This is a genomic window from Streptomyces thermoalcalitolerans (assembly GCF_039525155.1).
In the GTDB taxonomy this organism is placed as follows: domain Bacteria; phylum Actinomycetota; class Actinomycetes; order Streptomycetales; family Streptomycetaceae; genus Streptomyces; species Streptomyces thermovulgaris.
The window spans coordinates 1-43443 of sequence record NZ_BAAAHG010000052.1; the positions used below are offsets into that span (position 1 = coordinate 1).

General features: G+C 72.8%; 31 protein-coding genes and 1 pseudogene. 20 read left to right on the forward strand and 12 right to left on the reverse strand.

Going from position 1 to position 43443, the window contains the following annotated elements; genetic code table 11:
* From ABD224_RS23745 to ABD224_RS23765, 5 genes and pseudogenes are all read left to right on the forward strand, one after another.
* Positions 1 to 1625, forward strand: a 1625-nt coding sequence (locus tag ABD224_RS23745) for a serine/threonine-protein kinase (RefSeq protein WP_486388851.1), incomplete at its 5' end; no start/stop codon positions are given.
* Positions 1626 to 1807: 182 nt separating this feature from the next.
* Positions 1808 to 3396: pseudogene (locus ABD224_RS23750) on the forward strand (serine/threonine-protein kinase).
* A gap of 54 nt (positions 3397 to 3450) precedes the next feature.
* Positions 3451 to 5148: a serine/threonine-protein kinase gene (locus ABD224_RS23755; protein ID WP_344053228.1), complete on the forward strand. Its 1698-nt coding sequence runs from the start codon at positions 3451 to 3453 to the stop codon at positions 5146 to 5148.
* A 115-nt stretch (positions 5149 to 5263) separates the two neighbouring features.
* Positions 5264 to 6877, forward strand: coding sequence for a succinic semialdehyde dehydrogenase (locus ABD224_RS23760; RefSeq protein WP_344053230.1), 1614 nt, complete (start codon positions 5264 to 5266; stop codon positions 6875 to 6877).
* Positions 6878 to 6927: 50 nt separating this feature from the next.
* A complete protein-coding gene (locus ABD224_RS23765) occupies positions 6928 to 8784 on the forward strand; it encodes a GMC oxidoreductase (RefSeq protein ID WP_344053232.1) in 1857 nt (618 codons plus the stop codon).
* A 174-nt stretch (positions 8785 to 8958) separates the two neighbouring features.
* On the opposite strand, the gene ABD224_RS23770 is transcribed toward ABD224_RS23765, so the two are convergent.
* A complete protein-coding gene (locus ABD224_RS23770; protein WP_344053234.1) occupies positions 8959 to 10020 on the reverse strand; it encodes an LAETG motif-containing sortase-dependent surface protein in 1062 nt (353 codons plus the stop codon).
* 706 nt (positions 10021 to 10726) lie between these two features.
* Positions 10727 to 11014: a chorismate mutase gene (locus ABD224_RS23775; protein ID WP_344053236.1), complete on the reverse strand. Its 288-nt coding sequence runs from the start codon at positions 11012 to 11014 to the stop codon at positions 10727 to 10729.
* Between the two features lie 483 nt (positions 11015 to 11497).
* On the opposite strand from ABD224_RS23775, the gene guaA reads away from it, so the two are divergent.
* On the forward strand, positions 11498 to 13078 hold the full coding sequence (gene guaA / locus ABD224_RS23780) for a glutamine-hydrolyzing GMP synthase (RefSeq protein WP_344053238.1): 1581 nt from the start codon (positions 11498 to 11500) through the stop codon (positions 13076 to 13078).
* A 28-nt stretch (positions 13079 to 13106) separates the two neighbouring features.
* Here the strand turns inward: guaA and ABD224_RS23785 are convergent, their stop codons facing one another.
* The gene (locus tag ABD224_RS23785; protein WP_344053240.1) at positions 13107 to 13598 is read right to left on the reverse strand and encodes a pyridoxamine 5'-phosphate oxidase family protein; all 492 of its coding nucleotides are present in this window, start codon (positions 13596 to 13598) and stop codon (positions 13107 to 13109) included.
* 365 nt (positions 13599 to 13963) lie between these two features.
* Between ABD224_RS23785 and ABD224_RS23790 the strand changes: the two genes are divergently transcribed.
* Together ABD224_RS23790 and ABD224_RS23795 are read left to right on the forward strand one after the other, a co-directional pair.
* Entirely contained in the window at positions 13964 to 15241 is a 1278-nt protein-coding gene (locus ABD224_RS23790; RefSeq protein ID WP_344053242.1) for a hypothetical protein, read from the forward strand.
* A gap of 170 nt (positions 15242 to 15411) precedes the next feature.
* Positions 15412 to 15930 (forward strand): DoxX family protein, encoded by a 519-nt coding sequence (locus ABD224_RS23795; RefSeq protein WP_344053244.1) that lies wholly within the window; start codon positions 15412 to 15414, stop codon positions 15928 to 15930.
* 135 nt (positions 15931 to 16065) lie between these two features.
* On the opposite strand, the gene ABD224_RS23800 is transcribed toward ABD224_RS23795, so the two are convergent.
* Both ABD224_RS23800 and ABD224_RS23805 read right to left on the reverse strand, forming a co-directional pair.
* Entirely contained in the window at positions 16066 to 16308 is a 243-nt protein-coding gene (locus ABD224_RS23800) for a hypothetical protein (protein WP_344053246.1), read from the reverse strand.
* Positions 16295 to 17893, reverse strand: a complete 1599-nt coding sequence (locus ABD224_RS23805) for a PspC domain-containing protein (protein WP_344053248.1) — start codon at positions 17891 to 17893, stop codon at positions 16295 to 16297. The genes ABD224_RS23800 and ABD224_RS23805 overlap by 14 nt, the downstream gene beginning before the upstream one ends.
* 230 nt (positions 17894 to 18123) lie before the next feature.
* On the opposite strand from ABD224_RS23805, the gene ABD224_RS23810 reads away from it, so the two are divergent.
* Complete coding sequence (locus ABD224_RS23810) at positions 18124 to 19413, forward strand: ATP-binding protein (protein ID WP_344053250.1); 1290 nt, start codon at positions 18124 to 18126, stop codon at positions 19411 to 19413.
* A complete protein-coding gene (locus ABD224_RS23815) occupies positions 19413 to 20132 on the forward strand; it encodes a LuxR C-terminal-related transcriptional regulator (RefSeq protein ID WP_344053252.1) in 720 nt (239 codons plus the stop codon). The genes ABD224_RS23810 and ABD224_RS23815 overlap by 1 nt, the downstream gene beginning before the upstream one ends.
* A gap of 42 nt (positions 20133 to 20174) precedes the next feature.
* Here the strand turns inward: ABD224_RS23815 and ABD224_RS23820 are convergent, their stop codons facing one another.
* Positions 20175 to 21203: a C40 family peptidase gene (locus ABD224_RS23820; RefSeq protein WP_344053254.1), complete on the reverse strand. Its 1029-nt coding sequence runs from the start codon at positions 21201 to 21203 to the stop codon at positions 20175 to 20177.
* A gap of 376 nt (positions 21204 to 21579) precedes the next feature.
* Between ABD224_RS23820 and ABD224_RS23825 the strand changes: the two genes are divergently transcribed.
* Positions 21580 to 21933 (forward strand): hypothetical protein, encoded by a 354-nt coding sequence (locus tag ABD224_RS23825; RefSeq protein ID WP_344053256.1) that lies wholly within the window; start codon positions 21580 to 21582, stop codon positions 21931 to 21933.
* Between the two features lie 168 nt (positions 21934 to 22101).
* Here the strand turns inward: ABD224_RS23825 and ABD224_RS23830 are convergent, their stop codons facing one another.
* Positions 22102 to 23334, reverse strand: coding sequence for a C40 family peptidase (locus ABD224_RS23830; protein ID WP_344053258.1), 1233 nt, complete (start codon positions 23332 to 23334; stop codon positions 22102 to 22104).
* Between the two features lie 282 nt (positions 23335 to 23616).
* Between ABD224_RS23830 and pcrA the strand changes: the two genes are divergently transcribed.
* Positions 23617 to 26085: a DNA helicase PcrA gene (pcrA, locus tag ABD224_RS23835; protein WP_344053260.1), complete on the forward strand. Its 2469-nt coding sequence runs from the start codon at positions 23617 to 23619 to the stop codon at positions 26083 to 26085.
* A gap of 118 nt (positions 26086 to 26203) precedes the next feature.
* Here pcrA and ABD224_RS23840 read toward each other — a convergent pair whose 3' ends face one another.
* Both ABD224_RS23840 and ABD224_RS23845 read right to left on the reverse strand, forming a co-directional pair.
* On the reverse strand, positions 26204 to 27802 hold the full coding sequence (locus tag ABD224_RS23840) for a peptidoglycan DD-metalloendopeptidase family protein (RefSeq protein ID WP_344053262.1): 1599 nt from the start codon (positions 27800 to 27802) through the stop codon (positions 26204 to 26206).
* A gap of 74 nt (positions 27803 to 27876) precedes the next feature.
* Entirely contained in the window at positions 27877 to 28743 is an 867-nt protein-coding gene (locus tag ABD224_RS23845; protein WP_344053265.1) for an esterase/lipase family protein, read from the reverse strand.
* Positions 28744 to 29165: 422 nt separating this feature from the next.
* Here ABD224_RS23845 and icmB point away from each other — a divergent pair, with 422 nt between their 5' ends.
* A complete protein-coding gene (gene icmB, locus ABD224_RS23850) occupies positions 29166 to 29582 on the forward strand; it encodes a coenzyme B12-dependent isobutyryl CoA mutase small subunit (protein WP_067394675.1) in 417 nt (138 codons plus the stop codon).
* 149 nt (positions 29583 to 29731) lie between these two features.
* Here the strand turns inward: icmB and ABD224_RS23855 are convergent, their stop codons facing one another.
* A complete protein-coding gene (locus ABD224_RS23855; protein ID WP_344053267.1) occupies positions 29732 to 31357 on the reverse strand; it encodes a DUF5691 domain-containing protein in 1626 nt (541 codons plus the stop codon).
* A gap of 78 nt (positions 31358 to 31435) precedes the next feature.
* Here ABD224_RS23855 and ABD224_RS23860 point away from each other — a divergent pair, with 78 nt between their 5' ends.
* Entirely contained in the window at positions 31436 to 31612 is a 177-nt protein-coding gene (locus ABD224_RS23860; RefSeq protein ID WP_344053269.1) for a hypothetical protein, read from the forward strand.
* Between the two features lie 230 nt (positions 31613 to 31842).
* Here the strand turns inward: ABD224_RS23860 and ABD224_RS23865 are convergent, their stop codons facing one another.
* Positions 31843 to 33216 carry an SWIM zinc finger family protein gene (locus tag ABD224_RS23865; protein WP_344053271.1) on the reverse strand — a complete coding sequence of 458 codons (1374 nt, stop codon included), beginning with the start codon at positions 33214 to 33216 and terminating at the stop codon, positions 31843 to 31845.
* Between the two features lie 135 nt (positions 33217 to 33351).
* Between ABD224_RS23865 and ABD224_RS23870 the strand changes: the two genes are divergently transcribed.
* From ABD224_RS23870 to sucD, 5 genes are all read left to right on the forward strand, one after another.
* On the forward strand, positions 33352 to 34533 hold the full coding sequence (locus ABD224_RS23870; RefSeq protein WP_344053273.1) for an ATP-binding protein: 1182 nt from the start codon (positions 33352 to 33354) through the stop codon (positions 34531 to 34533).
* A gap of 139 nt (positions 34534 to 34672) precedes the next feature.
* Positions 34673 to 37141, forward strand: coding sequence for a DUF5682 family protein (locus tag ABD224_RS23875; protein ID WP_344053275.1), 2469 nt, complete (start codon positions 34673 to 34675; stop codon positions 37139 to 37141).
* Complete coding sequence (locus ABD224_RS23880) at positions 37138 to 38361, forward strand: VWA domain-containing protein (RefSeq protein ID WP_344053277.1); 1224 nt, start codon at positions 37138 to 37140, stop codon at positions 38359 to 38361. The genes ABD224_RS23875 and ABD224_RS23880 overlap by 4 nt, the downstream gene beginning before the upstream one ends.
* A 614-nt stretch (positions 38362 to 38975) precedes the next feature.
* The gene (sucC, locus tag ABD224_RS23885; protein WP_344053279.1) at positions 38976 to 40157 is read left to right on the forward strand and encodes an ADP-forming succinate--CoA ligase subunit beta; all 1182 of its coding nucleotides are present in this window, start codon (positions 38976 to 38978) and stop codon (positions 40155 to 40157) included.
* Between the two features lie 21 nt (positions 40158 to 40178).
* Positions 40179 to 41063, forward strand: a complete 885-nt coding sequence (gene sucD, locus ABD224_RS23890; RefSeq protein WP_344053281.1) for a succinate--CoA ligase subunit alpha — start codon at positions 40179 to 40181, stop codon at positions 41061 to 41063.
* Positions 41064 to 41200: 137 nt separating this feature from the next.
* Here sucD and ABD224_RS23895 read toward each other — a convergent pair whose 3' ends face one another.
* Positions 41201 to 42097 carry an RNA polymerase subunit sigma-70 gene (locus ABD224_RS23895; protein WP_344053283.1) on the reverse strand — a complete coding sequence of 299 codons (897 nt, stop codon included), beginning with the start codon at positions 42095 to 42097 and terminating at the stop codon, positions 41201 to 41203.
* Between the two features lie 105 nt (positions 42098 to 42202).
* Here ABD224_RS23895 and ABD224_RS23900 point away from each other — a divergent pair.
* A partial coding sequence (locus ABD224_RS23900) for a cell division protein PerM (protein WP_344053285.1) occupies positions 42203 to 43443 on the forward strand: 1241 nt, incomplete at its 3' end.

Genomic DNA, 43443 nt, shown 5'->3' on the forward strand with positions numbered 1-43443 from the left:
CCCGCCCGATGCTTCCCGAGATCCACCTCGTCCTGCACCGCGTCCGCGCCGCCGAACTCCACGCCCGCGCCGCGCTGCCCGGCGCCCGCCCGCCCGCCGAGGACGCACCCCGAACCGGCGGCGTTCCCCGGACGGACACGGACCACGAGGACCGCTTCACCCCTCCGGGCCGGATAGCCGACCCCTACGGCGTCCGGACCGGCACCGCGTCCCGCACCGGGACCGGTCTTCCCCTCCCGTCCGCCGACGCCGGCCGGCACACGGCGCTTCCCGGGAGCGAGCCCGCCGCGGTGGTGCCCTCCCAGAGCCGCTCCGGACCCGGCACCGTCCCCGCCCGCTGGGACGCCCCCGCCGGCACGCCCGCGCCGCGCGGGCCCGCCACCGCGCTCGAGGCCGAGCGGGCCCGGCAGGCGCGCATGGCCGTGGTGGGGCCGGTGACCGAACGGTGGGCGCCGGAGCAGGCCGGACCCGTCCACGAGAACTGGCAGCTGGCCGCGCCCATCGGCCCGGCGACCGACCTGTGGGCGCTGGGCGCGCTTCTCTTCAGGGCCGTACAGGGGCACGCTCCGTACCCCGAGGAGTCGACCGCCGAACTGGTGCAGATGGTGTGCGCCGAGCCGCCCGCCTACGCGGAGGAGTGCGGGCCGCTGCGCCCGATCGTGGAGTCGCTGCTGCGTCAGGACCCCACCGAGCGGCCGGACGTCGAGGAACTGCGCGGCTGGCTGCGCTCCCTGGTGCGCTCCGCCCCCGAGCCGGAGGCCGGCGCGCACGTCATCGTCGGCCCGCCCGCCGACACGGGCCGGCTGCCGGTCGTACGCCGCCGTGGTGAGCTGGTGCGCAGACGGCGCGCCGGGCTGCCCGTCGCGCACGGACGGCACAAACGGGCCAGGCAGCGGTCGCGTTCGCCGCGCGGCCTGGGCTGCACCCTGCTTCTGCTGATCATGCTTCTGCTGGCCGCCGCGATCGCGTACGCGGTGCTGTTCATGCCGAAGGCCGGACAGGACGGTGCGACGGGCGGCGAGCGCACCGGAACCGTCGGCGAGGCGGGCCCGGCCCCGACGGAGCCGGACGACGTGCCCCGCTCCGGCCCTCCCCCGTCCTCGTCCGGCACCGGCAACAGCCCGTCGGAAAGCGCCGGTTCCACCGGGGCGCAGACCACGGCCCCGGTCCTCGCCGACGGTTTCGTCCTGCGTAAGGACCCCGCCGGTTTCCGGGTCGCCGTCGCCGAGGGCTGGAGCCGTGCGCCCAGGAACGACCAGGGCCGGATCGTCTACTCCCGCGGCTCCTTCGAACTGATCGTCGTGCCCGGCCGGGACAGCGCCGCCGAGTTCGGCAGCGACCCGATGGTGTACCAGCGGGAGAAGGAGAGCGAGTTGCAGGGCTATCGCGCCTCCAGCTGGTCCACCTCCGCCGGACTGCGGACCGTCCGGGTGGGCGGACGCACCATGGCCGAGGGACAGTTCACCTGGACGGGCGCGAACGGACAGCAGCTCTTCGTACGCAATCTGGCCATCCTGCTCGACGGCAGGTACCACGTCGTGCAGGTCCGGGGGCCCGAGGCCCAGCGGGACCGGGTGACCGAGCTGTACGAGCAGGCCGCGGCGACGTACCAGTACACGGGGTGACCACGGAAGGGATCACCGGCCCCGGGACGTGACGGCCGTCCCACCTCAGGACCCCAGGGGTCCCGCCGGTCTCACTGGCTTCACTGGTTTCGCCGGTTTTCCGGAGGCGGCCGGAATCCGCCCCACCACTTGGCCGATCGACGCCCCGGAATGCCGGGGACCCTTGCGGCATGATGAGGCGCATGGGGACCGAGGGGGACCGCTTACGTGTCGTCGCGGGCCGCTACCGCCTCCAGGCGCGGATCGGACGCGGGGGCATGGGAGTCGTGTGGCGGGCGACCGACCTGCTGCTCGGACGCCAGGTCGCGGTCAAGGAACTCCCGTTCGACGAGACGCTGTCCGCCGAGGAGGCGGCGGTGCAGCGGGAGCGGACGGTGCGCGAGGCACGCGCCGTCGCACAACTGCGGCATCCGCACATCATCGTCGTGTACGACATCGTCGAGCAGGACGAACGCCCGTACATCGTCATGGAGCTGATCGACGGCGGCTCGCTCGCCGACCGGATCGCCGCGTGCGGTCCGGTGGACGCCGCCGAGGGCGCCCGGATCGGCATCGCCCTGCTGAGCGCGCTGCGCACGGCCCACGCCGCCGGTGTCCTGCACCGGGACATCAAGCCCGCGAACGTCCTGGTGGAGTCCGCCACCGGCCGGATCGTCCTCACCGACTTCGGCATCGCGCGGGTGGCCGGCGCCACCACGCTCACCGAGGCCGGATCCTTCGTCGGCTCACCGGAGTACACCGCGCCGGAGCGGATGGCCGGGGTCAGGACCGGCCCGGAGTCCGATCTGTGGTCGCTCGGCGCGCTGCTGTGCACCGCGCTCAGCGGCCAGTCGCCGTTCCACCGCGACTCGCTGGGCGGCATCCTGCACGCGGTCGTCTTCGACGAGATCCGGCCGCCTCCGCAGGCCGCGCCGATCCTGCCCGTGGTACGGGGGCTGCTGGAGCGCGACCCGGACCGGCGGCTGACGGCGGACGAGGCGGAGTGGATGCTGCGGACCTTTCTCGCGTCGGGCCGTACACCCGAGCTGCCGGCCCGCTGCAGACCCACGTGGCGCGACATCCCCGTCCCGCCCCGCACGGCCCGCACGGCGCTTCCCGACGCCTCCCAGGAGCCCGTCCGGTACTCCGCCCGCAGTGTGCTGGTCGCGGTGCTGCTGGTCGCCGCGACGGCCGGAGCGGGTGTGTCCGCGGCGGCGCTGCTGATGCGTGGCGGCGGCGACGGCGGCGGTACGCCGGTGACCTCGCCGCCGCGGACACCGGTGAGCACACCGGCGGGCACCGCGCCCCGGCCGCCCGTACCGTCGCCGTCGGACGCCTCGTCGGCCACCCCCGTCTCCACGGCCCCCGTCACCCGGCCCGCCCTGCCCGCCCCCGGCGGCTCCACCGCGCCCTCGGACTACCGGCTGGTCCAGGACCCGGCCGGCTTCGCCGTCGCCGTACCGGACGCCTCCACCCGCGAGTCGTAGGGGGCGTGCGTTCTCCGGGGCACCGGGATCGCCGCCCCTGGGGCCGGCGGCCTCTCGCGGTGATGCGCCGCGTGGACGCCACCGGACCGGACACCGGGTCGGACACCGGGTCGGACACCGGACCGGAGACCGGGTCAGACACTGGACCGAACACCGGATCGGACATCGGATCAGACACTGGACCGGGCACCGGCTTCGGCCGCCGCGGCGGACGGGGCACCGGCACGACGCACGACGGGCGTCCGGCCGCTTTGCGGGAGCTCGCCCGGGACGTCTTTCGTCCCGGCCAGGTCACGGCTCTGTGACCGGATGGCACCCCTCGTGGCAGCGGTGACGAGGGGCACGATATGGATGGAACCATGAGCAATCACGGGGCTGCCCGGCACGGGGCTGACGAACCGACGAGTTTCGCTTTGCAACCGCCGAACCCGCAGGCGGGGGTGCCCCATCCGTACAACCCGTACGCCACGCCCGCACAGAGCGGCGGCGGACAGCCGCAGTCCTCCGCTCCGGCACAGCCGCAGAACCCTGCCCCGGAACAGCAGCAGCCCTCCGCTTTGGCGCAGCAGCAGAGCCCCGGCGCGGGACGGCTGATCGGCGGGCGCTACCGGCTGATCGCCAAGCTCGGACACGGCGGCATGGGGACCGTGTGGCGGGCCAAGGACGAGATGGTGGACCGTGAGGTCGCCGTCAAGGAGCCGCGCATCCCCGACCACTTTCCCGAGCGGGAACGCGCCAACGCCTTCGAGCGGATGCGCCGTGAGGCCCGCGCCGCCGCCCGGCTCGACCACCCCTCGGTCGTCAACGTCCATGACGTCGTCGTCGTCGACGGGCAGCCGTGGATCGTGATGGAGCTGGTGCAGGGCCGCTCGCTCGGCAGCGTGCTGCAGGAGGGCACACTGGACGCCCGTGAGGCGGCCCGGGTGGGTCTCGCGGTGCTCGGTGCGCTGGAGGCCGCGCACGCGGCGGGCATCCTGCACCGGGATGTCAAGCCGGACAACATCCTGCTCGGCCGGTACGACCGGATCGTCCTCACCGACTTCGGCATCGCCCAGATCGAGGGGGAGACCAACCTGACCGACACCGGCGGCTTCGTCGGCTCCCCCGAGTACATCGCGCCGGAGCGGGTGCTGGGGCAGCGGCCCGGCCCGGCCTCCGACCTGTGGTCGCTCGGCGTGGTGCTGTACGCGGCCACGGAGGGCGTCTCCCCGTTCCGCCGCAGCAACACCCCGGCCACCCTCCAGTCGGTCCTCAACGCCACGCCCGCGCCGCCGACCGCCGCCCGGGGCCCGCTCGCCGAGGTCATCAACGGCCTGCTGCAGAAGGACCCGGCACGCCGGCTGAACGCCGCCCAGGTCCGCACCCGGCTGGAGCAGGTCCTCGCCCCGCCCGTGCCCACGCAGGTGGTGCAGTACGCCGGGGGCAGGGGACCGGCCTTGAGGCTCGGCCGCAAGGCATGGCTCGGGCTCGGCGCCGTGGTCGTCGCGGCGGCGGTGACGGCGTACGTCCTGATCGCGCGCCCGTTCGCAGGCCCGCTGCCCGAGGGCTGGAAGACCCACCAGGAGAAGGAACTCGCCGCGACGCTGGCCGTGCCGAAGCACTACGTGCGCTGGGTGCCGGACCCGGACAGCTACGAGAAGAAGCACTGGGTGCTCTACAGCGACCCGAGCGGCCGCATCACGGTCAGGCTGGACCTGCTGAAGAAGTCCGAGGACTCCACAGGCCGGATCAAGGACTCCGCGGCCGCCCAGATGTACCACGAGAACGACTCCTTCAAGGAGTCCGGCGACTACGGCCTCGACATGCCCGAGAACCCGAAGACCCAGCCCAAGGAGTCGACGTACCGGGACAAGAAGGCCGCCGAGAACACGATCTCCTACACCACCGACGACAGGACGTACCCGAGGCCGGTCGAGCTGCGGATCTTCTACTACAAGACCACCAAGGGCGACATGTACAAGCTCACTGTCGACTACCCCGGCAAGGGCGACTTCACCGAGCGCGGCCGTGAGGTGGCGAAGACCGTCATCGCCAACCTGGACATCCACCAGCCGTGACAACGCCCTGATCAGGGCATTTGTTGCCAGTGACCACTGGCGGCGCGTGAGGGCGCGGTGAATCCTTATTACCGACGGGTACACAAAGTCGCCGGTGCGGCATACCCTGCGCCTCATGACGGACGCGCAGGCCCCGGTGAAGACCGGCACGAACCCCCTGGCCCCCGCCCCCGCGGGGGCCCGCACCGCCGCCGACGTGGTGACGCCCGACCTGGTCGCCCGGCTCACCAAGGGCGTCATCGGGTCCGGCCGGACCGCCAACCACACCCCGTTCACCGGGGAGAAGCTCGCCGACCTTCCCGAGTCCACCCCCGAGGACGTCGCCCACGCCTTCGAACGGGCCCGCGCCGCACAGGCCGTATGGGCGCAGATCCCCGTACGGCAGCGCGCGGCCGTCCTGCTCCGCTTCCACGACCTGCTCCTGGAACGCCAGGCCGAGATCCTCGACCTGATCCAGCTCGAGACCGGCAAGGCCCGTCTGCACGCGCACGAGGAGGTGCAGGCCGTCGCCGTCGCCGCCCGGCACTACGGCCGCAGGGCGTCCGCGTATCTGAGACCCCGGCGGCACACCGGCGCCGTCCCGGTCCTGACGAAGGTCACCGAACTGCGCCACCCGCGCGGTGTCGTCGGCCAGATCGTCCCCTGGAACTACCCCCTGGAGCTGTCGGTCGGCGACGCGCTGCCCGCCTTCGTCGCGGGCAACGCGGTGGTCATGAAGCCCGACACGGAGACCTGTCTCACCGCCCTGTGGGCCCGTGACCTGCTGATCGAGGCCGGACTGCCCGCCGAGGCGTTCCAGGTCGTCATCGGCGACGGCCCGGTCGTCGGCCCCGCGGTCGTCCGGCACGCCGACTACGTCTCCTTCACCGGTTCCACCCGCACCGGCCGCGAGGTCGCCCAGGGCGCCGCCGCCCGTCTGATCGGCGTCTCCCTCGAACTCGGCGGCAAGAACGCCATGCTGGTCCTGGAGGACGCCGACATCGAGAAGGCTGCGGCGGGAGCGGTCCGCGCCTGCTTCTCCTCCGCCGGCCAGCTGTGCATCTCCATCGAGCGGCTGTACGTCCACGAGGCGGTCGCGGACGCCTTCCTCGAGCGCTTCGCCGCCCGCACCAGGGCGATGCGGCTGGGCACGGCACTGGCGTACGGCGCCGACATGGGGTCGCTGGCCGGCGCACGGCAGCTGGAGACCGTCACCCGGCATGTGGAGGAGGCCGTCGCCCGGGGCGCCACGGTGATCGCCGGCGGTGTCGCCCGCCCGGACATCGGCCCCTACTTCTACGAGCCGACCATCCTCGACGGCGTCGACGCCTCCATGTCCGTGTGCACCGAGGAGACCTTCGGCCCGGTCGTCTCGGTCCACCGTTTCCAGACCGACGACGAGGCCGTCGAGCGCGCCAACGCCACGCCGTACGGCCTGAACGCGTCGGTCTGGACGAAGGACGCCCGCCGCGGACGCGCGATCGCCGCCCGGCTGCGGGCCGGCACGGTGAACGTCAACGAGGGCTACGCCCCCGCCTACGGCAGCGTGCAGGCGCCGATGGGCGGCATGAAGGACTCCGGCCTGGGCCGCCGGCACGGCTCCGAGGGCATCCTCAAGTACACCGAGGCCCAGACCGTCGCCCACCAGCGGCTGCTGCCCATGGCCCCGTCGTTCGGCATGGACGACGAGCGGTACGCGGCGCTCATGAGCCGCAGCCTGCGGCTGATGAAGGCGTTCCGCCTCCGCTAGCCACCCCCCGGTTCCGCCAGCCACCACCCGGTTCCCGACGAGGAGGGCATGTGTCACAGGGGAGGTCCGCCCGGACCCGGGACGAGGACGGGTACGCGCACGACCGCGACGGCCATGACGGCCATGACGACCACGACGACCGCTACGACTACGACGTCATCGTCGTGGGGTCGGGATTCGGCGGCTCCGTCGCGGCCCTGCGCCTGACCGAGAAGGGCTACCGCGTCGGTGTCCTGGAGGCCGGCCGCCGCTTCACCCGCGAGAGCCTGCCGAAGAACTCCTGGGATCTGAAGAACTATCTGTGGGCCCCGAGGCTCGGCCTGTACGGCATCCAGCGCATCCATCTGCTCGGCAAGGTCATGGTGCTGGCCGGTGCGGGCGTCGGCGGCGGCTCCCTCAACTACGCCAACACCCTCTATGTGCCGCCGAAGGCCTTCTTCGACGACCCCCAGTGGCGGGACATCACCGACTGGCAGGACGAGCTGAAGCCGTACTACGACCAGGCCCGGCGCATGCTCGGGGCGCGGCTCAACCCGACGACGACCCCCTCCGACGTCCATCTGAAGGCGGCGGCGCAGCGGATGGGCGTCGGCGACACCTTCCACATGGCGCCGGTCGGCGTGTTCTTCGGCGACGGCAAGGACGCCGACGGCAGAACGAGGGCGAAGGCGGGAGAACGGGTCGCGGATCCCTACTTCGGCGGGGTGGGCCCCGACCGCAACGCCTGCATCGAGTGCGGCGAGTGCATGACGGGCTGCCGGCACGGTGCGAAGAACACACTGAACGAGAACTATCTCTATCTCGCCGAGAAGGCCGGCGCGGTGGTCCACCCCATGACGACGGTCGTGTCGGTCACGGAGGACGCGCGAGGCGGCTATGCGGTCGCCACCCTCCCCACCGACAACAGGAGGAAGGGCGCGGGCCGCCTCTTCACGGCACGCCGGGTGGTCCTGGCGGCCGGGACGTACGGCACCCAGACGCTGCTGCACCGCATGAAGGCCCGCGGTCTGCTGCCGTGTCTCTCGCCCCGGCTGGGCGAGCTGACCCGTACCAACTCCGAGGCCCTGGTGGGCGCCCAGACCGACAACCGGCGCTACCGGAAGGCGACCGGGGCGCCGAAGGCGGACTTCACCCGCGGGGTCGCCATCACGTCCTCCATCCACCCCGACGAGAACACCCACATCGAGCCGGTCCGCTACGGCAGGGGCTCCAACGCGATGGGCGGCCTGTCGATCCTTCAGGTTCCGTACGTCGAGGGCTCGTCCAGGGTCGCGGCCTGGCTGCGCAACGTGGCGCGTCATCCGCTGCTCTTCCTGCGCTCGCTGTCGAACCGCCGCTGGTCGGAGCGCACGATCATCGGTCTGGTGATGCAGTCCCTGGACAACTCCCTGACGACGTATCTGAAACCGGACGGCATCGGCAAGGGCCTGCTCACCGCCCGCCAGGGCCATGGCTCGCCCAATCCCCAGCAGATCAGGGCCGCGACGGAGGCCGCCACCGCGCTCGCCGCCGAGATCAACGGCTTCGCCGGTTCCAATGTGGGCGAGCTGATGGGCATGCCGCTCACCGCCCACTTCCTCGGCGGCTGTCCGATCGGCGCCTCCCGCGAGACGGGCGTCATCGACCCGTACCACCGCCTCTACGGCCACCCCGGCATCTCGGTCGTGGACGGCTCGGCGGTCTCGGCGAACCTGGGGGTGAATCCGTCCCTGACCATCACCGCCCAGGCCGAGCGGGCGATGGCGTACTGGCCCAACAAGGGCGAGGCCGACCCGCGTCCGCCGCAGGGAGCGGCATACCGGCGTCTGACGCCGGTGAAACCCCGTCACCCGGTGGTCCCGGAGGACGCCTTCGCCGCGCTGAGGCTGCCGTTCCTGGAGGTGCCGGCGGTGCCGCCGAAGAAGTGACCGGCGGGGACGCGGAGAAGCAGGGATAAAGAGGGCCAGGGAAAGAGAAGAAGAGGCGAGCAAGAAGAGAAGAAGGAGAAGGACCCGCGTCCCCCTCCCGACGCAGGTCCTTCTCCTTGTGCTGGGGAGGGCTCCACGGTGTGTCACGCGGAGCCCTGTGAGCCACGTGGCGCGTTACGCGACCGCGCCCGCCTTGCGACGGCGCACGACCACGATCGCCCCCGCACCGGCGGCGACGGCGGCACCGCCGATGAGGCCGATCATCGGCAGGGCGGAGCTGGAACCGGTCTCGGCCAGCTTGCCCTCGAGCTTCGGGGTGGTGCCGTCCGGCTTGGTGTCGGCGATCGGAGCCTTGCCGCCCACCTGCGGCTTGGTGCCGTCGGTGTTCGTACCGGCCCCGACGATCAGGAACTTGTACGACACGCCGCCGACGCCGACGCACTCGCCGTCGCCGTCGCCGTAGATGGTGGCGCCGAGCGTGAAGCCGGCACCGACCGGGGCGTTGGCCTTGACGTTGACGCGCAGCGGGATGTCGACCTCGTAGTCGGGCTCGAGCACGTCGGTGTAACCGACGTAGCCGACCGCGTAGCCGTCCGAGTCGAGGTCCTCCCAGACCTTGTCCTCGGGGTTCCAGGCCTGGAGCTGGACCTGCTTGGACTTGAACAGGTCCTCGCCCTCCTTGTCGGACGAGGCGCCGGCGAAGTAGTCGAGGTCAGTGAGGGTGGAGTCGGAGTTGTTGGCCACGTTCAGCGTGAACTTGTGCCAACCGCTGCCCGCGGCGATCTTGCCCGGCAGGCCCTTGATGCTGACGTCGACCTTGGTGTCCTCGCAGAGCGGCGGCTCCTCCTCGTCGGGGGACTCGGTCTCCTCGGGAGCGGAGGAGGTCGGTTCCGGCTCGGGGGACTCGGTCTCCTCGGGAGCGGAGGAGGTCGGCCCCGGCTCGGGGGACTCGGTCTCCTTGGGCCCTTCCTCGGGGGACTTGGTTTCCTCAGTGCCGTCCTCGGGGGACTTGGTCTCCTCGGTCTCCTTGGGCCCTTCCTCGGGGGACTTGGTCTCCTCAGTGCCCTCCTCGGGAGACTCGGTCTCCTCGGACCCCTTCTCGGGGGACGTGGTCTCGGTGCTGACGCTGGACGAGGGAGCCGTCTCTTCGGCGAACGCGGCCGGGGCCGACAGCAGCGCCAAGGGGGCGATCACGGCCGTAGCGGCGGCGGCTGCCATGGCACGGCGAAGCTTCATGCAGACCTCGTTAAGTCAGGGCGTGCCGCAGTGACGCAGCACGAACGTCGGAGAGACCTCCGCGTGTGGGGCCGCGGTGTGTGGTCCGTTTCTGACTGGTGTGACCTGGGAGCCCAGGGGAAGGTTGCACTGTCCCTGACAGAATTTTTATGTGGCTTGGGTCACATCCGGGTGGGCTCGTGCAGGGGGGCGACGGGACGGCGTGCGGAGGGGGCGGAACGTGCGCCCCAAGTCGCGAGGTCTTTGCTTTCGTCGGTCTTCCGCCATCACCAGCGCCGCGGCGATGCCGGGATCCTCCGAGTCGTTCAAGGGACTTGAAAATCTGTCAGATGAGTCAAGGACCTGATGGTCTGTCAGGTGAGGTCAAGGGACTTGAGAGATCGTCAGGTGAGTCAGGGGACTCGGACAGCGGTACGCCGGTCGGCTCCGGGCGTCCCCGGAGCCGACCGTCATCGGGTGACCGGGCTGCTGTCCCCTGCCGTCCGGTCACGCCCTGGAGCGAGGTCCCACGGCGTACGGCACGCTCCGCACGCCTCATCGCTCCAGAGAGCCACGCGTGGTTCCTCCGATGCCCGTCTCTGGCTGACACGGGCACACCGGGAACAACGAGACGGCGCAGGCGGCGGTCACGTGCCGTACGGGTGAGGTGCGGGCGGGGGCGGGAGCGGGTGGTGCCGGGTGGACGCCGGGGATCCCCCGACCGGGTTCAGACCCTGCCGCGGCACAGCTCCAGCAGGGTCATCGCCAGGGTCGTGCCCGGCTTGCCCAGGGCCTCCCGGTAACGGCTGAGGATCTCCATCTCGCGGGAGAGGTTCACACGCCGGCCGCCGGAGGCGATCCGGGCCTCCTGGATGACGGTGGAGACGGCCATGCGCTCCTGGATCAGACCGATGATCCGGTCGTCCAGTGCGTCGATGCGCTCCCGGGCATCGGCGATCACGGCCGCGGCCTCGTCGGTCCGGGCTCCGGTCTTCTCGGTTGCGGTGGCGGTCATCTCGGGGCTCCTCACTGGGTCGGGTGGCGGTGCCCCGGATCGGCAAGGACCGGAAACGCCAGGCGCCCCGGACCTTGTCGGCCCGGGGCGCCTGGGAAGTCGCTTGGCGGTGGCTCAAGCAGCACGACCATGGCAGCCGGCGGGCCGGATGCCATAGGTAAAGAAGAAGGTCGAGTGCGTGAGCATGGGCTCAGTATGCCACGGTGTTCTCCCTCCGCTGAGGGGAGTGAAGCCGTTCCGCCGTTTGTCTCACCATCCGGTCTCGCCGTCCGGTCCGCTCTCCGCTCTCTGCCCTGCTGTCTGCCCTGTTGTCCGGTCTGTTGTCCGGTCTGTTGTCCGGTCTGTTGTCCGTTCTGCCGCGCGGACGGCGGGCGGCAGGGCGGGGAGCCGGGGCGGGCCGTCGGGGACGGAATCCGGCGCTCACAGCCGCCTCGGTAGAATCGACGGGCACAAGCCACCCGCCCGACCGCCGGAAGGCACCCCGTGTCATCAGCGACCTCCGCTGCCGCCACCCCCGACACCGTCCTGGTCGTCGACTTCGGCGCGCAGTACGCCCAGCTCATCGCCCGTCGCGTCCGTGAGGCCCGGGTCTACAGCGAGATCGTGCCGAGCACCATGCCGGTGCGGGAGATCCTCGCCAAGAACCCGGCGGCGATCATCCTCTCCGGCGGCCCCTCCTCGGTGTACGAAGACGGCGCGCCCCGCCTCGACCGCGAGATCTTCGAGGCCGGCATCCCCGTCCTCGGCATCTGCTACGGCTTCCAGCTGATGGCGCAGACGCTCGGCGGCACCGTGGAGAACACCGGCGCCCGCGAGTACGGCCGCACCGCGCTGACCGTCTCCAAGACCTCGTCCACCCTCTTCGAGGGCACCCCGGCCGAGCAGTCCGTGTGGATGTCGCACGGCGACGCCTGCTCCGCCGCCCCCGAGGGCTTCACCGTCACGGCCTCCACGGACGTCGTCCCGGTCGCCGCGTTCGAGAACGACGGGAAGAAGCTGTACGGCGTGCAGTACCACCCCGAGGTCCTGCACTCCACGTACGGCCAGCAGGTGCTGGAGCACTTCCTGTACCGCGGTGCGGGGCTCGAGCCGACCTGGACCATGGGCAACGTCATCGAGGAGCAGGTCGCCGCCATCCGCGAGCTGGTCGGCGACAAGCGCGCGATCTGCGGCCTGTCCGGCGGCGTGGACTCCGCGGTCGCCGCCGCCCTCGTCCAGAAGGCCATCGGCTCCCAGCTGACCTGCGTGTACGTCGACCACGGCCTGATGCGCAAGGGCGAGACCGAGCAGGTCGAGAAGGACTTCGTGGCCGCGACCGGCGTCCAGCTGAAGGTCGTGAACGCCGAGGAGCGCTTCCTCACCGCGCTCAAGGGGGTCACCGACCCCGAGGAGAAGCGGAAGATCATCGGCCGTGAGTTCATCCGGGTCTTCGAGCAGGCTCAGGCGGAGATCGTCGCGGACGAGGGCCCGGCGGTGGAGTTCCTGGTCCAGGGCACGCTCTACCCGGACGTGGTCGAGTCCGGCGGCGGCACCGGCACCGCGAACATCAAGTCGCACCACAATGTGGGCGGCCTGCCCGAGGACCTCGAGTTCAAGCTGATCGAGCCGCTGCGCCAGCTGTTCAAGGACGAGGTCCGCATGATCGGCCAGGAGCTGGGGCTGCCGGAGGAGATCGTCCACCGGCAGCCGTTCCCGGGGCCCGGTCTCGGCATCCGGATCGTCGGCGAGGTCACCAAGGAGCGCCTGGACCTGCTGCGCGAGGCCGACGCCATCGCCCGTGAGGAGCTGACGGCGGCCGGCCTGGACCGGGACATCTGGCAGTGCCCGGTGGTGCTGCTCGCGGACGTACGGTCCGTCGGGGTCCAGGGCGACGGCCGCACCTACGGTCACCCGATCGTGCTGCGCCCGGTCTCCTCCGAGGACGCGATGACCGCCGACTGGTCGCGTCTGCCGTACGACGTGCTCGCGAGGATCTCCACCCGGATCACCAACGAGGTCCGGGAGGTCAACCGGGTCGTGCTCGACGTGACCTCCAAGCCCCCGGGGACGATCGAGTGGGAGTGAGCCCGCGGCGGCTCGGGTCCCGTCCGGCTCAGGTCCGTCTGAGCGTGCGCACCGGCTCTCCGGGCTTCCAGACCTGGACGACCAGATAGGTGTCGTCCTCCACACAGGTCCGTACGACCTCCGTCAACTCGGTGCGGAAGAGGTGGAACGGCTCCGGCGGTTCCGCCTCTTCCCTTTCCGCCTCCCCTTCCGTGTAAGCCCTCTTCACCTGCGGGTCCTCCACCTCGACCGCCCGTCCGGAGATCCGTACGTCACCGCCGCCCATCGTGGTGCCCGGCCCGGGATTCGCCTGGAGCGCGAATCTCGGATCCCGGCGCAGGTCGAGTGCCTTGAGCGAGTTCGGCATCATGCCGAGCCACAGCTCGCCGTGGAGGAAACGCACCTCCAGACCGGTGGTGCGGGGGGAGCCGTCCTTGCGCAGGGTGGCGAGGACATGGTGGGTGAACGCGCCGAAGCGCTGTTCGACGGTCGTGGCCAGTTCGGGTTCCGCTGCGGCGAAGGCCGCCCAGTTGGTGCTCATGCCGTGAGTCTCATGTCAATACCCGACATCTTCTGTCATGTTCTGTCGAGATGCCGAAGCCGTTGAACCGGCCGCCCGATCCGCTTCTCCGATCCGGCCGTCCGGCTCGGCGGCCGATTCCTGTGCCGGGGCGGCGACCGCGCCGGATCCCGGACCGCTGAGCTGGGGTCATACAGGGACGAAGGCGGGCTGTACGGACATACGCGCGGCCGGGTCAACACAGCGATTCCGGCATCACCCGCGCTGACCGGGCTGATCGGGCCTGGCGGTCGAGGGCGGGGCGGTATAGGGCACAATTCGCTGACGGCGTAAGGGTGTTGTCCGCGGACTGGCTGCGGGCTGACGGAGTAAGGCGGGCGTCGGACGTGGCGGTGCAGGAGCTGGGAGACGGTGTGGCGGCGGCTGCCCACGGGGGCGGCTGCACATGTGGGGACTGCCCGCACGGGGTGCGTGCGGGGCACCGGCAGGCCGTCGCTGCATTCCTCCTCAAACGGGACGAGTTCGCCGCCGGCCAGGGACTGCCGGCGGCCGTGGCCCACTCGGCGCCGGCCTCCCGGCAGTGGATCTCGGAGGAGCTGACCCAGGCGGCGGAACTGGTCGCCGAACGCGCCCGGGCCGAGGGCCAGGCCTGGCTGGCCCGGCTGTGGCGCTGGACGACGTACACGGTGTGGGCGGCGGTCGTGCTGCTGCTCCTGGTGCAGGCGCTGACAGCGGTCGGCGCGGGCTGGAGCGCCGCACGGACGGCGGGGCTGCTCGCGGCCGTCGTGGTGGGCGGTGCGCTGACCGCCGCCTCCTGGTTCCACCGGGCGCGCGGCGGGGCGCTGGCCCCGGTCATCGGCGAGGACAACCGGCTGTCCACCTCGCGGGCGGTCGCCGCCGCATGGGTGCTGTTCGTGGCGTACGCGGTGCTGGTCCTGGTGGGCCGGCTGGCGGCCGCCTCGGACCCCGCGGAGCGCGATGCGCTGATCTCCGGGCTGGAGCTGGCCCGGGGCGCCGGTGTGGTCACCGTGCTCGCCGTGGTGTGCGGGATCGCGGTCCTGGTGCGGCGGGTCGTCGGGCTGAGGGTGCAGGAGCAGCGGCTGCAGAAGGTGCGGGCGGACCGGCCGCGCGCGGCCGACCTGCTGACCGACGACGCGGGACGGGGGACGTTCGCGGACATCCAGTACGTCGTGATCAACGCCGTGGCCCTGGTCTTCGCGGCGGTCCGGCTGGCCCGGCGTCCCGATCAGCTGCCCGACCTGCCGTGGGGACTCGCGGTGGTGGTGCTGGTGTCGGCGGCGACCTACCTGGCGGGCAAGTACGCCGAGGGCGGACGGCCGGTCGTCCTGTCGGTGGTCCGGGCCCGGGAGGCCGGTGACCTGGACGCGCCGATCCGCACCGGCGACGACATCGAGATCCGCGGTGCGGGCTTCGTCCCGCCGGGCGCGCAGCGGGCCGACCGGCTGGCCCGGATGGTGGTGCGCATCGGCGCGGTCAACGTCCATGTGCCCCTGGTCCCGGTCACGGGCGGCTTCAGCAATCCCACGGACACGGCACTGACCGTGCCCGTCCCGGCGGACGTGGAACCGGGCCGGGTCGAGGTGCAGGTGGTGACGGCGGCGGGCGTGGAGACGAACCGGTACACGATCGACGTCGTGGAATGACGCCCCCTCCGCCGCCTGCGGGATCGGGCACCTTGCGACAGACGGCCCGAAGTCACGCGGAAGCCGGAAAAATGGCTCCGTGGGGTTGAGTCCGCTCTGTCGTGCGTACGTATGGTCTTGCGAAGGGCACACCATGTGAACGGCGCGGTGGTGAGAGGCGGCTGGTAGCGATGACCCAGAGTGTTCACACGGACACAAGCGGCTTGTACGTCGGCCGGAACGAGACCTGGCGCGAGACCGCCGCCCGCTACGCCCTGCTCCCCCTGCGGGTCTTCCTGGGCGTCACCTTCATCTACGCCGGCCTCGACAAGCTCACCGACAGCGCCTTTCTGAAGAGCGCCGGTCCTGGATCGATCGGCGAGACCATGCGCGCGGTCCGCGACTCCTCCGCCGTCCCCGCCCTGGTCGACCTGGCCCTGAAGAACCCGGTCGGCTTCGGCTACGGCATGACCTTCGCCGAACTGGCCGTCGGCCTCGGCGTCCTCGCCGGCTTCCTGGGCCGTCTGGCCGCACTCGGCGGCGCGCTGATCTCCCTCAGCCTGTGGCTCACGGTCAGCTGGGCCACCACCCCCTACTACTACGGCAACGACCTCGCCTATCTGATGGCCTGGCTGCCCCTCGTCCTCGCCGGGGCCCCGGTGCTCTCCCTCGACGCGGTGCTGCGAGCACGGCGACGGGCGAAGGAGTAGCCGGACGGGAGCGCCCGACGGACGGGGAGGCGCGACGGGGTGGACGGGCCGGGGGTGCGCCGGTGACCGGGTGGGCGGCGGAGCACCGGGAGCCCGGTGGACGGGGCCAGGGTGGCTCAGCCGGTTCCCTTCCGCTCAGCCGGTCCCCTCCGCCGTTCTGGTTCCCTCCGCGGCCGTGCGGCGGTCCCGGCGCCTGCGTAGGGCCCTGGCCATGACCCCTGACGCACCGGCCAGGCACAGGCCGGCCAGGACCAGGGGGAACACCACGAACCACGGGGTCCTCCAGGCACCGTACGCGTCTCCGGCGTAGAGCACGCCCGCGCCGGTGAAGAAGAGGCCGGCCACCAGCCTCCCGGGCTGGAACTCATGACGCAGCACGGCTCACCTCCGCCTGTCCCAGACCGACATGGAGCGCGAGCTCCAGTGTCCCGGCGCCGTCCTTGTCCCCGTCCTTGCCGCCGTCCGTGGAGGGCAGCGTCACCTTCTGGTGCCGGCCCGGAGCCAGGTCCACGTCCTGCGGGTGCTCTCCCGGCAGCCGGATGTCGCCGACCCCCACGTTGATGGTCGCCCGCACGGTCACGTCCGGAGGCACGATCACCCGCAGCCGGCCGACCCCCAGATGGACCCTCGTGGTCACCGTCTCCTCCTTGCCGGGGCGTATCCGGGTCAGGTCGAGGGTGCCCTCCCCGGTGCCGAGGGTGTACATCTTCTGGACCTCCGCCGTCGCGGCGGGCTGCCACGTCCGGTGGCCCCAGCGCGTGGTGATGTCCTCCGGAAGCGCCGCGGAGCCGGCGAGCAGCGCCGCGGTGATCAGTGCCAGCAGCACCGAACCGGCGCCCGTCCGCCCCAGGAAGGCGCTCACCGCCAGGCCCAGGCCGAGCACGGCGAGCGCACAGGCCAGCCCGGCCTGCAGACTGGTGCCCAGCGCGTGGTCGTGCCAGGTCAGGCCGGTGCCGAGACCGCAGGCGAGCAGCGCCAGCAGGAAGACCCAGCCGCCGATCCAGCGCGGGCCGCGGGGGCGGGGCGGCTGGGTGTACGCCGGGCGTGGGTCCGGGCCCTCGCGCAGACCCAGGCTGATGTCGGCGGCCGCGGCGATGTCCCGGTCCTGCGCGTCCCGGGGACCCCACAGATAGCCCGTGCCGCCGACGTGGGTGCCGTCCTTGACGATCGGGCCGCGCCACCAGGAGGGGTAGGCGGCGGGCACCGGCGGCGCCTGCGCCTCCGGCGGGGCGTCGGCGACGGCCTGGGCAGCCAGCGGGTCGGAGTCGGGGGCACCGCGGTGCTGCGACCAGTAACCGGCCCCCGCCAGAAGCAGGGACAGGACGACGCCGAAGGTCAGCACATTGGGGTTGCCCAGCATCGACAGGAACACACCGCAGCCCACCAGTGCGAACATCACGGCCGCCAGCGTCTGGCCGTCCACCCGGCCGGTGAGGAGCCTGCGCACCTCGTTCTCGTCCTCGTCCTCGTACGGCACGAAGAGCCAGGCGAAGCCGTAGAAGATGAGGCCGATCCCGCCGGTGGCGGCGAGCACGGACAGGGTGATCCGGAAGATCACCGGGTCCATGTCGCACTGCCGGCCCAGTCCGGCGCACACCCCCGCGATCATCCGGTGCCGCCGCTCCCGCCGGAATTTCAGGACGCCCTCGGGGCCCGAGCCGGTCCGGGCCTCCTGGTCCGTCCCGGTCCGGGCGTCCGGGGCCGGCCGCGGCTCGGTGGGTGCGCCCGGCTGCTTCGCCGCCCCCGTGGTGCCCGTCACGTCTTCCTCCCCGGTCGGGCGGGCCTCGCCGGCCGTGCCCGGTCGTTCGTCCGGCTGCTGCGCGCTCGCCCGCTCGTGCGTACGCGGCTCCTCACCCGCACTCGCGCCGGGCACGGCACCGCCCGGCCCGGTGCCCGGTGCCGGGCGGGAGCAGGGGAGGGCGCCGGGGTCCGGGTCCGGCGCGGCATGCTGGTGATCCGTCATGCGTCCATGGTGACGGGCGTGTCGTCGCCGCGGCAGCCGGGACGACCCTGGCCGAACCCTGATTCGCCCCTGAGCCGCGGCCGGGGAAGCGTTCGACCGGCCCGCCGGGCCGCGACCGCGGGGCGCCCCGGCAAAGGGCCTCGTCGAAGGATCGAAGATCGGAAGATCAGGGGCGTCTCGGGGGCGGACCCTGATGCCCCGGCCCCGCCGGCCGTGTGACCATCGGTGACATGCCGGAAGCCGCAGCAATGCCCCTCGAGGACCCGAGGCCGCCGCGCAAGCTCTACCGCAGCAGCGACGGACGCTGGCTGGGCGGAGTGGCGCGGGGGCTCGCCGGGCACCTCGGGCTGCCCGTGGCCTGGGTGCGGCTCGTCTTCGTCGGCCTGTTCATGGCCGACGGACTCGGCGCCCTGCTCTATGCGGCCTTCTGGTTCTTCGTGCCCCTGGGCGTGGGCGGCGTCGGCGACCAGAAGCCGCCGTCCCTCGTCACCACCGAGATCTCGCCGGACGGCCGCCGCAGAATCGTGGCCCGCAAGCCGGACAGGGGCCAGATCATCGCCCTGCTCCTCATGGTCGTCCTCGCGATGGCCTTCGTCGGCAGCGTCGAGCCGGGCGACGGCGCCAAGGCGTACCTCCTGCCGGCCGTCCTCGTCGCCGCGGGTGTCGCCCTGGTCTGGCGCCAGGCGGACAACGCCCGCCGGGCCCGCTGGATGGAGGTGACCCGCCGTCGCCGCACGCTCACGCTGCTGCGCGCCGGTGCGGGGGTCCTGCTGGTCACGGCCGGTGTCTCCGCCATCTTCGTGCTGCAGGGGTCCACCGCCCACCTCGGCTCGGTCCTCCAGGCGGCTCTCGCGGTCCTCGTCGGCATCACCCTGCTCGCCGGGCCGTATCTCGTGCGCATGGCCCAGGACCTCTCGGAGGAGCGGCTGATGCGCATCCGCGCCCAGGAGCGCGCCGAGGTCGCCGCCCATGTCCACGACTCGGTGCTGCACACCCTCACCCTGATCCAGCGCAACGCGGACAACCCGGCCGAGGTCCGCCGCCTCGCCCGGGCCCAGGAGCGGGACCTGCGCGCCTGGCTCTACAAGCCGGAGGGCAACGGCAAGGACGAGGACGACGAGCCGGCCACCCTCGCCGAGGCGGTCAAGCGCAACGCCGCCGAGGTCGAGGACAAGCACGGCGTCCCCATCGAAGTGGTCGTGGTCGGCGACTGTCCGCTCGACGAACGGATCGGTGCCCAGATGCAGGCCGCGAGGGAAGCCATGGTGAACGCCGCCAAGTACGGTGGCGAGGGCGGAGCCGTCCAGGTCTACGCCGAGGTGGAGGGCAGGACGGTCTTCGTGTCCGTCCGGGACCGCGGCCCCGGCTTCGATCTCGACGCGATACCCGCGGACCGGATGGGCGTCAGAGAATCGATCATCGGCCGTATGGAGCGCAACGGGGGAACGGCCCGGCTGCGGAACGTGCCGGGCGGCGGCACGGAGGTCGAGCTGGAGATGGAGAGGGCGGAGAACACCTGATGAGCGACCCGACCGAGACGAACGGCACGGCCGGAGCGGAGACGACGGGGGCGGGCGGCCGGCATGTGCGCGTGGTCCTCGTCGACGACCACCGCATGTTCCGCACCGGGGTGCAGGCCGAGATCGGCCAGACCGAGCAGACCGGGGTGGAGGTCGTCGGGGAGGCCGCGGACGTCGACCAGGCGGTCGCGGTCATCACCGCGACCCGTCCCGAGGTGGTCCTGCTCGACGTCCACCTGCCCGGCGGCGGAGGAGTGGAGGTGCTGCGGCGCTGCGCGGCGCTGATGGCCGACACCGAGCGGCCCGTCCGTTTCCTCGCGCTGTCCGTGTCGGACGCGGCGGAGGACGTGATCGGCGTCATCCGCGGCGGAGCGCGCGGCTATGTGACCAAGACGATCACGGGCGCGGACCTCATCGACTCGATCTTCCGGGTCCAGGAGGGCGACGCCGTCTTCTCCCCGCGGCTGGCCGGCTTCGTCCTCGACGCCTTCGCCTCGACCGACGCCCCGCCGGTCGACGAGGACCTCGACCGCCTCACCCAGCGGGAGCGCGAGGTCCTGCGTCTCATCGCCCGCGGCTACGCCTACAAGGAGATCGCCAAGCAGCTCTTCATCTCCGTGAAGACGGTGGAGTCCCATGTCTCGGCGGTCCTGAGGAAGCTCCAGCTGTCCAACCGCCACGAGCTGACCCGCTGGGCGACGGCACGCCGGCTGGTGTGAGCGGGGCGCCTTACACCGCCTGCCGCTCACGCCGCCCGCTGCTCACACCACCCGCGTCGCCCCCGCGAACGGCATCTGGTCGATGGGGGCCAGGCGGACCGGGGCCGAGGGGTTCGGGGCGTGGATCATCCGGCCGTTGCCCACATAGAGGCCGACGTGGCTGATGCCGGAGTAGAAGAACACCAGGTCCCCGGGGCGCAGTTCGGAGCGTGAGACGCGGCGGCCCGCGTTGATCTGGGCGTAGGTGGTGCGGGGGAGCGAGATGCCGGCGGCGCGGTAGGCCGCCTGGGTCAGCCCCGAGCAGTCGAAGGCATGGGGCCCGGACGCGCCCCACACATAGGGACTGCCGAGCTTGCTGTAGGCGTAGGCGACGGCCGCCGCCGCCCGGGAGTTGGGGGCATCGGCGGCGGGGGCGGCGTGCTGCCGTCCGGTGTTCCCCTCCCCGCCGGCCGCCGCGCGCTGCCCCGGGGGCAGCTGGGACAGCAGCCGCCGGGCCTCGTTCAGTTTGGCGGTGATCGTCTTCTTCTGCCGGCGCAGCTCCGCCTGCTGCGACCTGAAGGAGGTCAGCTCCACCCGCGCGTCCCCGCGCAACTGGCGGATCTCCCTCAGCTGTCTGCGGACGTCGGCCACGGCGGCCGCCTGCCGGGCGCGCTCCTGCTCGGCGAACGCGGCTGTGTCCAGGTACTGCTGCGGGGCGTCGGACAGCATCAGCCGTGCCACGGGGGCGATCCCGCCGTCCCGGTACTGCGCCGCGGCGATCGACCCCAGCGCATCGCGTGCGGAGTTGAGCTTCTCCTGCCTGCGGGCGGCCTCGTCGCCCAGGGCCCTCAGCCGCTTCTCGGCCGCGTCCGCCTTCTCCCGGGCGGCGTTGTACTTCTCGGTGGCGGCCTCCGCCTCCTGGTACAGCCTGTCCACCCGGGCCTTGACCTGCTCCGGTGTGAGCCGCGGCGCGGCCTGCCCGGTGCCGTCGAGGCCGGCCGCCGTCGCGGCGCCCGCGAGGGCGATCGTGGCGGCCGTCCGGACCGTGCTGCCGCCGAGGGAACGCCGACCGGGCCTGCGGTGAGCTGCCACGTGGAGCGTCACGTCCCTTCGTCCGGCCCCCGCGGGGGCGGTTGCGCGTGTGGCGGCGGCCCGGACAGGGGAGCGGACCGCCGCCGGCCTTCTCTGCGGTGGTGTTCCGGCTGCCGCCCCCTGGTCCGGGCGGCGATGGGGAGCCGATCACCTGGGGAGGACGCTAGAGCGCTCCGTGACGGAATGGTGACTCCATGTACGGAAGTGGCGCGGGCGAGGCGTCGGATGACCGTGTGCGACCGGGATCCGGTCACAAGCGCGCCGTCTTTGGACGGTGCGATGACCGATGTGTGACTTCCGGGGACAGGCGGGCCGTACGAGGTGCTGGGACGGGGCGGTGTCCGGGGCGTATGAGCCGCTGATTAGGCTCCGGCTCATGGACGTACTCATCCATCTCTTCGTCGGGCTGCACATCGTCGGCATTGCCGCGCTGCTCGGCGGTTTCCTCACCCAGATGAAGGCGATGGGCCAGGGCACGGCCCGGTTCGTGCCCGCCATGCTGCACGGCGCGCTGACCATGCTGGTCACCGGTGTCGCCCTGGTCGGGCTCAACGAGGTCCAGGACCACTATGTGAACAACATCAAGATCGGCGTGAAGCTGGCGCTGCTGGTCGTGATTCTCGCCCTGGTCTACGTCAAGCGGGACGAGGAGAGGGTGGACAAGGGCCTGTTCGGCCTGGTGGGCCTGCTGACCACGGCGAACATCTTCATCGCCGTGCTGTGGATGTGAGGCCCGGCGCGGTGCTGTGAGCCCCGCGGGCCGCGTGGCGTCCACGGCGGCCCGCCACAGCCGATCGCGGCGGTCCCGGCCGCCGGTGGACGCCACTGGCGGGGCACGCGCGCGGGTGCACGCGAAGGGGCCGTCTTTTCCCCAGGACTCCCAGGACTTTCAGGGCTCTCAGGCGGGGCGCACCACGTGGTGGACGGACGACTCGCCGTCGTGGGGGATCGGCTCCTGGCAGACGTAGGAGCCGGGCCTCGGGGCGTGGATCACCATGCCGTCGCCGGCGTAGACGCCGACGTGGTCGACGTCGCCGGAGGGGGAGGCGAAGAAGACGAGGTCGCCCGGCCGGGCCGCGGTGAGCGGAACCGTGGTTCCCGCGTGGGCCTGGTCGAGGGTGGAGCGGGGCAGGGTGACGCCGGCGGCCTTCCACGCGGCCTGGGTGAGACCGGAGCAGTCGTACGACTCGGGGCCCGACGCCCCCCAGACGTACGGTTTGCCGATCTGCGCGCGGGCGAAGGCGAGCGCCTTCTCGGCCTTGGACGCGCCCACGGAGTCCGATGCGGGAGCGGAGGACGCCGGGCCGGCCGGCGCGGTCCCGGAAGGTACGGATCCGGACGGCATGGCCCCGGCGGGCACAGGTCCGGGTGGCACGGTCCCGGTAGGCGCGGGTCCGGAAGGTGTGGATCCGGCTGGTACGGCCTCGGAAGGCGCCGGGCCGGAAGAGGCCGGGCCGGAAGGGGCCGAGGGCTCGGACGCGGCCTTCAGCGCGGCTGCCGCCGACAGCAGTACGCGCGCGTGGGCCAGCTTCTTCTGCGTGGCGGTCTTGGCCGCCGCGATGTCGTACTCCGGCTCCGCCGGGGGCTCGGGCTCGGGAGCCCGGAGCGCCTCCGGCGGCTGCGACGGCACGACCGGCCGCGCGGCCGGCCGAGCGGCCGGGGCGTCGGACAGACTCTTGCGGCGCGCGTTCAGCCGGCTCAGCACCTGAGCCTGGTCGAAATAGCCCTGCGGCGCCTCCGCGAGCAGCAGGGCGGCGGTCTCGGCGGCGGTGTCGTGGGTGCGGTGAGGGGCGGCCGCGAACGCACCCAGCTTCTGGCGCGCCTTGGTGAACACGTCGGTGCGCCTGGCGACGTCGTCGAGCAGCGCCGCGACCCGCCCGCGCTGCCGTGCCCCTTTCTCCTGTTTCTCCCGGGAGGCCTGCTGCCGGCTCGCCGGACCGGTGCGGCGGTACAGGTAGTCGAGCTTCTTCTCGATCTCCTCGGGGCTCGGCCTGCCGCCGTTGCCCGCGAGGACGGCTCCCGGGGACCGGAAGGCCGGAGCCGCCGCGGCCAGGGCGTCAGCGGCCGGTGCGGGGGTGCGCGTGCCCGTTGCGCGTGTGGCCGCAGGATGCGCCTTGCGGTGCGACGCCAAGGGGGCACTCCTTCCATCGTCCGCCTGCCGGACCGGCGCGCGGCCTCGGCCGGACCGCGTCGTCCGGTGAGGTTCGCCGGTGGGGGGTCGTGCGATGGGAGGCACGGTAACCAACGTATGTGTCGTGTGTGAAGTTCAGTGCGCAGTATGCCCGATACCGTTCCGATATGTTTTTGTGACCTCGTCGGCGGTGCGGTCCGGGAGAGGGCGCGGTCCGCGGGAGCCGGCCGTCCGCACGGGACAGCCGCGGGCGTCGGCGGGGGACCCTAGACTCGTACAGCGATGAGCAGCCTCTTTGACGACAGCTTCCTGGCCGGCCTTCAGGCCCCGCACGGCCCCGAGGACGAGCCTTTGCCGCCCCCCGAGGACGATCAGGCCCCGGAGCCGATTCCGGACGATCTGTTCGGCGGGAAGTTCGATGTGCCCCCGGACCCGGACGCCTGTGAGCGGGACGCCTACTACCGCGACGGCGCCCACCGCCCGGTGGTGGACCCGGCCGCACTCCTCGAGGGGCTGAACGACAACCAGCGCGCCGCCGTCGTGCACTCCGGCTCTCCGCTGCTCATCGTGGCCGGTGCCGGCTCCGGCAAGACGCGTGTGCTCACGCACCGCATCGCCCACGTGCTGGCCGAGCGGGGCGTCCACCCCGGCCAGATCCTGGCGATCACCTTCACCAACAAGGCCGCCGGCGAGATGAAGGAGCGCGTCGAGCAGCTCGTCGGCCCGCGCGCGAACGCGATGTGGGTGATGACCTTCCACAGCGCGTGCGTGCGCATCCTGCGCCGGGAGGCGAAGAAGCTCGGCCTCACGTCCTCCTTCTCGATCTACGACGCCGCCGACTCCAAGCGTCTGATGGCCCTGGTCTGCCGCGACCTGGAGCTCGACCCCAAGCACTTTCCGCCCAAGTCCTTCAGCGCCAAGGTCAGCAATCTGAAGAACGAGCTGATCGACGAGGAGGACTTCGCCGCCCGGGCCGCCGACGGCTTCGAGAAGACCCTCGCCCAGGCCTACGCCCTCTACCAGTCGCGGCTGCGCGAGGCCAACGCCCTCGACTTCGACGACCTGATCATGACGACGGTCAATCTGCTCCGCGCGTTCCCGGACGTCGCCGAGCACTACCGCCGTCGCTTCCGGCACATCCTCGTCGACGAGTACCAGGACACCAACCACGCGCAGTACGCCCTCGTACGGGAACTCGTCGGCACCGGCGAGAACGGCCTGCCGCCCGCCGAGCTGTGCGTGGTCGGTGACGCCGACCAGTCGATCTACGCCTTCCGCGGCGCCACCATCCGCAACATCCTCCAGTTCGAGGAGGACTACCCGGACGCGACGACGATCCTGCTGGAGCAGAACTACCGCTCCACACAGACGATCCTGTCCGCCGCCAACGCGGTCATCGAGAACAACCGGTCCCGCCGCCCGAAGAACCTGTGGACCAACGCCGGCGCGGGCGCCCGTATCACCGGCTACGTCGCCGACACCGAGCACGACGAGGCGCAGTTCGTCGCCGACGAGATAGACCGTCTCACCGACGCGGGCGAGGCCAAGCCCGGTGACGTCGCCGTCTTCTACCGCACCAACGCCCAGTCCCGTGTCTTCGAAGAGGTCTTCATCCGTGTCGGCCTGCCCTACAAGGTCGTCGGCGGTGTCCGCTTCTACGAGCGCAAGGAGGTCCGGGACATCCTGGCCTACCTGCGGGTGCTGGCCAACCCCGAGGACTCCGTCCCGCTGCGGCGCATCCTCAACGTGCCCAAGCGGGGCATCGGCGAACGCGCCGAGGCGATGATCGACGCCCTCGCCCAGCGGGAGAAGATCAGCTTCCCGCAGGCGCTGCGCCGCGTCGACGAGGCGTACGGCATGGCCGCGCGCTCCGTGAACGCCGTCAAGCGGTTCAACGCGCTGATGGAGGACCTGCGGACGATCGTCGAGTCCGGCGCAGGGCCGGCCACGGTCCTGGAGGCCGTCCTCGAACGCACCGGCTACCTGGCCGAGTTGCAGGCCTCCAGCGACCCGCAGGACGAGACCCGCATCGAGAACCTCCAGGAACTCGCCGCCGTCGCCCTGGAGTTCGAGCAGGGGCGCGAGGAGGGCGAGTCGGCCTCGCTGGCCGACTTCCTGGAGCAGGTCGCCCTGGTCGCCGACTCCGACCAGATCCCCGACGAGGAGGAGGGCGACGGAGTCATCACGCTGATGACCCTGCACACCGCCAAGGGCCTGGAGTTCCCGGTGGTCTTCCTCACCGGCATGGAGGACGGCATCTTCCCGCACCTGCGTGCCCTCGGCCGGACCGAGGAGCTGGAGGAGGAGCGGCGCCTGGCCTACGTCGGCATCACACGCGCGCGGGAGCGGCTGTATCTGACGCGCTCGGCGATGCGCAGCGCCTGGGGGCAGCCGACGTACAACCCGCCCTCCCGTTTCCTGGAGGAGATCCCGCCGCAGTACGTGGACTGGAAGCGGACGGGCGGCTCGGCGCCCCTGCCCCCCGGTCCCGCGTCCGGGGTGGCGGCCTCGCTGTCGTCGTCCCGGTCCCGCTCCTCGGCCTCCGGTGCCTCGGGGTTCGCCACCCGCCGTGCCGCGGAGAAGCCGGTGGTGTCCCTCGCCGTCGGCGACCGGGTCACGCACGACCAGTTCGGTCTGGGCACGGTGATCGCGGTCAAGGGCACCGGCAGCAACGCCGAGGCGACGATCGACTTCGGCGACGGCAAGCCCAAGCGGCTGCTGCTGCGGTACGCCCCGGTGGAGAAGCTGTAACGGGGGAAAACGGGGGAATCAGGGCCCGCCGTCGCCTTTTCCCGTCGCCTTCCCCTCGTTCGTCCGGAGACCGGGAGGGCGACGGCAGGCCCTGGACCGGGTCGAGGTCGGCGCAGGCCTAGAGCGGGTTGAGGCCGTGGCTGCGCAGCCACGCCAGAGGGTCGATGGGCGATCCCCCGGCGGGCCTGACCTCGAAGTGCAGGTGCGGACCGGTGGAGTTGCCGGAGTTCCCGGAAAAGGCGATCGGCTGTCCGGCCTTGACCGTGGTACCGGAGGGAACCTGGTAACTGGAGAGATGGCAGTACCACGTCTCCGTGCCGTCCATCGCGGTCACGATCATCATGTTGCCATAAGCGCTGTTCCACTGCGTGCGGACCGTGCCGTCGGTGGCGGCCATCACCGTCGTTCCGTACGGGACGGGGAAGTCGATGCCGGTGTGCGCGGACATCCAGTTCACGCCCGCCTGGCCGAAAAAGGCGCTGAGTCCCTTCGGCAGGACGGGAAGGGCGAACTTGGGGCGCAGCCGCTCCCTGCGGGCCGCCTCCTCCGCCGCCTTCCTCAGCTCGGCGGCCTGCTTCGCCTTGAGGTCGATGCGCTCCTGGTACCTGCTGGCCCGGCCGGCGAAGTCGTCCGCTCCGGCGGACACGTTCCGCAGCTGGAGATCGAGTTTCGCGTTGGCCTCCGACGCCTTCACCGTGGGCGTGTCGGCCGCGGTCGCCGAGGTGTCCTTGTCCTCGTCGGCCAGTCCGCCCACGGAAGCGGCGGCGATCCCCGCGACGCCCATCACACAGACCGAGGGCACGGCCACCGTGAGCAGTGCGGAGCGCTTGGCCGGGCTACGGCGCCGGGAGCGGCCGGCGCTGCGGGAGGCCGTCCGCGGGGCCGGGACCGGGCCCGGATCCGCGGCGGTCTCCTCTTCCTCGTCGTCGGGCAGCGGCGGGACCGCGGGCATCTCGCTGGTGGCGGGCTCCTCCTGGGCGGAGGAGGGTTCGCCGTGCTGGTCGTGCTGGTCGTACTGGTCCTGCGGATCGTGCGGATCGGCCCCGCCGAAGTCCTCGGCGGCCGAGGCGGCACCGTCGCTGTTCCACTGCGTGGCGTCGTACGCGCCGGTGTCGAAGACCTGCGTGCCCCAGTCCCACTGCTGGGTGCTGTCGGCGGCCTGCTGGTCCGGCTGCGGCCAGGCGCTCGCGTCCCACTGGCCGCTGGTGTCGACGGGTCCGGACTGCGGGGGGACGACGGCCTGCTGCTGGTAGCCCGTCGTCCAGGTGGTCATGCCGTACGCGCCGGTGTCGTGGACGGCGTGGTGCCCGGCCGTGTACGGGGCGTGGTGCGGCGTTCCGTGGTCGCCCGGGAGCCAGTGGACGGTGTCGTAGGAGCCCGTGGCGGAGGCGTCGTCGGCCGGAAGGGCGCCGAAGAGGGGGTCGGCCGGGAAGCTCCCCGTGTCGTGGGCGCCGGTCTGGAAACCGGTGGCGCCGTAGGCGCCGTAGGCGGTGAAGTCGCCGTACACGGCTTCCTGGGTGTCGTACGGCGCGCAGGGCGTCGAGGCGGTATCGGAAGCCGGAGCCGGGGCGGTCACGCTCCCCGACGGGTGACGATCGTTCACCAACTTCTCTTTCGCCTCGACTACAGGGGCTGGCAGAGCAGTGCGGCGACTGTACCCGGCGGTATGCGGACGCGACAATCTTTGGCAGGTTTCCCGAACACAGGAAACGGGCATTCAGCCGTGTTTCGCCGGTCCCTCGACAGGACCTTGGCTTTTTGTTCGATGTACGTTCGATTTACGTCGTGCCGTCAGGCCACGGTCAGACCGTCGGAGCGCGCGACGGACGGATCGTCGGGCCGGACGGCGTCGAGCGCCTGCCGTATCCCGGTCGCGACGGCGGGATGCACCGGCAGGGCGAGATGCCCGATCCCGCTCACCCGGACGTTTTCCACCTGGAGATCCGGGTGGTCGATGCAGGCCGATTCCAGCGGGTCCATCAGATGGTCGAGATCGCTCCAGAAGCTCACGAACCGGGTGCGGCAGCCCGGTGCCGGACCGGCCAGCTCCTTGATCAGCTCGGAGCCGGGACGCATCTGGCGCACGATCGGGTGGGCGTTGGCCAGCGGTGCCACCCGGGTGCCGGAGTGCGGGGTGCCGAGGGTGACGAGGGTGCGGACCCGCGAGTCGCCACCGAGCCGCTGCACGTAGTAGCGGGCGATCAGTCCGCCGAGGCTGTGCCCGACGACGTCGACCTGACTGCTGCCGGTGCGCTCGCAGATCTCCTCGATGTGCCGGCCGAGCAGTCCGGCCGCGGTGCGGATGTCGCAGGTGAGCGGAGAGTAGTTGAGGGACTCCACCTGGTGCCGGCCGTGCTGGGCGAGGCTGCGGCGCAGCAGGACGAACACCGAGCGGTTGTCGATGAACCCGTGCAGCAGCACGACCGGGGGCTTGGCCTCCGTCGGCAGCTGGGTGGCGCCGGACTGTGCGGGCACCTGGCCGGCCTGGCAGCGGCGCTCCTGGATGATGCCCGAGGGGTACAGCAGGAGGTGTCCCGCGAGGATCGCGAGCTCCAGGGCGGTCGCCTTCAGGAGGGCCAGCGAGAGTCCCGCGAGCCTGAACGGAAGCAGGCGCTGGCAGAACGGAAGGATGGGGCCTGCGACCTTGGTGACCTTCATGGCCGACCTCCTGTCGGCACGCCGGAGGACGGCTCTGTCCCCCATGTGCCCTCATGGGCAGTTTCGGCGGGGGCGGCCGACGGGGCAAACCGCGCGCCGTCGTGCCGTACCCGTCCCGGGTGCCCTTCGTGCCTTCGCCGGCCCGCCGCACCGCCGCGGCGCAGGGCCCGCGGTGCGAGGGTGCGACGGCTGCGTTGCGGCTCCCCGCGTGCTGGTTTCCCCTGCTCACAGCGCCCGGGGGAGTGCCTCACCGTGTGATTTCCCCCTCGCTCCGCTCCGTGAAACTGCCGGGTGCGGGATGCTGGAGATAACGTGCGTTCACTTCCCCGGACGGTGTGGTGCGGGGCGTCCGTCCCTCTTGCGCGGTACGTGTCGGTACGGGTGGATGGACGGATGGATGGAGTCGCTTCATGGAGGCAGTGATGGGTGTGGCAGCCGGTCCGATCCGCGTGGTGGTGGCCAAGCCGGGGCTCGACGGCCACGATCGGGGCGCCAAAGTGATCGCGCGCGCCCTGCGCGACGCCGGTATGGAGGTCATCTACACCGGGCTCCACCAGACCCCGGAGCAGATCGTCGACACGGCGATCCAGGAGGACGCCGACGCGATCGGGCTGTCCATCCTCTCCGGGGCGCACAACACGCTCTTCGCCGCCGTGATCGACCTGCTCCGGGAGCGCGACGCGGAGGACATCGTGGTCTTCGGCGGGGGAATCATCCCGGATGCGGACATCCCCCTGCTGAAGGAGAAGGGCGTCGCGGAGATCTTCACCCCGGGGGCGACCACCCAGTCGATCGTGGACTGGGTGCGGGCGAACGTCCGGCAGCCGGCGGAGGCGTAGGACTCGGCGCCGGCCGGGCACGGCCGGCCCGTCCCGGAGGTCTTCTCCGCCCGCAGGGCCCGGAGGAGCCGGACGGCCTCGTCGTCCGGGCCGGAGGGAAGCCTGGGGGCACAGCCCCCAGGGACGGCCTCGGCAGTCCACGGCCTCGCTCAGCCGGCCCGGGGCGGCCCCAGTTCCTCCTCCATGGCGGAGCGCAGCCGCAGGGTCGTCACCAGCCGCTGGAAGGCCTCCGCCCAGTACCCCCCGGCCCCGGGCGACGCGTTCTCCGTCTCGTCCGGAACCGCCAGCAGACCCTCCAGCCGGTTCGCCTCCGCGGGATCCAGGCATCGCTCGGCCAGCCCCATCACTCCACTGAAACTCCATGGGTAACTCCCTGCGTCCCGCGCGATGTTGAGAGCGTCGACCACCGCCCGTCCGAGGGGGGCCGCCCACGGCACCGCGCACACTCCGAGCAGCTGAAAGGCCTCGGACAGCCCATGTGCCGCGATGAATCCGGCCACCCACTCGGCCCGTTCGGCGGCGTCCAGCGTGCCGAGCAGCCGGGCGCGCTCGGCCAGGGACAGAGCGCCCGGCCCGGCCGCCTCGGGTGCCGAGGGAGCCCCGAGCAGCGCCCGTGCCCACGAGGCGTCCCGCTGCCGTACCGCCGCCCGGCACCAGGCGGCGTGCAGCTCGTCCCGCCAGCCGTCCGCGACCGGCAGCGCCACGATCTCCTGCGCCGTGCGCCCGCCCAGCCGCGTGTGCCACGTCCCGAGCGGTGCCGCCTCGACCAGCTGGCCCAGCCACCACGACCGCTCGCCGCGTCCCGCCGGCGCCTTGGGGACGACACCGTCGCGTTCCATGTCCGCGTCGCACTCGTGCGGCGCCTCGACGACGATCGTCGGCGTCCCGCGCGTGTGGTCCAGGGCCACGCAGGCCCCGGCCCGGGCCGCCATCCGTGCGGCGAACGCCGATCCGGGCAGCGCCGAGAGCAGCTCCGCCGCCGTGGCCCGGACATTGCGGCTGCGGTCGGACAGGGCCTGCTCCAGGAACGGCTCGTCGTCCGGGCCCAGCCCCGTCCGCAGCGAGTCGAGGAACATCAGCCGGTCCTCGGCCCGCTCGGTGGCCCAGGTGGTGGCGAGCAGTGCGCGCGCCTCCGCGGGCCTGCGTGCGCGGATCGCCGCCAGCAGCGCCACCCGCTCCGCGAACAGGCCCTCCTCCCACAGTCTCCGGACGCGGTCCGTGTCCCGCGGGCCCGGCAGTGCGACACCCTGGGCGGCCCGCAGGGCGAACCGCCAGTCGGGGTTGAACCGGGCGAGCCACAGTGCGCGCGGGCCGCCGAAGGTCAGGACGGCCGGACGCAGGTCCGTCCGGCTCCGGGCCGCGTCCAGCAGGGCCGGGAGCGCCTCCGGTGGAGCGGCGTACCCCCGGGCGTTGGCCGCCGCGAGCCACTGGGGGAGCAGTTCCATGAGGCCGGGTGCCGTGCCCCTGCGGCCACCGCCCGCCGCCCCGGGCCGGTCGGCCAGCAGCATGGCGAGTCTGCGGGCCGCCGCGGCGGGCAGCGGCGGACGGGGATCCGCGGGGGCCGGCTCCGGGCGCTCGGCCGCCGGAGCGGGGCGCAGTCCCGCCCGTCGCCGCAGGGTCTGCACGGCCGCCGCGTCCAGCAGCGTCACGGGCGCCGTCCGGCCGGACGCGCCACCCGGGGGCGTACGCCGGTCCGTGCCGAGCAGAGCGGTGGTGACCAGCTCCTCCCAGGTGCCCGTGGTGGGCGCTTCCACCGGAGCGGAGGTCCTGATCATGAGCTTCCTTTCGGTGTGCGGGTGCCTGGAGGGGTGCGAGGGGCCACTGTCCACCGGGTTTCCCACGAGGTGGAGCGAATGCCTGGTGCGGAAGGGGCAGGAGAGATCAGGAGGACCAGGGGCAGGACATCGGGAGGGGGCAGGAGGGAAATCAGGAGGGAAATCAGGAGGGAAATCAGGAGGGAAATCAGGAGGGAAATCAGGAGGAAAATCAGAAGGGAAATCGGGAGGGAAATCGGGAGGAAAGGGGACTGATGAGTCGTCCTCGCGTCCTTCTGCGCCTTGTGGGTCTGCGCCGTGCGGCCTCGGGTGCCTCGGGTGGGGTCTGCGCCGTGTGGCCTTGTGGGTCCGCTTCGGGGTCCGCGTCTTGTGAGTGAGGATTCCCGCTGTGCCGGCGGGACCCCGCCGTTCGCCGGGACGTCACCTCTTTGCCGGACATTTCACGTGCGCCGCCGAAGCGGATGTCGCGGACGGTGCATCAGCGGTCAGCACAGCGTCACCATTTCTCCCTCCCCCTGGGGCCAGGCGGCCAGAGGGGTGAAGCCCCGGTGGCCGCACTCGCCGAAGACGGTGACGGGCGCGCCGCCCGACAGGGCGACCAGCCGCCACAGGCCCGGACGCGCGCGGGCCGCGGGAGCGAGGGGCAGTGCGCAGTCGTTGCCGGCGTCGGCCAGCTGCCAGGACTCGCCGTCCGGGACCGGTACGACCTCCTCGAGCGTCACCGGGACCGACTCCAGCCACGGATCGTCCCGCAGTGCCTCGCCGTAACGGGCGGCCGCACGCGCCGTCGTCACCCCGGGCGGGCGGGTCCGCGCGGGTGCCGGGGGAGCGAACCGCTCGCCCAGGGCCGCACGGAGCTGTCCCGCGCCCGGATACGCGGACACCTCCGCGTCCAGGACCAGCCCCACCGGCAGCGCGAGCTCCGGTGCGCGGCCGGCGGCGCCGTAGGAGAGCAGCAGCACCGTACGGCCGGAGCCGGTGCCGTACAGCCAGATCCTGCGGGTGGTCAGCTTGGCGTCCGCGGTGTCGTACTGGGCGAGGACGAGCCAGTGGTCCCGCACCGCCGGGCCGTCCGCGGAGGCGGGCAGACCGACCCGGGAACGGACCGTCGCCGCCAGAGCCTCGGGCAGCCGCTCACGGCCCAGCCAGCCCTGGTTCAGCAGGTGCAGCAGCGCGCACTCCTCCAGCAGCCGCACCGGCCAGCCCGGCCCCGACGACGGTATGGCCCCCAGCTCCCGCACCCGTGCGGCCAGCCCGGGAGCCTGTGCGTCGACCATGCGGGCCGCCGTCTCCTCCCACAGCTCGTACCCCGCCTGCTCGGCGGCGGCCAGACCGCCGCGCAGCAGGTCGGCCAGGCGCTGCTCCAGCTCCGTCGCCCCCGCGGTGATCCGCTCGGCCCGTCGCTCCGCCCTGCGCCGCGCCGCCTTCGGATCGGCGGAGCGGGAGCCGGACCCGGCCGTCCCGGCCGCCCGTTTCTCCGCCTTCTCCGCCTTCTCCGCCGCCCGCTTCCTTCTGCCCGCCGTCCACCGCGCGGCCCAGTCCGGGGCCTGCCCGGGCGGCACCGCGCCGTCGTCGCCCGCCCACAGCAACAGCAGGCCGAGCGCGTGCTTGCACGGGACCTTGTGGCTCGGACAACTGCACATGTACGCCGGCCCGGACGGGTCCGTGAGGTCGACGGCCGTCCGGTACGGGCTGCTGCCGCTGCCCTTGCACAGCCCCCACATCGTCCCCTCGCCGGACCTCCCCGTCCCGGACCACGGACCGGGTGCTCCGAGCTTGCTTCCCGCCTTGCGTGACGCGTCGTCAGGCGCCAGTGCCAGCACCTGGTCCGCGGTCCAGCGCACCCCCTGCTGAGTCATGCCGCCGACGGTAGATCCCGCCACTGACAAACCGGTCCCGCACGCACATCCGCCCAGGTCGGAACGCATTGTCAGTGCCGTGGTGCACGGTGGGCGCCAGATGTCGAACCGGCCGAGCTGGAGGGGGCCTCAGCCATGTCCGTGTCCGTGGAACCGACGTCCGTGGAACCGGCGTCCGTGGAACCGGTGTCCGCCGAACCGGGCCGGAGCCGCTCCGCGCCCGCGGGGGCGGAGGAGACGAAGGCGCTGCGCCCGCACGCCGAGAACGCCTTCGCGGCCGAACTGGCCGCCCTCGCCGCGCACGACGACCGTCCGCGCCCGCCCCGCTGGAAGCTGTCGCCGTGGGCCGTCGCGACCTATCTGCTCGGCGGCACGCTGCCGGACGGCACGGTGATCACGCCGAAGTACGTCGGCCCGCGCCGCATCGTCGAGGTCGCGGTCACCACCCTCGCCACCGACCGCGCCCTGCTTCTGCTCGGCGTGCCCGGCACGGCGAAGACCTGGGTCTCCGAACACCTGGCCGCCGCGATCAGCGGCGACTCCACCCTGCTGGTGCAGGGCACGGCGGGCACACCGGAGGAGGCGCTCCGGTACGGCTGGAACTACGCGCAGCTGCTGGCCCGCGGTCCGAGCCGTGACGCCCTCGTGCCCAGCCCGGTCATGCGGGCCATGGCACAGGGCATGATCGCCCGTGTCGAGGAGCTGACCCGCATCCCGGCCGATGTGCAGGACACGCTGATCACCATCCTGTCGGAGAAGACCCTGCCGATACCGGAGCTGGGCGAGGAGGTGCAGGCGGTCCGCGGCTTCAACCTGATCGCCACCGCCAACGACCGCGACCGCGGGGTCAACGACCTGTCCAGTGCCCTGCGCCGCCGCTTCAACACGGTGGTGCTGCCGCTGCCGGAGAGCCCCGAGGCCGAGGTCGACATCGTCTCGCGCCGTGTCGAGCAGATCGGCCGCTCCCTGGACCTGCCGGCCGTGCCGGACGGCATCGACGAGATCCGCCGTGTCGTGACCGTCTTCCGCGAGCTGCGTGACGGGATCACCCTCGACGGACGCACGAAGCTGAAGTCGCCGAGCGGCACCTTGTCCACGGCCGAGGCGATCTCGGTGGTCACCGGCGGGCTGGCCCTGGCCGCCCACTTCGGCGACGGCGTGCTGCGCGCCGGCGACGTGGCCGCCGGCATCCTCGGCGCCGTCGTCCGCGACCCGGCGTCCGACCGTGTCGTCTGGCAGGAGTACCTCGAGACCGTGGTCCGCGAGCGCGACGGCTGGAAGGACTTCTACCGGGCCTGCCGGGAGGTGAGCGCATGAGCGGCACCGGACGGCCGCACGGCGGGGGACGGCCGCCGGCCGGCGCGGTGGGGGCTCGCGCCGCCGGTGAGCCCAGCTGGACGGGCGGACGAGGACGACGAGAGCGACGAGGACGACGAGGGCGATACGGGGGGACGGCGTGACAGGAGTCGAGGCGGCCGGAGGACGGTGGCCCGGCGCGGGACCGCTGCTGCTCGGAGTCCGGCACCACGGGCCCGGGTCCGCACGCGCGGTGCGGGCCGCCCTGGAGGCGGCACGGCCCCGTGCGGTGCTGGTCGAGGGCCCGCCGGAGGCCGATGCGCTGATCCCGCTCGCCGCCGACGAGGGCATGCGGCCGCCCGTCGCCCTTCTCGCCCACGCCGTGGACGATCCCGGACGCTCGGCGTTCTGGCCGCTGGCCGAGTTCTCGCCCGAGTGGGTCGCCCTCCGCTGGGCCCTGGAGCACGGCGTCCCGGCCCGCTTCATCGACCTGCCGGCCGCGCACATGCTCGCGCGGGGCGACGAGCGGGACGAGCGGCAGCCGGACGGGCACTGCGCGGAGGAGGGGGCCGCGCAGCGCCCGTCCGGAGGCCACCCGTCCGGGAGCCGCCCGCCCGGGGCCGAGGTGAGCGCCGATCCGCTCGCCGCGCTCGCCGAGGCCGCCGGGTACGACGACCCCGAGCGCTGGTGGGAGGACGTCGTCGAGCACCGGGGCGCCGGGGAGGGGGACGTGTTCGCCCCGTTCCTGGCGCTGGAGGAGGCCATGGGCGCCCTGCGGGAGACGTACGAGGGCGAGGGCCGGGGCCACGACCGGGACCTGGTGCGCGAGGCGTCCATGCGGCTCCGGCTGCGCGCCGCACGGCGTGAGTTCGGGGACGCCGTCGCCGTGGTGTGCGGGGCCTGGCACGTCCCGGCGCTGCGGCGGAAGGCGACCGTGACCGCCGACCGGGCCCTGCTGAAGGGGTTGCCCAAGGTCAGGACGGACATGACGTGGGTGCCGTGGACGCACCGCCGGCTCTCCCGGGCGAGCGGCTACGGCGCGGGCATCGAGTCACCGGGCTGGTACGCCCATCTGTTCGGCGCACCGGACCGGCCCGTGGAGCGGTGGCTGACCCGGGTGGCCGGGCTGCTGCGGGAGGAGGACCTGACCGTGTCCTCCGCGCACGTCATCGAGGCGGTGCGGCTGGCGGGGACCCTCGCCGCGCTGCGCGGCCGTCCGCTGCCGGGGCTGAGCGAGACCACGGACGCGGTGCGCGCGGTGATGTGCGACGGCTCCGACGTGCCGCTGGCGCTGGTGCACGACCGGCTGGTGGTCGGGGACGTCCTGGGGGAGGTGCCGCAGGCGGCGCCCGCGGTGCCGTTGCAGCGGGACCTCGCCCGCCTCCAGCGGCGGCTGCGGCTCACACCGGAGGCACGGGAGCGGCAGCTGGAGCTCGACCTGCGCAAGGAGACCGACGCCGGGCGCAGCAGGCTGCTGCACCGGCTGTGGCTGCTGGGCGTCGGCTGGGGGGAGCCGGCCGTCCCGCGGAGCGGCACGGGCACGTTCCGGGAGACCTGGCGGCTGTGCTGGGAGCCGGAGCTGGCGGTGCGCGTCGCCGAGGCCGGGGTGTGGGGGACGACCGTGCTCGCCGCCGCGACCGCCAAGGCGGAGGCCGACGCCGTCGCCGCGCGGACGCTCGCCGAGGTCACCGCGCTCGCCGAGCGTTGTCTGCTCGCCGGACTCCCCGACGCGCTGCCCGTGGTGATGCGGGTGCTCGCCGACCGGGCGGCGCTCGCCACGGATGTCGGGCACCTCGCCCAGGCGCTTCCGGCCCTGGTGCGCTCCCTGCGCTACGGCGATGTGCGCGGCACGGACACCGGGGCCCTGGCCGGGGTGGCCGCGGGCCTGGCCGAGCGGATCTTCGTCGGCCTGCCCCCGGCCTGCGCCGCACTGGACGCGGACGCGGCCGAGGAGATGCGGCGCCATGTGGAGGCGGTGCACGGGGCCGTCGCCCTGCTCGGCGACACCCCCGCGGCCGTCCCCGAGGGCCTGCGCGCCCGCTGGCACGGCGTGCTCCGGGTCCTGTCCGGCCGGGACACGGTGCCCGGGCTGCTGCGGGGGCGCGCCGTGCGGCTTCTGCTCGACGAGGGGGAGATCGAGCAGGAGCAGGCGGCGAGGCTCATGGGGCTCGCGCTCTCGCCGGGCACGCCCCCGGCCGACGCGGCCGCGTGGATCGAGGGCTTCGTCGGCGGCGGGGGCGGGATGCTGCTCGTGCACGACGAGCGGCTGCTGGGCCTGGTCGACGCCTGGCTGACCGGTGTGCCGGGAGAGGCGTTCACCGGCGTGCTGCCACTGCTGCGGCGCACCTTCTCGGCGTACGAGCCGGGGGTGCGCAGGACGCTCGGCGAACTGGTCCGGCGCGGTCCGGGGCAGGGCGGGGGCGCGACCGGGGGGACGGCGGCCGGGGTGCCCGGCTTCGCCGCGGACCTCGACCAGGAGCGGGCGGACGCCGTGGTGCCGGTGGTGCGGCTGCTGCTGGGGCTGGACGCTCCCGGACCGGGCCCCGCCCCGGACCCGGGCACCGGGGAGAGGAACGACACCGGGGAGAGGAACGACAACGACGCCGAGCTCGTGGGGGCGGCGGGATGAGCGCGGACGAGAAAAACGACGAGAAAAACGACGAGAAATACGCCGAGAGACACGGCGGGGGATACACCGTGACGGACCCGGAGCAGGAGCGGCTGCGGCGCTGGCGGCTCGTGCTCGGCGGCGGCCCGGCCGACGGCACCGGGTACGCGCTGTCGGGCCGGGACGCGGCGATGGACGGGGCGCTCGCCGCGCTCTACGGCACGGGGGACGGGCCGCGCACGGGCCGGGACCGCTCGGCGGGGCTGGGGGCCTCGGCGCCCTCGGTGGCGCGCTGGCTCGGGGACATACGGACCTACTTCCCCTCGTCCGTCGTCCAGGTCATGCAGCGGGACGCCATCGACCGGCTCGGGCTGGCCACGCTGCTGCTGGAGCCGGAGATGCTGGAAGCGGTGGAGGCGGACGTCCACCTGGTCGGCACCCTGCTCTCGCTCGGCAAGGCGATGCCGGAGACGACGAAGGAGACGGCACGGGCCGTGGTGCGCAAGGTCGTCGAGGACCTGGAGAAGCGGCTGGCCGGCCGCACCCGGGCCGCGGTCGCCGGCGCCCTGGACCGCGGTGCGCGCATCAGCCGGCCGCGCCACCGCGACATCGACTGGAACCGCACCGTCGCGGCCAACCTCAGGCACTACCTGCCGGAGTACCGGACGGTCGTGCCCGAGCGGCTGATCGGCTACGGCCGGGCGTCGCGGTCCGTGAGGAAGGAGGTCGTCCTCTGCGTCGACCAGTCCGGGTCGATGGCGGCGTCCGTGGTGTACGCCTCCGTGTTCGGGGCGGTGCTGGCGTCCATGCGGTCCCTCAGCACCCGGCTGGTCGTCTTCGACACGGCGGTCGTCGATCTCACCGACCGGCTCGACGACCCGGTCGACGTGCTCTTCGGCACCCAGCTCGGCGGCGGCACGGACATCAACCGGGCGCTGGCGTACTGCCAGGCGCGGATCACCCGGCCCGCGGAGACGGTGGTCGTGCTGATCAGCGACCTGTACGAGGGAGGCATACGGAACGAGATGCTCAAGCGGGTCGCCGCGATGAAGGCGTCCGGGGTGCAGTTCGTGGCGCTGCTCGCGCTCTCCGACGAGGGGGCGCCCGCGTACGACCGTGAGCACGCGGCCGCGCTCGCCGCGCTCGGGGCACCGGCGTTCGCCTGCACCCCCGATCTGTTCCCGGAGGTGATGGCGGCGGCGATCGAGAAACGTCCGCTTCCGGTCCCGGACGCCGCGTGACGCGCACGGCACAGGTGCGGGCCCCGCGGTGACAGGGGGCTTGCGCGCCCTCGGGAACCCCGTGCGAGGAGCGCCTTCCCGCCCCTCGTTGTCGTCTCGTCATCGTCTCGTCCCGTATCGTCGTCCGGCGTGCGCCGCCCGTGTCGGCGCGCGCCGGGGCGGACGAGCCGGCCGGGGCGTGGCCGGAAGCGGGGCCGCCGACGCCCCCGGACGACCGAAGCCATCGGCCGGTCCGGTCGTGCCGCCCGGGACCCCGTGGAAGGGCGGGCCGGTTCCCCGGGGCGGGGACCGTCCGTCCGGGCACCGCGAGGGCCGACCCGAGAGGTCCCGGAGGGCTGACCGGGAGGTCTCACCGGAGAGGCCCCAGCCCGGTGAGGTACCGCATACGGCACGCCGTGCCAGAGAACGCGGCATCGTGTGACAGGTATCACCGTTCGCGTGTGACCCCGGATTTAGGGGGTTTTCGCGAGCAGAGATAACCTGCCAGATGGACATGCCGCGCGCTCGGACACCGTGTGCGCCTCCCCTGTGACCCGGAGTGGACGTCACGTTGCCCTTCGCGGCACGCCCACGCATTCAACGAACCGCGAGATCACTGATAGGGACGGAAGCGCGTGGACCTGTTCGAGTACCAGGCGAGGGACCTCTTCGCCAAGCACGATGTACCGGTGCTGGCCGGTGAAGTCATCGACACGCCTGAGGCGGCGCGCGAGATCACCGAGAGGCTGGGCGGCAAGTCGGTCGTCAAGGCTCAGGTGAAGGTCGGTGGTCGCGGCAAGGCCGGTGGCGTGAAGCTCGCCGCCACCCCGGACGAGGCCGTCGCCCGGGCGACGGACATCCTCGGCATGGACATCAAGGGCCACACGGTCCGCAAGGTGATGATCGCCGAGACCGCTCCGGAGATCGTCGAGGAGTACTACGTCTCCTTCCTCCTCGACCGCGCCAACCGCACCTTCCTCTCCATCGCCTCCGTCGAGGGCGGCGTGGACATCGAGGAGGTGGCGGCCACCCGCCCCGAGGCCGTCGCCAAGGTCCCCGTCGACGCCGTCGACGGCGTGGACCTGGCCAAGGCCAAGGAGATCGTCGCCGCGGCGAAGTTCCCGGCCGACGTCGCCGACAAGGTCGCCGACGTCCTGGTGAAGCTGTGGAAGGTGTTCGTCGAGGAGGACGCCCTCCTGGTCGAGGTGAACCCGCTCGCCAAGGTCGCCTCCGGTGACGTGATCGCCCTCGACGGCAAGGTCTCCCTGGACGACAACGCCGAGTTCCGCCACCCCGAGTTCGAGGCACTCCGCGACAAGGCCGCCGCCAACCCGCTCGAGGCGGCCGCCAAGGAGAAGAACCTCAACTACGTCAAGCTCGACGGCGAGGTCGGCATCATCGGCAACGGCGCCGGCCTGGTCATGTCGACCCTGGACGTCGTCGCCTACGCGGGTGAGGCCCACAAGGGCGTCAAGCCCGCCAACTTCCTGGACATCGGCGGTGGCGCCTCCGCCGAGGTCATGGCCAACGGCCTTGAGATCATCCTTGGTGACCCGGACGTGAAGTCCGTCTTCGTCAACGTCTTCGGCGGCATCACTGCCTGCGACGCGGTCGCCAACGGCATTGTGCAGGCCCTCGATCTCCTCGAGTCCAGGGGCGAGGAGGTCACCAAGCCGATCGTCGTGCGCCTCGACGGCAACAACGCCGAGCTGGGCCGCAAGATCCTGGACGACCGCAAGCACCCGCTCATCCAGCGGGTGGACACGATGGACGGCGCGGCCGACAAGGCCGCCGAGCTGGCTGCCGCCGCGAAGTAAGGGACGAGGTCACAGAACACCATGGCTATCTTCCTCACCAAGGAATCCAAGGTCATCGTCCAGGGCATGACCGGCTCCGAGGGTCAGAAGCACACCCGCCGCATGCTGGCCGCCGGCACGAACATCGTCGGTGGCGTCAACCCGCGCAAGGCGGGCCAGACCGTCGACTTCGACGGCACCGAGGTGCCGGTCTTCGGCACCGTCAAGGAGGCCATCGAGAAGACCGGCGCCGATGTGACGGTCGTCTTCGTCCCGGAGAAGTTCACCAAGGACGCGGTCATCGAGGCCATCGACGCCGAGATCCCGCTCGCGGTCGTCATCACCGAGGGCATCGCGGTGCACGACACGGCCGCCTTCTGGGCGCACGCCTGCAAGAAGGGCAACAAGACCCGCATCATCGGCCCGAACTGCCCCGGTCTGATCACCCCCGGCCAGTCCAACGCCGGCATCATCCCGGCCGACATCACCAAGCCGGGCCGTATCGGCCTGGTCTCGAAGTCCGGCACGCTGACGTACCAGATGATGTACGAGCTGCGTGACATCGGCTTCTCCACCTGCGTCGGCATCGGCGGCGACCCGGTCATCGGCACCACGCACATCGACTGCCTCAAGGCGTTCCAGGAGGACCCCGACACCGACCTGATCGTCATGATCGGCGAGATCGGCGGCGACGCCGAGGAGCGGGCCGCGGCCTTCATCAAGGAGCACGTGACCAAGCCGGTCGTCGGCTACGTCGCGGGCTTCACCGCGCCCGAGGGCAAGACCATGGGCCACGCCGGCGCCATCGTCTCCGGCTCCTCCGGCACCGCCCAGGCCAAGAAGGAGGCCCTGGAGGCCGCAGGCGTCAAGGTCGGCAAGACCCCGACCGAGACGGCCAAGCTCGCCCGGGCCATCCTCGGCGGCTGAACGTCATCCGGCCGGCCCCGGCCCGGCTGAACGGCCGCACACGACGGCCCGGCCGCCGGGTCGCTCGGCCCGAAGTCCGTGGGCCCGTCCCCCGCGTGGGGGCGGGCCCACGGGCGTGTCCGGGCCCGGGCGCCGGACTATCCGGCCTTCGGCGCCGGCCGCTCCGGGCCGTTTGCCGGCTCCCCCGGCTCGGCGCGCGGCCCGGGCGCCTTCGGCGGGAGGGATTCGGGCGCACTTCGCGACGGCACCTCCCGGACCACACGCTCGGGGGACACCGGCACCGGAGGGTGCGCGGGGACCGTGCGCAGCGTGAGCACCGTCGCGCCGACGACGGTGACCACGAAGGCGACGGCGGACCGGGCCCAGAAGCGGGTGCGGCGCTCCCCGGACGTCCGCACGGCCGCCGACCCGGCCGTCCCGAGGCGCTCCGCGGCCCCCAGCCGGACCAGCCGCCGGTGCAGTTCCGCCGGATCGGCCAGCTCCGGCAGCCGCGCGGCGACGGTCTCGCGGGCGTGCATCAGCCGGTTCGCCGCCGCCGGGGTGCTCGCCTCGGTCTCCGCCGCGGTCTCCGGCAGATCGAGACCGACGCCGTCGTGGAGCACCAGGGTGCGGCGGTGCGACGGCGGCAGGTCCAGCAGGGCCTGCTGCAGGGCGCGGTCCGCGGGATCGGGGGGCGGGTCGGGGGCGCGGTTGCGCGGGACGAGGCGGTGCCAGGGGGACAGCGCGCACTCGTGGGCCACCGCCCGCACCCAGCCGGCCGGGTCCTGGTCGTGGGCCACCTCCGGCCAGCGCTGCCAGGCCAGTTGGAAGGCTTCGTCCACGGCGGCGCGTGCCCGGTCGTGCCGGCCGGTGAGCAGATAGGCCTGCCGTACGAGGGCGGGGGCGCAGGAGGCGTAGAGCGCGTCGAAGGCCTGAGCGGGCGTCAGGCCGTCGCCGTCCTCCCGCGCGGGCTGATCGGGTGTCAGGGAGGCGAGCGCGCCGGAGTGCCGGTCTCCCGTGGACGGTGACGGCGGCTCTGCATGACGGTGCGTCATGATGCGTCCCTCCGTGTGAATAGGCACATAAACGTATATTGAGCGACACAGCGGAGGTTCGCCTGTTGCGCCGGGAAAGCGGGTGTTCGTTGGGAGCATGAGGGCGTGATCCCGACGACCCGTCACCGCCCGCCGCCGCCACCCCTGCGCACCCGTGTACGGGACCGCTCGCCCGGCCTGGGCGCCGGTTTCCTGAGCGGCGCGGTGGCGGCGGGCCTGGGGCTCGGCGCGTTCGCCGTCCTGGTCGTCGCGCTGTGGATCAGCTCGCCGTACCCCGACAGCGGACCCGGCGGCGCGCTGAACGTCGCCACGGCCCTGTGGCTGCTGGCGCACGGCGCCGAACTGGTCCGCCCCCATACGCTCACCGGGGCTCCCACCCCCGTCGGAGTGGTCCCGCTGCTGCTGCTCGCCCTGCCCGCGCTGCTGGTGCACCGGGCGGCGCGGGACGCCACCGACGGGGGCGACGGCGGCCCGCTCCTTCCGCCGCGCACCGCCTGGACGGGCGTCGTCCTCGGCTACCTCACCGTCGGCACCGGTGCCGTCGCCTACGCGGCCGACGGTGCGCTGCGCCCCTCGTGGGCGTGGACGACGACGGTGCGCGCACCGCTGCTCGTCGCGGTGGCGGCCGGTACCGGCGTATGGGCGGCGTACGGCTGTCCCCGCGCACCCCTGGACAGGGCACTGCGCCTGCTGCCGGGCGGTGTACGGCGCCTGCTGCTCGGGCCCGGCCCCCGCGCGCGCCTCGGCGCCGCGACCCGGGCGGCCGGGGCCGGAGTGGTGGTCTTCGTCGGGGGCGGGGCGCTGATGCTCGGGGTGTCGCTGGTGTGGCACGGCGAGACGGCCCAGGGGGCGTTCCTGGCGCTGACGGAGGGCTGGTCGGGGCGGTTCGCCGTTCTGCTGCTGTGCCTGGCCCTGCTGCCGAACGCGGTGCTGTGGGCGGTGGCGTACTGTCTCGGACCCGGCTTTCTGCTCGGCTCCGGCCACCTCGTCGGCCCGCTCTCCTCCTCCCCGGCCCCGCTGCTGCCGCCCTTCCCGCTGCTCGCCGCGGTCCCGGACGCGGGGCCCGGCACCCCGCTCCACTGGGCGTCGGCGGCGGTGCCGGTGACGGCCGGACTGACGATGGGCTGGTTCGTGGCGGGAGCGGCGGTCCGGGAGAGCGAGGACGGCCGGGGAGGAACCACGCGGGTGCGGGCGTGGTCGTGGCGGCGGACCGTGGCCGGGGCCGGGCTGGCGTGCCTGGCGTGCGCGGCCGTGCTCGGGGCGTTCGCGGCCCTGGCGGGAGGTCCGCTCGGCGGTGCCGCGCTCGCCCGGTTCGGGCCGGTGGGGTGGCAGGTGCCCGGGGCCGC

Excerpts from the sequence above, each read along its gene's own strand:
- ABD224_RS23755 (WP_344053228.1), top strand. The coding sequence starts at position 3,451 with ATGAGCAATCACGGGGCTGCCCGGCACGGGGCTGACGAACCGACGAGT.
- ABD224_RS23760 (WP_344053230.1), top strand. The coding sequence starts at position 5,264 with ATGACGGACGCGCAGGCCCCGGTGAAGACCGGCACGAACCCCCTGGCC.
- ABD224_RS23770 (WP_344053234.1), bottom strand. The coding sequence starts at position 10,020 with ATGAAGCTTCGCCGTGCCATGGCAGCCGCCGCCGCTACGGCCGTGATC.
- ABD224_RS23775 (WP_344053236.1), bottom strand. The coding sequence starts at position 11,014 with ATGACCGCCACCGCAACCGAGAAGACCGGAGCCCGGACCGACGAGGCC.
- ABD224_RS23785 (WP_344053240.1), bottom strand. The coding sequence starts at position 13,598 with ATGAGCACCAACTGGGCGGCCTTCGCCGCAGCGGAACCCGAACTGGCC.
- ABD224_RS23795 (WP_344053244.1), top strand. The coding sequence starts at position 15,412 with ATGACCCAGAGTGTTCACACGGACACAAGCGGCTTGTACGTCGGCCGG.
- ABD224_RS23805 (WP_344053248.1), bottom strand. The coding sequence starts at position 17,893 with ATGACGGATCACCAGCATGCCGCGCCGGACCCGGACCCCGGCGCCCTC.
- ABD224_RS23810 (WP_344053250.1), top strand. The coding sequence starts at position 18,124 with ATGCCGGAAGCCGCAGCAATGCCCCTCGAGGACCCGAGGCCGCCGCGC.
- ABD224_RS23815 (WP_344053252.1), top strand. The coding sequence starts at position 19,413 with ATGAGCGACCCGACCGAGACGAACGGCACGGCCGGAGCGGAGACGACG.
- ABD224_RS23825 (WP_344053256.1), top strand. The coding sequence starts at position 21,580 with ATGGACGTACTCATCCATCTCTTCGTCGGGCTGCACATCGTCGGCATT.
- pcrA (WP_344053260.1), top strand. The coding sequence starts at position 23,617 with ATGAGCAGCCTCTTTGACGACAGCTTCCTGGCCGGCCTTCAGGCCCCG.
- ABD224_RS23840 (WP_344053262.1), bottom strand. The coding sequence starts at position 27,802 with ATGCCCGTTTCCTGTGTTCGGGAAACCTGCCAAAGATTGTCGCGTCCG.
- ABD224_RS23845 (WP_344053265.1), bottom strand. The coding sequence starts at position 28,743 with ATGAAGGTCACCAAGGTCGCAGGCCCCATCCTTCCGTTCTGCCAGCGC.
- icmB (WP_067394675.1), top strand. The coding sequence starts at position 29,166 with ATGGGTGTGGCAGCCGGTCCGATCCGCGTGGTGGTGGCCAAGCCGGGG.
- ABD224_RS23855 (WP_344053267.1), bottom strand. The coding sequence starts at position 31,357 with ATGATCAGGACCTCCGCTCCGGTGGAAGCGCCCACCACGGGCACCTGG.
- ABD224_RS23860 (WP_344053269.1), top strand. The coding sequence starts at position 31,436 with ATGCCTGGTGCGGAAGGGGCAGGAGAGATCAGGAGGACCAGGGGCAGG.
- ABD224_RS23865 (WP_344053271.1), bottom strand. The coding sequence starts at position 33,216 with ATGACTCAGCAGGGGGTGCGCTGGACCGCGGACCAGGTGCTGGCACTG.
- ABD224_RS23870 (WP_344053273.1), top strand. The coding sequence starts at position 33,352 with ATGTCCGTGTCCGTGGAACCGACGTCCGTGGAACCGGCGTCCGTGGAA.
- ABD224_RS23880 (WP_344053277.1), top strand. The coding sequence starts at position 37,138 with ATGAGCGCGGACGAGAAAAACGACGAGAAAAACGACGAGAAATACGCC.
- sucD (WP_344053281.1), top strand. The coding sequence starts at position 40,179 with ATGGCTATCTTCCTCACCAAGGAATCCAAGGTCATCGTCCAGGGCATG.
- ABD224_RS23895 (WP_344053283.1), bottom strand. The coding sequence starts at position 42,097 with ATGACGCACCGTCATGCAGAGCCGCCGTCACCGTCCACGGGAGACCGG.